At 73.8% G+C, this 56945-nt stretch carries 56 protein-coding genes, 2 tRNA genes and 1 pseudogene (1 of these 59 running past the window's edge); 34 read left to right on the top strand and 25 right to left on the bottom strand.

The features are described 5' to 3' along the window. The 6 genes from ACFPBZ_RS22965 to ACFPBZ_RS22940 form a co-directional block, all read left to right on the top strand. Positions 1-523, top strand: partial view of a hypothetical protein gene (locus tag ACFPBZ_RS22965; protein ID WP_378038430.1) — the 3' portion only. 11 nt of this gene lie to the left of the window's left edge; 523 of the gene's 534 nt are visible here — the last part of the coding sequence; the start codon falls outside the window, past its left edge; its stop codon occupies positions 521-523. 59 nt (positions 524-582) lie between these two features. After that, positions 583-2307 carry a GMC oxidoreductase gene (locus ACFPBZ_RS22960; RefSeq protein ID WP_378038429.1) on the top strand — a complete coding sequence of 575 codons (1725 nt, stop codon included), beginning with the start codon at positions 583-585 and terminating at the stop codon, positions 2305-2307. Positions 2308-2753: 446 nt separating this feature from the next. After that, positions 2754-3443 (top strand): dipeptidase PepE, encoded by a 690-nt coding sequence (gene pepE, locus ACFPBZ_RS22955; protein WP_378038428.1) that lies wholly within the window; start codon positions 2754-2756, stop codon positions 3441-3443. Then, entirely contained in the window at positions 3425-4687 is a 1263-nt protein-coding gene (locus tag ACFPBZ_RS22950) for an amidohydrolase family protein (RefSeq protein ID WP_378038427.1), read from the top strand. The genes pepE and ACFPBZ_RS22950 overlap by 19 nt, the downstream gene beginning before the upstream one ends. Then, positions 4684-7641, top strand: coding sequence for an FAD-binding and (Fe-S)-binding domain-containing protein (locus ACFPBZ_RS22945; RefSeq protein WP_378038426.1), 2958 nt, complete (start codon positions 4684-4686; stop codon positions 7639-7641). Before ACFPBZ_RS22950 ends, ACFPBZ_RS22945 begins: the two co-directional genes overlap by 4 nt. After that, positions 7634-7954, top strand: a complete 321-nt coding sequence (locus tag ACFPBZ_RS22940; protein WP_378038425.1) for a DUF5313 family protein — start codon at positions 7634-7636, stop codon at positions 7952-7954. Before ACFPBZ_RS22945 ends, ACFPBZ_RS22940 begins: the two co-directional genes overlap by 8 nt. Positions 7955-7987: 33 nt before the next feature. Here ACFPBZ_RS22940 and ACFPBZ_RS22935 read toward each other — a convergent pair whose 3' ends face one another. Next, entirely contained in the window at positions 7988-9505 is a 1518-nt protein-coding gene (locus tag ACFPBZ_RS22935) for an ArnT family glycosyltransferase (RefSeq protein ID WP_378038424.1), read from the bottom strand. 68 nt (positions 9506-9573) lie between these two features. Here ACFPBZ_RS22935 and ACFPBZ_RS22930 point away from each other — a divergent pair, with 68 nt between their 5' ends. From ACFPBZ_RS22930 to ACFPBZ_RS22920, 3 genes are all read left to right on the top strand, one after another. After that, a complete protein-coding gene (locus ACFPBZ_RS22930; protein WP_378038423.1) occupies positions 9574-10347 on the top strand; it encodes a BglII/BstYI family type II restriction endonuclease in 774 nt (257 codons plus the stop codon). Positions 10348-10415: 68 nt separating this feature from the next. Beyond that, a complete protein-coding gene (locus ACFPBZ_RS22925; protein WP_378038422.1) occupies positions 10416-11153 on the top strand; it encodes an MT-A70 family methyltransferase in 738 nt (245 codons plus the stop codon). Between the two features lie 123 nt (positions 11154-11276). Beyond that, on the top strand, positions 11277-11504 hold the full coding sequence (locus tag ACFPBZ_RS22920; protein WP_378038421.1) for a helix-turn-helix domain-containing protein: 228 nt from the start codon (positions 11277-11279) through the stop codon (positions 11502-11504). A 43-nt stretch (positions 11505-11547) separates the two neighbouring features. Here the strand turns inward: ACFPBZ_RS22920 and ACFPBZ_RS22915 are convergent, their stop codons facing one another. The 3 genes from ACFPBZ_RS22915 to map all read right to left on the bottom strand — a co-directional run bounded on the left by ACFPBZ_RS22915 (position 11548) and on the right by map (position 13761). After that, a complete protein-coding gene (locus ACFPBZ_RS22915) occupies positions 11548-11997 on the bottom strand; it encodes an ester cyclase (protein WP_378038420.1) in 450 nt (149 codons plus the stop codon). A 118-nt stretch (positions 11998-12115) separates the two neighbouring features. Then, positions 12116-12982, bottom strand: coding sequence for an MBL fold metallo-hydrolase (locus ACFPBZ_RS22910; RefSeq protein ID WP_378038419.1), 867 nt, complete (start codon positions 12980-12982; stop codon positions 12116-12118). Continuing rightward, positions 12979-13761 (bottom strand): type I methionyl aminopeptidase, encoded by a 783-nt coding sequence (gene map, locus ACFPBZ_RS22905; RefSeq protein WP_378038418.1) that lies wholly within the window; start codon positions 13759-13761, stop codon positions 12979-12981. Before map ends, ACFPBZ_RS22910 begins: the two co-directional genes overlap by 4 nt. 224 nt (positions 13762-13985) lie before the next feature. Between map and budC the strand changes: the two genes are divergently transcribed. Next, a complete protein-coding gene (gene budC / locus ACFPBZ_RS22900) occupies positions 13986-14756 on the top strand; it encodes a meso-2,3-butanediol dehydrogenase (protein WP_378038417.1) in 771 nt (256 codons plus the stop codon). 45 nt (positions 14757-14801) lie between these two features. On the opposite strand, the gene ACFPBZ_RS22895 is transcribed toward budC, so the two are convergent. Then, positions 14802-16253: a flavin-containing monooxygenase gene (locus ACFPBZ_RS22895; RefSeq protein WP_378038416.1), complete on the bottom strand. Its 1452-nt coding sequence runs from the start codon at positions 16251-16253 to the stop codon at positions 14802-14804. Positions 16254-16276: 23 nt separating this feature from the next. Here ACFPBZ_RS22895 and ACFPBZ_RS22890 point away from each other — a divergent pair, with 23 nt between their 5' ends. Next, positions 16277-16657: a thiol-disulfide oxidoreductase DCC family protein gene (locus tag ACFPBZ_RS22890; RefSeq protein ID WP_378038415.1), complete on the top strand. Its 381-nt coding sequence runs from the start codon at positions 16277-16279 to the stop codon at positions 16655-16657. 44 nt (positions 16658-16701) lie between these two features. Here ACFPBZ_RS22890 and ACFPBZ_RS22885 read toward each other — a convergent pair whose 3' ends face one another. Beyond that, positions 16702-17985: an amidase family protein gene (locus tag ACFPBZ_RS22885; RefSeq protein WP_378038414.1), complete on the bottom strand. Its 1284-nt coding sequence runs from the start codon at positions 17983-17985 to the stop codon at positions 16702-16704. A gap of 19 nt (positions 17986-18004) precedes the next feature. Here ACFPBZ_RS22885 and ACFPBZ_RS22880 point away from each other — a divergent pair, with 19 nt between their 5' ends. The 10 genes from ACFPBZ_RS22880 (at position 18005) to ACFPBZ_RS22835 (ending at position 25204) form a co-directional block, all read left to right on the top strand. Further along, positions 18005-18865 (top strand): helix-turn-helix domain-containing protein, encoded by an 861-nt coding sequence (locus ACFPBZ_RS22880; protein ID WP_378038413.1) that lies wholly within the window; start codon positions 18005-18007, stop codon positions 18863-18865. Continuing rightward, entirely contained in the window at positions 18862-19218 is a 357-nt protein-coding gene (locus ACFPBZ_RS22875) for a VOC family protein (protein WP_378038412.1), read from the top strand. Before ACFPBZ_RS22880 ends, ACFPBZ_RS22875 begins: the two co-directional genes overlap by 4 nt. A gap of 48 nt (positions 19219-19266) precedes the next feature. Next, a complete protein-coding gene (locus ACFPBZ_RS22870) occupies positions 19267-19722 on the top strand; it encodes a hypothetical protein (protein ID WP_378038411.1) in 456 nt (151 codons plus the stop codon). 85 nt (positions 19723-19807) lie between these two features. After that, a complete protein-coding gene (locus ACFPBZ_RS22865) occupies positions 19808-20218 on the top strand; it encodes a VOC family protein (protein WP_378038410.1) in 411 nt (136 codons plus the stop codon). A gap of 22 nt (positions 20219-20240) precedes the next feature. Beyond that, the gene (locus tag ACFPBZ_RS22860; protein WP_378038409.1) at positions 20241-21419 is read left to right on the top strand and encodes an MFS transporter; all 1179 of its coding nucleotides are present in this window, start codon (positions 20241-20243) and stop codon (positions 21417-21419) included. After that, on the top strand, positions 21419-22168 hold the full coding sequence (locus ACFPBZ_RS22855; protein ID WP_378038408.1) for an IclR family transcriptional regulator: 750 nt from the start codon (positions 21419-21421) through the stop codon (positions 22166-22168). The genes ACFPBZ_RS22860 and ACFPBZ_RS22855 overlap by 1 nt, the downstream gene beginning before the upstream one ends. Positions 22169-22217: 49 nt before the next feature. Then, entirely contained in the window at positions 22218-23141 is a 924-nt protein-coding gene (locus ACFPBZ_RS22850) for a PDR/VanB family oxidoreductase (protein ID WP_378038407.1), read from the top strand. 8 nt (positions 23142-23149) lie between these two features. After that, positions 23150-24355: a cytochrome P450 gene (locus ACFPBZ_RS22845; protein ID WP_378038406.1), complete on the top strand. Its 1206-nt coding sequence runs from the start codon at positions 23150-23152 to the stop codon at positions 24353-24355. A gap of 26 nt (positions 24356-24381) precedes the next feature. Continuing rightward, positions 24382-24708 (top strand): DMT family transporter, encoded by a 327-nt coding sequence (locus ACFPBZ_RS22840; protein WP_378038405.1) that lies wholly within the window; start codon positions 24382-24384, stop codon positions 24706-24708. Next, entirely contained in the window at positions 24701-25204 is a 504-nt protein-coding gene (locus ACFPBZ_RS22835) for a TetR/AcrR family transcriptional regulator (RefSeq protein WP_378038404.1), read from the top strand. The genes ACFPBZ_RS22840 and ACFPBZ_RS22835 overlap by 8 nt, the downstream gene beginning before the upstream one ends. Before the next feature lie 28 nt (positions 25205-25232). On the opposite strand, the gene ACFPBZ_RS22830 is transcribed toward ACFPBZ_RS22835, so the two are convergent. Together ACFPBZ_RS22830 and ACFPBZ_RS22825 are read right to left on the bottom strand one after the other, a co-directional pair. Beyond that, positions 25233-25305 (bottom strand) — tRNA-Ala (locus tag ACFPBZ_RS22830). 11 nt (positions 25306-25316) lie between these two features. Then, positions 25317-25433 (bottom strand): DLW-39 family protein, encoded by a 117-nt coding sequence (locus ACFPBZ_RS22825; RefSeq protein ID WP_378038403.1) that lies wholly within the window; start codon positions 25431-25433, stop codon positions 25317-25319. Between the two features lie 98 nt (positions 25434-25531). Here ACFPBZ_RS22825 and ACFPBZ_RS22820 point away from each other — a divergent pair, with 98 nt between their 5' ends. From ACFPBZ_RS22820 to ACFPBZ_RS22805, 4 genes are all read left to right on the top strand, one after another. Further along, a complete protein-coding gene (locus tag ACFPBZ_RS22820; RefSeq protein WP_378038402.1) occupies positions 25532-26713 on the top strand; it encodes a Tm-1-like ATP-binding domain-containing protein in 1182 nt (393 codons plus the stop codon). Next, positions 26710-27552, top strand: a complete 843-nt coding sequence (locus ACFPBZ_RS22815; RefSeq protein WP_378038401.1) for a phosphoenolpyruvate hydrolase family protein — start codon at positions 26710-26712, stop codon at positions 27550-27552. The genes ACFPBZ_RS22820 and ACFPBZ_RS22815 overlap by 4 nt, the downstream gene beginning before the upstream one ends. A 2-nt stretch (positions 27553-27554) precedes the next feature. Further along, a complete protein-coding gene (locus ACFPBZ_RS22810) occupies positions 27555-27998 on the top strand; it encodes an SRPBCC family protein (protein WP_378038400.1) in 444 nt (147 codons plus the stop codon). Positions 27999-28101: 103 nt separating this feature from the next. Further along, positions 28102-28518: a histone-like nucleoid-structuring protein Lsr2 gene (locus ACFPBZ_RS22805; protein WP_378038399.1), complete on the top strand. Its 417-nt coding sequence runs from the start codon at positions 28102-28104 to the stop codon at positions 28516-28518. A 75-nt stretch (positions 28519-28593) separates the two neighbouring features. Here the strand turns inward: ACFPBZ_RS22805 and ACFPBZ_RS22800 are convergent. The 11 genes from ACFPBZ_RS22800 to dnaA all read right to left on the bottom strand — a co-directional run bounded on the left by ACFPBZ_RS22800 (position 28594) and on the right by dnaA (position 43768). Then, positions 28594-28667: transfer RNA gene (locus tag ACFPBZ_RS22800), tRNA-Ile, on the bottom strand. A gap of 55 nt (positions 28668-28722) precedes the next feature. Then, on the bottom strand, positions 28723-29631 hold the full coding sequence (locus tag ACFPBZ_RS22795) for a DUF3566 domain-containing protein (RefSeq protein ID WP_417281524.1): 909 nt from the start codon (positions 29629-29631) through the stop codon (positions 28723-28725). A gap of 132 nt (positions 29632-29763) precedes the next feature. Further along, on the bottom strand, positions 29764-32277 hold the full coding sequence (gyrA, locus tag ACFPBZ_RS22790; RefSeq protein ID WP_378038398.1) for a DNA gyrase subunit A: 2514 nt from the start codon (positions 32275-32277) through the stop codon (positions 29764-29766). A 272-nt stretch (positions 32278-32549) separates the two neighbouring features. After that, positions 32550-33875 (bottom strand): MFS transporter, encoded by a 1326-nt coding sequence (locus tag ACFPBZ_RS22785; protein WP_378038397.1) that lies wholly within the window; start codon positions 33873-33875, stop codon positions 32550-32552. A 59-nt stretch (positions 33876-33934) separates the two neighbouring features. Then, a complete protein-coding gene (locus ACFPBZ_RS22780; RefSeq protein ID WP_378038396.1) occupies positions 33935-34672 on the bottom strand; it encodes an FkbM family methyltransferase in 738 nt (245 codons plus the stop codon). An 88-nt stretch (positions 34673-34760) separates the two neighbouring features. Continuing rightward, on the bottom strand, positions 34761-36764 hold the full coding sequence (gyrB, locus tag ACFPBZ_RS22775) for a DNA topoisomerase (ATP-hydrolyzing) subunit B (RefSeq protein WP_378038395.1): 2004 nt from the start codon (positions 36762-36764) through the stop codon (positions 34761-34763). A 321-nt stretch (positions 36765-37085) separates the two neighbouring features. Continuing rightward, positions 37086-37583, bottom strand: a complete 498-nt coding sequence (locus ACFPBZ_RS22770) for a DciA family protein (protein WP_378038445.1) — start codon at positions 37581-37583, stop codon at positions 37086-37088. A 334-nt stretch (positions 37584-37917) separates the two neighbouring features. Then, complete coding sequence (recF, locus tag ACFPBZ_RS22765; RefSeq protein ID WP_378038394.1) at positions 37918-39096, bottom strand: DNA replication/repair protein RecF; 1179 nt, start codon at positions 39094-39096, stop codon at positions 37918-37920. 10 nt (positions 39097-39106) lie between these two features. Next, entirely contained in the window at positions 39107-40018 is a 912-nt protein-coding gene (gene gnd / locus ACFPBZ_RS22760; protein WP_378038393.1) for a phosphogluconate dehydrogenase (NAD(+)-dependent, decarboxylating), read from the bottom strand. An 86-nt stretch (positions 40019-40104) separates the two neighbouring features. Beyond that, positions 40105-41337, bottom strand: coding sequence for a DNA polymerase III subunit beta (dnaN, locus tag ACFPBZ_RS22755; protein WP_378038392.1), 1233 nt, complete (start codon positions 41335-41337; stop codon positions 40105-40107). A 721-nt stretch (positions 41338-42058) separates the two neighbouring features. Beyond that, positions 42059-43768, bottom strand: a complete 1710-nt coding sequence (dnaA, locus tag ACFPBZ_RS22750; protein ID WP_378038391.1) for a chromosomal replication initiator protein DnaA — start codon at positions 43766-43768, stop codon at positions 42059-42061. 472 nt (positions 43769-44240) lie between these two features. Between dnaA and rpmH the strand changes: the two genes are divergently transcribed. The 8 genes from rpmH to ACFPBZ_RS22710 all read left to right on the top strand — a co-directional run bounded on the left by rpmH (position 44241) and on the right by ACFPBZ_RS22710 (position 50062). Then, positions 44241-44384 (top strand): 50S ribosomal protein L34, encoded by a 144-nt coding sequence (gene rpmH, locus ACFPBZ_RS22745; RefSeq protein WP_378038444.1) that lies wholly within the window; start codon positions 44241-44243, stop codon positions 44382-44384. A 37-nt stretch (positions 44385-44421) separates the two neighbouring features. Continuing rightward, entirely contained in the window at positions 44422-44763 is a 342-nt protein-coding gene (gene rnpA, locus ACFPBZ_RS22740; protein WP_378038390.1) for a ribonuclease P protein component, read from the top strand. Positions 44764-44930: 167 nt separating this feature from the next. Then, positions 44931-45320 (top strand): membrane protein insertion efficiency factor YidD, encoded by a 390-nt coding sequence (yidD, locus tag ACFPBZ_RS22735; protein WP_378038389.1) that lies wholly within the window; start codon positions 44931-44933, stop codon positions 45318-45320. Then, positions 45314-46435, top strand: coding sequence for a membrane protein insertase YidC (gene yidC, locus ACFPBZ_RS22730; RefSeq protein ID WP_378038388.1), 1122 nt, complete (start codon positions 45314-45316; stop codon positions 46433-46435). Before yidD ends, yidC begins: the two co-directional genes overlap by 7 nt. Positions 46436-46564: 129 nt before the next feature. After that, a complete protein-coding gene (locus tag ACFPBZ_RS22725) occupies positions 46565-47128 on the top strand; it encodes a Jag family protein (protein WP_378038387.1) in 564 nt (187 codons plus the stop codon). Between the two features lie 92 nt (positions 47129-47220). After that, positions 47221-47949 carry a 16S rRNA (guanine(527)-N(7))-methyltransferase RsmG gene (rsmG, locus tag ACFPBZ_RS22720; RefSeq protein WP_378038386.1) on the top strand — a complete coding sequence of 243 codons (729 nt, stop codon included), beginning with the start codon at positions 47221-47223 and terminating at the stop codon, positions 47947-47949. Between the two features lie 107 nt (positions 47950-48056). Beyond that, on the top strand, positions 48057-49022 hold the full coding sequence (locus ACFPBZ_RS22715) for a ParA family protein (protein ID WP_378038443.1): 966 nt from the start codon (positions 48057-48059) through the stop codon (positions 49020-49022). Then, the gene (locus tag ACFPBZ_RS22710) at positions 49019-50062 is read left to right on the top strand and encodes a ParB/RepB/Spo0J family partition protein (protein ID WP_378038385.1); all 1044 of its coding nucleotides are present in this window, start codon (positions 49019-49021) and stop codon (positions 50060-50062) included. Before ACFPBZ_RS22715 ends, ACFPBZ_RS22710 begins: the two co-directional genes overlap by 4 nt. Before the next feature lie 53 nt (positions 50063-50115). On the opposite strand, the gene ACFPBZ_RS22705 is transcribed toward ACFPBZ_RS22710, so the two are convergent. Both ACFPBZ_RS22705 and ACFPBZ_RS22700 read right to left on the bottom strand, forming a co-directional pair. Beyond that, on the bottom strand, positions 50116-51093 hold the full coding sequence (locus ACFPBZ_RS22705) for a D-alanine--D-alanine ligase family protein (protein ID WP_378038384.1): 978 nt from the start codon (positions 51091-51093) through the stop codon (positions 50116-50118). Positions 51094-51198: 105 nt separating this feature from the next. After that, positions 51199-52578 (bottom strand): aminotransferase-like domain-containing protein, encoded by a 1380-nt coding sequence (locus ACFPBZ_RS22700; RefSeq protein WP_378038383.1) that lies wholly within the window; start codon positions 52576-52578, stop codon positions 51199-51201. A gap of 213 nt (positions 52579-52791) precedes the next feature. Between ACFPBZ_RS22700 and ACFPBZ_RS22695 the strand changes: the two genes are divergently transcribed. Beyond that, positions 52792-53460 carry a GNAT family N-acetyltransferase gene (locus ACFPBZ_RS22695; RefSeq protein WP_378038382.1) on the top strand — a complete coding sequence of 223 codons (669 nt, stop codon included), beginning with the start codon at positions 52792-52794 and terminating at the stop codon, positions 53458-53460. 153 nt (positions 53461-53613) lie between these two features. Here the strand turns inward: ACFPBZ_RS22695 and ACFPBZ_RS22690 are convergent, their stop codons facing one another. The 4 genes and pseudogenes from ACFPBZ_RS22690 to ACFPBZ_RS22675 form a co-directional block, all read right to left on the bottom strand. Next, complete coding sequence (locus ACFPBZ_RS22690) at positions 53614-54774, bottom strand: N-acetylmuramoyl-L-alanine amidase (RefSeq protein ID WP_378038381.1); 1161 nt, start codon at positions 54772-54774, stop codon at positions 53614-53616. Positions 54775-55046: 272 nt separating this feature from the next. After that, positions 55047-55373, bottom strand: a complete 327-nt coding sequence (gene trxA / locus ACFPBZ_RS22685; protein WP_378038380.1) for a thioredoxin — start codon at positions 55371-55373, stop codon at positions 55047-55049. Positions 55374-55405: 32 nt separating this feature from the next. Further along, complete coding sequence (gene trxB, locus ACFPBZ_RS22680; protein ID WP_378038379.1) at positions 55406-56419, bottom strand: thioredoxin-disulfide reductase; 1014 nt, start codon at positions 56417-56419, stop codon at positions 55406-55408. Positions 56420-56477: 58 nt separating this feature from the next. Further along, positions 56478-56945, bottom strand: a pseudogene (locus tag ACFPBZ_RS22675) (hypothetical protein); the annotation flags it as partial.

Here is a 56945-nt window from a genome sequence, read left to right as displayed (position 1 = left end):
TTCCGATCGCTTCGAGGTGCTGCCCGACGTCATGCTCGCCTGGAACCCGACGCCCGAGCCCGAGGACGACGCGGCGTGGGTCCGCTCGTCCGGCGAGCGCTGGGACCTGGACGGGGAGCGCACCGGGTCGCGCATCGCGTGGAAGCTCGCCGTCTCGCACTCGCGTGAGAAGCGCGTGGGCCCGGGCACCGTCGGGTGGGTCCAGGAGTGGACCGGCCGCGGCCGGATCGCCGCCGTGGTCGCCTTCGACAGCAACCCGTACTCGCGCACCGGACCCACCAACGAGGTCGAGTGGTACGCCGAGGGCGTCATCGCGGTGATCCCCGAGGAGGACCGGGTGACCGCCGAGACGATCATGGCGCACCCCGACTGGAAGCCGAGCGCGCCCTACGTCGGTGCCCGCGGCCGCCAGTTCAAGGACGGGGCCCCGGTGGCGCCGGGCAACGCGGCGGTGCTGCGCGAGCTCCTCGACGAGGAGACCCGGCGCTGGCTCCCCCAGGGCGCTCGCGCCGGAGCCCGGTAGCAGGGACACCCTGTACGTGTGACCTGGCGTCACAGCTACCCGGGCGTTAACGTGTCCGGGTGCAGCACTACGACGTCCTGGTCATCGGGTCCGGCTTCGGCGGGAGCGTCTCGGCGCTGCGTCTGACCGAGAAGGGCTACCGGGTCGGGGTGCTCGAGGCGGGGCGCCGGTTCACGCCCGAGACCCTGCCCTCGACGTCGTGGGACGTGCGGAACTTCCTGTGGGCCCCCGCGCTCGGGTGCTACGGCATCCAGCGGATCCACCTGCTGCGCGACGTCGTGGTGCTCGCGGGTGCCGGGGTCGGCGGCGGGTCGCTGAACTACGCGAACACGCTCTACCAGCCCTCGTCGGACTCCTTCTACCGCGACCCGCAGTGGGCCGACATCACCGACTGGCGCAGCGAGCTCGACCCGTTCTACGAGCAGGCGCAACGGATGCTCGGCGTGGTCACGCAGCCGTCGGTGACGCCGTCGGACGAGGTCATGCGCCAGGTCGCGCGCGAGTGGGGCCGCGAGGACACCGTGACCCCGACGCAGGTCGGCGTCTACTTCGGCGAGGGTCCCGGCGTCACGGTGCCCGACCCGTTCTTCGGCGGCGCCGGCCCCGACCGCACCGGCTGTCTCGAGTGCGGCGAGTGCATGACGGGCTGCCGCCACGACGCCAAGAACACCCTCGACCGCAACTACCTCGGTCTCGCCGAGCGCGCGGGCGCGACGGTGCACCCGGAGACGACGGTGCTCTCCGTCCGCCCCCGGCCGTCCGGGGGCTACGAGGTGGTCACCCGCCCGACGCGGCGGCACCGGCGGCGGCGCGAGGTGTTCACCGCCGACGAGGTGATCTTCTCCGCCGGCACCTGGGGCACGCAGTCGCTGCTGCATCGCCTGCGCGACACCGGGGTGCTCCCCCGGATCTCCTCGCGGCTCGGGCACCTGACCCGGACGAACTCCGAGGCGCTGGTGGGCGCGATGTCGCGGAAGGCCTCGGAGCGGGGCGGGCCGCGCGACTTCACGCAGGGCGTCGCCATCACCTCGTCCTGGCACCCCGACGCCGACACCCACATCGAGCCCTGCCGCTACGGCTACGGCTCCAACGCGATGGGCCTGCTGACCACGCTGATGACCGACGGCGGCGGCCGCGTCCCCCGGGCCCTCAAGATCGCCGGGCAGGCGGTACGGCACCCGGGCCGGTTCGTGCGCTCGTTCGACAAGCGCCGCTGGTCGGAGCGGACCGTCATCGCGCTCGTCATGCAGTCGCTCGACAACTCGATCACCGTGCGCCGCCGCTTCGGCCGGCTCGTGTCCCGCCAGGGCCACGGCACTCCGAACCCGACGTGGATCCCCGCCGCCAACGCCACCACCCGACGCATGGCCGAGCTCATCGACGGCGACCCGGGCGGCACCTGGGGCGAGGCCGTGAACATGCCGATGACCGCCCACTTCATCGGCGGGTGCCCGATCGGGTCCACCCCCGAGTCGGGCGTGATCGACGCCTACCAGCGCCTCCACGGCCACCCCGGCCTCCACGTGGTCGACGGGTCGGCGCTCTCGGCGAACCTCGGGGTCAACCCCTCCCTGACGATCACCGCGCAGGCCGAGCGCGCGATGGCGTTCTGGCCGAACAAGGGCGAGACCGACCCGCGCCCGCCGGTGGGCGCGCCCTACGAGCGCCTGTCCCCGGTCGCGCCGGTGGCACCCGTGGTCCCGGCCGACGCCCCCGGGGCGCTGCGGACCGTGTCGCTGCCGATGCCGTCGGTCCCGCCGCGCGTGCCGGTCGCGGGGAGCTGAGCCGGGCGCCTCCCGTGGTGTCAGCGATGGCACGTCGCTGACACCGGACGTCAGTCAGGCGCCATCCTCGATCGCGCCACGCGCGCCGGCACCGACCCGATCGACGTCGTACCCGATACGGCCGGCCGACGACGAACCGCGCCGCCTTGCGTCCCGCACACGGCCGGGAGGCAGAGAACCCCGTCCCGGTCGCATTGCGCCACGCAACGCGACGACAGCCCCAAACGAGCCCGGCTGACCGTGTGCGCCGCACAACGCGACGAACGCCTGGACGAAGCCCGCGCCGGCCGTGTGCGTCGCGCACACGGTCAGCGCACCCGGAGCGTCGACGTGTCCACGCCGCAGCAGCCATGAGGGTCCACTCGGCCACACTCCGACGGGCGGCCGGGCCGGGCGACCCCGCTCCGGCACCTCGCCCACCGGGTGCCCCTGCGAGGCTGCACCCCGTGCCCGGCGACGTCCTGCTCCTGTCGAACTCCCGCCCGCCCGGCGGGGCGGTCCCCTTCGCACACGCCCGCGAGGTCCTCGCCGGGCACCTCGGCGACCGGACCGTGTGGTTCGTGCCCTACGCGCTCGCCGACCACGACGCGTACTTCGCCTGGGTGGCCGAGGCCCTCGGGGTCGACCTGCGCCCGCTGCACCGCGAGCCCGACCCGGCGGCCACCGCCGCGACCGCGGAGGCCGTGTTCGTCGGCGGCGGCAACACCTTCCGGCTGCTCCACGACGTCCGCCGGCTCGGGATCCTCGACGCCCTGCGGTCGAACGACGCCTCCCGCTACACGGGCAGCTCGGCCGGGACGAACCTCGCCCAACCGGCGATCCACACCACCAACGACATGCCGATCGTCGACCCGGGCGGCCTCGACGCCCTCGCCCGCGTCCCGTTCCACGTGAATCCGCACTACCTCGACCCCGACCCCGCGAGCACCCACCAGGGCGAGACCCGGGAGGAGCGCATCCACGAGTTCCACGAGATGAACCCCGGGCCGGTCGTCGGGCTCCGCGAGGGCGCCTGGCTGCACCGGACCGGGGACACGCTCGCCCTCGGCGGGAACACGGCGCGGCTGTTCCGGCGCGGGGAGGAGCCGGTCGAGCTCGCGGCGGGTACCGACCTGTCGTGGCTGATCTCCTCCTGACGAACGTCCTCCCGCGCGGGTTCGACGGACCGGTCGACGTCCGGGTCGCCGACGGCCGCATCGCGGAGATCGGACCGGAGATCGTCGTCGGAGGGGACGTCCCGACGATCGACGGCGGCCGCCGCCCGGTCCTCCCCGGCCTCGTCGAACCGCACCTGCACCTCGACAAGGCGATGCTCCTGGGCCCGGAAAGAAGCGAGCTCGCCGATAGGGGGACGCTGGAGGGCGCCGTCTCGGCCACGGCCGCGGCGAAGGAGAACTTCACCCACGACGACGTGGTGGCCCGCGCCGAGGACGTCCTGCGCCGCGCGGTCCGCCACGGCACCACGCTGGTGCGCACGCCCGTCGACGTCGACCCCACGGTCGGGCTGACGAGCATCGACGCCCTGCTCGAGGTGAAGGAGCGCTGGGCCGGGGTCGTCGAGCTGCAGGTCGTCGCGTTCCCGCAGGAGGGCATCGCCGCCCGGCCCGGGACGTACGACCTGCTCGTCGAGGCGATGCGCCGCGGTGCCGACGTGATCGGCGGCTGCAGCTACGCCGAGGACGACGTCGAGGGCTGCCGCGAGCACGTCCGCACCGTGTTCGACCTGGCCGAGCGCTTCGACGTCGACGTCGACGTGCACGCCGACTTCGCCCCCGGCCCGGGCGACCCGCGCCAGGACCTCGCGGAGCACGTCGCGGCCGTGACCGCGGAGCGCGGCTGGGGCGGGCGCACCACGATCGGGCACGTCACGACGATGGCCGGCCTTCCCGACGAGCGCCGGCGCCGGCTCGCCGGGACGCTCGCCGAGGCCGGGGTGGGCCTCGTCGTGCTGCCCCCGACCGACCTCTACCTGCAGGGGCGGGCCGCGCCGGTGGCCGAGCTGCTCGACGCCGGGGTGGCGACGGCACTCTCGAGCAACAACGTCCGCAACGCCTTCACCCCGTTCGGCACGGTCGACCTGCTCGACGTCACGATGCTCGCCGCGCACACCCAGCCCTTCGGCACCCCCGAGGGGCTCGACCGGCTGCTCGACCTGGCCACGAGCGGGGCCGCGGGGCTCCTCCGCGTGCCGGGCCACGACCTCGCGCCCGGCAGCCGCGCGGACCTCGTCGTGCTCGACGCCCCCGGCGCGGACCACCACACCGCCCTGCTCGACCGCGTGCCGCGGCGGTTCGTGATCAGCGCCGGGACCCTCGTCGCGGAGACCGTGACGACGGCGACCCTGCACGGGATCCGGACCGCAACCATGATGGAGGCATGACCACGGCACCGTCGCGCCCCGGAACCGCCGATGCAGCGTCCTCCCTGCTCGCCCAGGAGCTCGCCGGCGCCGTCCGCGGGGCGGTCCGGTTCGACACCGCCACCCGCGCGATGTGGTCGGCCGACTCCTCGAACTACCGTCACGTCCCGCTCGGGGTGGTCCAGCCCGTCGACGCCGACGACGTGGAGCGGGCCGTCGAGGTCACGCGCCGCCACGGGGTGCCGCTGCTGCCCCTGGGCGCCCGGACGAGCATCTGCGGCCAGTCGATCAACGAGGCCGTCGTCGTCGACTTCCACCGGCACATGAACCGGGTGCTCGACCTCGACCCGTCGTCGGGGACGGCGCGGGTGCAGCCCGGCACCGTGCTCGACGACCTCCGCGACGCCGGCCGCCCGCACGGGTTGACCTTCGGGCCCGACCCGTCGACCCACAACCGCTGCACGCTCGGCGGGATGATCGGCAACAACGCCTGCGGGTCGCACTCGGTGGCGTGGGGCAAGACCGTCGACAACGTCCGCGAGCTCGACGTCCTGCTCGCCGACGGCACCCGGATGCACGTCGGCGGCCCGATGGACGACGCCGCGCTCGACGCCGCGACGCGCCTGCCGGGCAGCGAGGGGCGCGTCTACCGCGACCTCGTGGCCCTGCGCGACCGCACCGCGGCCATGGTCCGCAAGGACACGCCCGACCTCACCCGTCGCGTGTCCGGCTACAACCTCGACCAGCTGCTGCCCGAGCACGGCTTCGACCTGGCGAAGGCGCTGGTCGGCACCGAGGGCACCTGCGTGACGATCCTGTCGGCGACCGTCGACATGGTCGAGAGCCCGCCGGTGCGGGCGCTCGCCGTCCTGGGCTTCGCCGACGCCTACGAGGCCGCCGACCACGTCGTCCCGATCCGCGACCACGCGCCGCTGACCATCGAGGGGATGGACGTCGGCGTGATCGGCGCGCTGCGCAGCGCCCGGCCCGACGACCGCACCCACGAGGCACTGCCCCGGGGCAAGGGCTGGCTCTACGTCGAGACCGGCGGCGCCACCCGCGACGAGGCCCACGCCAAGGCCGAGGCGATCGCGAAGGAGATGGCGTTCGCGACGGTCGAGTCGAAGGTCGTCAGCGACCCGAAGGCCATGCGGTCGCTGTGGAAGATCCGCGAGGACGGGTCGGGCATCGTCACGCGCGGCCCGGGCGGGGTCGAGGCCTGGCCGGGCTGGGAGGACGCGGCGGTGCAGCCCGCCAAGTTCGGCAGCTACCTGCGGGAGTTCGACTCGCTGCTCTCCAAGCACGGTCGCACCGGGGCCTACTACGGCCACTTCGGCGACGGCTGCCTGCACGTGCGCATCGACTTCGACCTGCTCTCCTCCGCGGGCCTGAAGAACTTCCGCGGCTTCCTCGAGGACGCGGCCGACCTCGCGGTCGAACACGGCGGCTCGCTGTCCGGCGAGCACGGTGACGGCCAGGCGCGCGCCGAGCTGCTGTCGCGGATGTACTCCCCCGGCATGCTGCAGGCGTTCGGCGACTTCAAGGCCGCCTGGGACCCCGACGGCCGGATGAACCCGAACCGCGTGGTCGACCCGCCGAAGATCGATTCCGACATCCGGGTGTTCCTCGGCCAGCCCACCCTGCGCGGGAACACCCAGCTCGACTTCGTCGACGACGGCGTGCCCGACGGCACCGGCCGCGGCGGCTTCCCCTCGGCCACCCGCCGTTGCATCGGGGTGGCGAAGTGCATCACCGCCTCCGGCGGCGTGATGTGCCCGAGCTACCGGGTCACCGGCGAGGAGAAGCACTCCACGCGCGGCCGCGCCCGGATGCTGTTCGAGATGGCCTCCGGTCAGCTCATGCCCGACGGCTGGCGCTCCACCGAGATGCTCGACGCGCTCGACCTGTGCCTGAGCTGCAAGGGCTGCGCCCGCGACTGCCCGGTGGGCGTCGACATGGCCACCTACAAGACCGAGTTCCTCGCCCAGCACTACGCGGGCCGCGCGAAGGACCGGCCGCGGTCGCACTGGTCGATGGGCTGGCTCCCGGCCTGGCTGGCGATCACCTCGAAGATCCCGGGTGCCCCGCGCATCGCCAACGCGCTCGCGAAGCGCCCCGCGCTGGCCTCGATCGCGAAGAAGGCGGGCGGCATCGCCCCGCAGCGCGACATCCCGTCGTTCGCGCCGAAGCCGCTGCGCCGGCTCATGGACGTCAAGCAGCGCGACGCCCGGCCCGACGTCGGCAACCGCATCCTGCTCTGGACCGACTCCTTCACCCCGGCCTTCGACCCCGAGCTGGCCCTCGACGCCATCGCCGTGCTCGAGGCCCTCGGCTACCGGGTGGAGCTCCCGCAGAAGATGGTCTGCTGCGGGCTCACCTGGGTCACCACGGGTCAGGTGTCGGTGGCGCAGAAGGTCATCGCCCGCTCGCTCGAGCGCATCCGGCCGTGGCTCGAGGACGGCGTGCCGATCGTGGGGCTGGAGCCCTCGTGCACCGCGGCGCTGCGCGGCGACTCGCTGAAGGTCCTGGGCCGCGACCACGACCTGGCCGGCATCGCGTCGCGCTCGATCCGCACGTTCGCCGAGGTGCTGGCCGACCACACCGACCAGCTCGCGGAGATGAGCGACGGCACCGAGCGCAAGGCCCTCGTCCAGATCCACTGCCACCAGTACGCCGAGCTCGGCACCGACGCCGACCGCGCGGTGATGTCCGCCCTCGGGATCACCGCCGACGTGCTCGACTCCGGGTGCTGCGGCCTGGCCGGCAACTTCGGGTTCGAGGACGGGCACTACGAGGTGTCGACGGCGTGCGCGGAGAGCGGGCTCATGCCCGCGGTGCGCGAGGCGTCGGCCGACACCACGGTGCTCGCCGACGGCTACTCGTGCCGCACCCAGATCCGCCAGCTCGAGAACGGCGGCCACGAGCCGACGCACCTCGCCCGCCTCGCGGCGCAGACGCTCGGACTCCGTGGCTAGACCGGGGCCGTTCCGGTGGGTCGCCTACGCCTACGGGGCGCGCCTGCCGGTGAGGTACTCCGACTGGGTCCTGCACGACCTGACGGCACGCACCTGGTTCCTGCGCCAGCTCGCACGGACCATGGTGCAGTGCCTGCCGGCGCTGCTGCTCCTGCTGCTGCCCGGACCCCTCGGGCTGCGCATCGCGCTCCCGCTGTTCGTCCTGGTGAGCGCGATGTTCATGGCCGCGATCTTCTCGCCGATGCTGCGGGAGAAGCGGCTCTACCAGCACGGGTTCATGCCGGAGATCGTCCTGGCGCGCGACGAGGACTGAGGACGCCCTCGTCGCCGGGGCCCTCCGACCCGGTCAGGCGAGGTTGCGCAGCGACGGCCACGCCTGGGCCCACGGGGCCGAGGGGGTGCAGAGCGCCATCCGCACGCGGTCGTTCACCGGCGCGACCTCCGGGCCCACGTAGGGCGGCAGCGGGACCAGCCGGGAGCAGAAGCGGGGCGCCCAGGGCACGTCCCCGACGAGCAGCGCGTCGGCCGACCCGGGCGGCACGTCGAAGTACCCGAACCCGCGGTGGGTGGAGTAGACCGGCTGCGGCAGGCCGTGGGCGGGGCCCTCGTGCTCGAGCGCGCTCGCGTACCAGTAGGAGTACGCCACGACCACCGTGCCGGGCGGCAGGGCGCGCCACTGGCGGGTCACCCCGGCGGTGAAGGGGTCCCAGCCGATCTGGCCCATCGTCTCGAACTCGGTCGGCGCCCGCCACGACGCCGGGCCCACCGGGAGCACCCAGAGCACCGTCAGCACGGCGGAGACCCCGATGACGGTGGGGCGCAGGGCCCAGCGCCACCAGCCTCGTCGTCGGGACCCGACGAGCTGGCCGGCCGCCACCGCGCCGGCGGCGAAGAGGAGCGCGTAGAGCCCGGAGAGGTAGTAGGGCCGCCCGCCCGCGGCCAGCAGCACCGCCGTGACCAGCACCGACGCCCAGCCGAGGCTGCGCCACGGGCGCAGGGCCTCGAGCCGCAGCAGGGCCCACACCCCGAGCACCGCCAGGACCGCGCCCGGCGCGAGCCCCGCGTAGTACAGCGCGCGCGGCAGGAACTGCCAGCGGTCACCGAACAGGGCCGACTCCCCCGCCACCACCGAGCCCATCCGCAGCTGGGGCCAGCCGTGGGTCGCCTGCCAGAACAGCGTCGGGACGGTGGACAGCACCGCGATCCCGAGTCCCACCCAGAGCAGCGGCCGGGTCAGCAGGCGGCGGGGCCCCGCGACGACGACGCCCACCGCGACGGCCGCGAGCAGCACCGGGATCAGGACCTTGTCGAACAACGCCACCGCGACCACGACCCCGAGCCACACCAGCAGCCGGTCGTCGGCGTCGCCCCGGGACTCCCGGCGCATCCACCGCACGAGCAGCAGCAGCGCGAGCGCCCAGCAGAACGGGTCGACGGTCGAGGTCGCGAGCAGGTGGCCCGTGGCGAGCAGGTAGGGGCTGATCGCGGTGGCCGCCGCGGCGGTGAGCTGGGCGCGCCGGCCGCCGCCGAACTCGGCCGCGATCAGCGCGGCGAGGACCACCCCCGCGGCGGTGAGCAGGGTGGCGGGCAGCCGGAGGACGACGAGGTTCCCGGGCGCGAGCCGGTGCAGGGCGTCCGCCAGCAGCGGGAGCATCGGCGGCTGGTCGGCGTACCCGAGGGCGGGCCGGGCGCCGGCGGAGAGGAAGTAGTACTCGTCGCCGAAGTACCCGTACCGGGCCGAGAGGGCGCCGAGCAGCACCGCGACACCCGCCGCCATCGCGAGGAGGGGGCGCCAGGCGACGGCCGGGGGGTCCGCGACCGGGGCCGCGCCGCCGGGGAGGCGGGGGCTCGACGTCGTGGTCAATCCGGCCTCCTCGGGGGTCGCACTGAGCAGGCAACGTAGCGGGTGGGGCGATTTGGGAGACTCGCGGCGTGGAGCTCACGCACAGCTGGTCGCACGCGGTGCCCGGAGCGCCACTCGCCGTGCTCGCGGGGCTCGCCGACCGCTTCGAGCTGCGCGAGACCCGCAACGCCGCCGCCATCCTCGCCGCCACCGCGCCCGAGGAGTTCGGCGAGATGTGCTCGGTGCTCTGCGCCTTCGTGCTGCGCACGGCCGACCTCACCGAGGCGGGGGGCAACGAGTCGAAGCTCGCGGCGCGCCTCAACACCGAGCTGCGCTCCCGCGGCTGGCGCGAGGGCCGGGTCGACACCGTGGTGCGCTCGATGCTCCAGGTGCAGCCGTGGGCCCCGGCCGGGGAGCACGAGGTGATCGTCCGCACCGACGAGGTGCGCAACGAGGGCTACAAGGTCGACAACGTGAAGGGCCGGGTCGCGCTCGACGTGGAGTGGAACGCGAAGGACGGCAACCTCGACCGCGACATCGGCGCCTACCGCAGCCTCTACGACGCGGGCCTCATCGACGGCGCCGTCCTGCTCACGCGCACGCACGACGACCTCCGCGAGCTCGCCCGCGAGCTCTCCCGGGCCGCCGGCCAGTCCGACGAGCAGGTCCGCAGCCGGTTCTCCACCTCCACCACCACGCACCTCGGCAAGCTGGAGTCGCGGATGACGCGCGGGGACGCCGGGGGGTGCCCGCTGCTCGCGGTCGCGATCAGCGCCCGGTGCTGGGTTCCCGACGAGGGCGGGGTGCCGCTCCCGGTGCCCGCGTACGGCGACCAGCCGGTGCTCGAGGGGTGGGCGGGATGAGCGACCGGATCGATCACCTCCCGGCGGGCTCGGGCCCGTTGTCGGACCCCGCGGCTACCGTCCCCGCCGTGACCGCACCCCCCGTCGATCCCGAGACGGCCGCCGACCCCCGGACGGCCCCGCCCGTCGCCCGCCCCCGCCGCGCCGCCCCGCTGCGGGTGGACGTGGCGCCGCTGGACGCGGTGCCGCTGCCGCGGATCGCGGGCGGGTTCTCGTGCGTGTACGCCGACCCGCCGTGGCGGTTCGCCAACCGCACCGGCAAGGTCGCGCCGGAGCACCGTCGGCTCGACCGGTACGACACGATGACCACCGCCGACATCGCGGCCCTGCCCGTCGCCGACGTGGTCGCCGACAACGCCCACCTCTACCTGTGGGTGCCCAACGCCCTGCTGCCCGAGGGACTCGCGGTGATGCAGGGCTGGGGGTTCCGCTACGTCTCCAACCTCGTGTGGGCCAAGCGCCGCAAGGACGGCGGGCCCGACGGGCGGGGCGTCGGGTTCTACTTCCGCAACGTCACCGAGCTGATCCTCTTCGGCGTCCGGGGGTCGATGCGCACGCTGCCGCCCGCCCGCCGCCAGGTGAACATGATCGAGACGGTCAAGCGGGAGCACTCCCGCAAGCCCGACGAGGCCTACCGGGTCATCGAGGAGTGCTCGCCCGGGCCCTACCTCGAGATGTTCGCCCGCTACCCCCACGAGGGCTGGACGGTGTGGGGCGCCGAGGCGGCGGAGGAGACCGTCCCGCGCGGTCGTCAGTACCCGGCCTACCGGGCGGCCGCCCCGCAACCGGACGCGCCCATGACCTAGCGTCACTCGTCTGCGCGCCGTGTGAGCACTCTGCGTCGTTCACAGTCCGATTTCGACCGTTGAACCAACGCGTAACCGACAGGTTCTGGCGCAACGTAGCCACTCTTGGTGAGAATGCCGCCCATGACGAAGACCCCCGACCTGGCGCGCAACCAGCGGGTGACCGGCTCCGACCGCGAGAAGCTGTCGGGCGAGTTGCTCAAGCGCTACCAAGAGGGCGCGAGCATCCGAGAGATCTGCGCCGAGACCGGATACAGCATCGGCCGTGTCCGCCGCCTCCTCGTCGACGCCGGCGTGGAGTTCCGCGGTCGCGGCGGCACGCACGGGCGAGCCCGCAAGAAGGCCGAGTAGGCCCGGTACGCGGGGCCCGTGCCCGGGCTCCGGTGGGCGGGGCTCAGCCCCGCAGGCGCTGCAGCAGGTTGAAGCCGCGCTTCATCCCGACGTCGATCCGCGACCCGTCGGCGGGGAGCAGACCGAGCTGGCGCGCGAACTGCATCTGGTCGTAGATCACGAAGTTCGACACGATCCTGCCCTCGCGGACCGTGAAGTGGTCGACACCGTCGATGTCGACCCGGGCCCCGGTCGGCTCGATGCCCTCGAGGGCCGCCCCGGTGTGGGTGCCGGTGAGGGTCCAGCGCACGAAGACGTCGTCGCCCTGCTCGGCCATGCCCTGCAGCGTGAACGTCACGTCGGGGACGGCGGCGAACAGCGCGTCGAAGTAGGCCTCGATCTCGTCGGCCCCGCGGAAGGTCGCGGTGGGCATCCGCTCGCGGGTCTCGTCGGTCCACACCGCCCGCAGCGGCGCCGCGTGGTGGGTGTTGAGGACGTCGAACGTCCAGCGCACGACCGTCCCGGGAGACGCATCGGGACCGGGCGGGGTGGGTGCGGGCGGACCTGCCGGGCTCGACGACATGGGAGCGGACCCTAGGGCACGACCCCGGCGGCGGCCGAGTGGCAGGGACTCACCGCGCGGGCAGCAGCACCGTGAAGCGGTCGAACACGGCCTCGCGGACCTCGTCGTCGTCGCAGTCGCGCCCGCCGCGGAGCTCGATCGTCGGGTCGCCGGCGGCCAGGCGCTCGAAGCCCTCGGCGACGTCGCGGAGGTAGCGCGGCTCGGCGAGGGCCCGCCCGAAGTGGCCCAGGCACACCAGCGAGGCGTCGAGCCCGGCGAGCCGGGCGGTCGAGCGCGCGAAGTCCGCCAGGTCGCATTCGGGGGCCTGGGCGTAGATGGGGCCGGTGTTGACGGTGTCCCCGGCGAACAGGACGCCGTCGCGGTCGTCGAACAGGCAGATCGAGTCGGGGCTGTGGCCCGGGGTGTGGAGCACGGTCAGCGTGCGGCCGCCGAGGTCGATCACGTCGCCGTCGTCGAGGGGGGCCGGCGCGGGACCCGGGTCGGGGCCGGGACGCACCCACCGCTCGACGTCGACGGGCAGCTCGCGGGGGTCGGAGTCGGCGTCGAGGAGGTGGAAGAAGCGCCGGTCGAGGTCGCGGTAGGCGGGGGCGGCGGCGAGCAGGGCCCGCATGTAGCCCAGGTAGGACGACCGCTCGGCGGTGGCCACGGCGCTCGTCGGGAAGGTGCGGTGGGCCGAGACCGAGGAGAACTCGGCGTTCCCGCCGATGTGGTCGAGGTGGTGGTGGGTGAGGACCGCGTGGTCCACCGGCAGGCCGCAGGCGGCCTCGGCGACCTCCCGGACGGGGCGGATGCCGAGGCCGGTGTCGATCAGGACGGCCCGGTCGCGGCCGGCGACGAGCCAGGAGCTGACGTGGCCCGGCTCGGCGACGATCCACACCCCGGCCGCGACGGGCCGGACCGCGAACCAGGGGCTCACGGCTCGGTGAGGATCCGCGGCCCGTCGGCGGTGATGGCGATCGTGTGCTCGACGTGCGCGGCGCGGCTGCCGTCGGCGGTGCGCAGGGTCCAGCCGTCGGGGTCGTGGCGGTAGTCGTCGGCGCCGCCGCGGTGCAGCATCGGCTCGATCGCGAGGACGAGCCCGGGCTGCAGCTTCATGCCCTTGCCGCGCCGGCCCTCGTTGGGGACGTGCGGCGCCTCGTGCATCGCGCGCCCGATCCCGTGCCCGCCGTGGTCGGCGAGCATCCCGTAGCCCTTCGGGCGGGCCACCCCCGCGACGGCGGCGCCGATGTCGCCGAGGGTGTTGCCGCGCTTCGCGGCCGCGATCCCGGCGTGCAGGGCCCGCGTGGTGGTGTCGATGAGCGCGAGGTCGGCGGGGTCGGCGTCGCCGACCACGTAGCTGACGGCCGCGTCGCCGCACCAGCCGTCGACGAAGGCGCCGATGTCGATGCTGACGAGGTCGCCGTCGACGAGGCGGTAGGAACCGGGGATCGCGTGGACCACCGCGTCGTTGACGCTCGCGCAGATCACGCCCGGGTAGGGCGAGGGCGCGAACGGCGGGTGGTAGTCGAGGAACGCGGGCTTGGCGCCGTGGTCGTTCATCACGTCGTGCGCGACGGTGTCGAGCTCCTTGAGCGTCACCCCGGGGGCACTGGCCTGCTGCACGGCCGCCAGGCAGCGGGCGACCACCCGGCCGGCCTCGCGCATCAGCTCGATCTCGGCGGCGGTCTTCAGCTCGATGGTCACGCGTCGTCTCACCGACGCGACAGTAGCCAATGCCCACGACGAGGGCCCGAATCACAGCGCTGTGGTTCGTCCACAGTGTGGATGGAGCCTGTGGACGAATCACACCCGTGTCATTCGGTCCCCAGTGTGGACAACTCCTGGGGACAACCGACGGCGCTGTGCCCCGGCCCTCGTTCACCTCCGTCGGGAGCGGGCACCCCGGCCGGGTCCGTGGTCATTGAGCGAAGGAGTCCCCCGTGTCCGAAGGCCGCTTCAGCGGGAAGGTCGTCATCGTGACCGGGGGCGGGTCCGGGATCGGCGCCGCCGCGGCCCACCGGTTCGCCGCCGACGGCGCCACCGTGGTGATCGCCGGGCGCTCGCAGGACAAGCTCGACGCGATCGTCGCCGACGCCCCGGCCGGCTCGACGGTCGTCGCCAAGCCCTGCGACACCTCCGACGAGGCCGCGATCACCGCGCTCGTCGACGAGGTCGCGAAGGAGCACGGCCGGCTCGACACGCTGGTGAACAACGCGGCGATCGCGCGCCCCGGCACGGTCTCCGACCTCGACAGCGACACCTGGCGCGAGGTCATGGCCACCGACGTCGACGGCGTCTTCTACGCCTCGAAGGCCGCGGTCCCGCACCTGAAGGAGACCCGCGGCAGCATCGTCAACGTCGGCTCGGTCTCCGGCACCGGCGGCGACTGGGGCATGGCCGCCTACAACGCCGCCAAGGGCGCCGTGGTCAACCTGACCAACGCCATGGCGCTCGACCTCGGCGCCGACGGCGTCCGCGTCAACGCCGTGCACCCCTCGCTGACCGCCACCGAGATGAGCGAGGGGATCCGGGAGGACGACGAGGTCATGGACAAGTTCCGCGACCGCATCCCGATGGGCCGCCCCGCCGACCCGGCCGAGGTCGGCGACGTCATCGCCTTCCTGGCCGGCCACGACGCCCGGTTCGTCTCCGGGGCCCACATCCCCGTCGACGGCGGCCTGGGGGCCTCGAACGGTCAGCCACGCATGTGACTACGTCTTGTGAGCACTTTCCGGGGCCATGACCCCGGAAAGTGCTCACGGGTGGCGGAGCCACACATACTCGGACGGGTCGATCGCCTCGGTCGCCTTCTCGTACTCGTGCATGTAGCCGGGCCAGTTGGTGATGATCCGGCCGGTCGCGTCGCGGTACCAGGAGTCGCAGGCCAGCCACGCGGTGCCCGAGAACTTCGACTGGACCTCGGCGTCGGACGCCGCCTCGACCTCGGGCCGGACCTCGGCGGCCGCGGCGCCCCGCCGGTCGGCCTCCTGCAGCGCGGTGCGCACGTACCGGGCCTGGGACTCCAGGTAGACGATGATCGACCCGCCCGAGGTGTTCGTGTTCGGGCCGTACATGACGAACAGGTTGGGGAACCCGGGCACGGTCATCCCCAGGTGGGCGTGCGGGCCGTCGGCCCAGACGTCGCGCAGCGAGGCGCCGTCGCGGCCGTGGACCTCCATGGGGAACATGAAGCTCGTCGCCTTGAAGCCCGTGCCCCAGATGATCGTGTCGACGCGGTGCAGCGTCCCGTCGACGGTGCGGACGCCGTCGGGCTCGATCCGCTCGATCGAGTCGGTGACGACCTCGACGTTGTCGCGCTGCAGCGCCGGGAGCCAGTAGGAGCTGAACAGCACGCGCTTGCAGCCGAAGGTGTAGTCGGGCCAGACCTTGCGGCGGACCTCCGGGTCGCGCAGCTGGTGCCGCATGAAGATCTGCGACTTCAGCCGCAGCACCGGTCCCACCGTGCGCGGGTGACGGATCGAGGCCGTCAGCGACTCCAGGTAGAGCCGCTTGAGGCCCCACCGACGCAGCCGCTGGACGCCCGGGACCTTCAGCAGCGCCTGCGCCGGCTTCGGGTAACGCATGTTCTTGCGCGGGAGGAACCAGTTGCCCGTCCGCTGGAACACCGAGAGCTTCCCGACGACGGGCGCGATCTCCGGGACGAACTGCACCGCGCTGGCTCCGGTGCCGATCACGGCCACCCGGCGCCCGGTGAGGTCGTGGGCGTGGTCCCAGCCCGCGGAGTGGAAGGCGTGCCCGGCGAAGTCGTCGATGCCGGGGATCGACGGGATCGAGGGCTGCGCGAGCTGCCCGGTCGCCATCACCACCGCGTCGGCGGTGTAGGTGCCGGCGTCGGTCTCGACGTGCCAGACGTGGGCCTCGTCGTCCCAGCGCACCGCGCTGACCCGCGTGTCCGGCCGCACCAGGTGGTCGACCGAGTGCTCGCGGGCGACCTGACGGAGGTAGTCGAGGATCTCCGGCTGCGGGGAGCACAGGCGCGACCAGGAGCGCCGCTGCGCGTAGGAGTACGAGTACAGGTGGCTCGGGACGTCGCAGGCGGCACCGGGGTAGGTGTTCGCCAGCCACGTCCCGCCGATGCCCGAGGCCGCGTCGAGGATCGTCACGTCGGTATAGCCGTGGGCCCGGAGTTCGATGGCCGCCCCGATGCCGCCGAACCCGGCGCCGATGATCACCACACGCCGACTCATGCGGGGAACCTAACCTAGGAGTCATGGGTGACGGTTTGTTGGTGTTCGACGGCAGGTGCGGGTTCTGCACGCGCAGCGTGGGCTGGGCGCGCGCGCTCGACCGGCGGGGGCGCGTCGAGATGCGGCCCTACCAGGAGCCCGGGGTGCCGGAGTCGATCGGCACGGACGCCGCGACCTGCTCGGAGGCCGTCCAGTGGCAGGGCCGCGACGGGGTGCGCCTCGAGGGGGCCGCGGCGGTCAACGCGCTGCTCGACACCGTCTCGGGCACCCGGATTCCCTCGACCGTGTACCGGGTGACCGGGGGTCTGCAGGAGCGCGTCTACCGGTGGGTGGCCGACCACCGGAGCCGCTTCCCCGGGATGACGCCCTACTGCGAGTCGCACCCCGCGGAGTGCGCGAGCTGACCACGGCCCCGGTGTCAGCGATGGCACATCGCTGACGTCCAGCGTCAGCGATGTGCCATCGCTGCCATCACCTGGCCGGCCACCGACATCAACTGCGCGTCCCGGTCGCGGGCCGCGACGAGCTGGACGGCCCGCGGGAACCGGTCATCCGTGTCCACCGGCAGCGACACGGCGGGCTGTCCCGTGTGGTTGAACAGCGGCGTGTGGGCGTAGAAGCGGCCCATCGACGTCAGGGTCACCACGCCGTTGTCCGACGGTCCGCCCCAGCGGTCGACCCGCGGGGCCGGCCCGCGCATCGTCGGGGTGAGGAGCAGGTCGACCCCGAGCCCGTCGAGCAGCCGGCTCCCGAGCCGCTCCCCGTGGGCGACCGCGGCCCGGACCACGGCCGGCGGGATCAGCCCGCCGGCCCGGGCGAGGTCGCGGATCCGGGGTTCGAGCAGGTCGGGGTGGTCGGCCCCGGCGGCCATCTCCGAGACGCCGCGCAGGATGCGGGTGGTGACCGACAGGGCCGCGGTCTGGGCGCGGTCGGCGCGCAGCCGGACGGGCCGCACGTGGTGGCCGAGGTCGGCGAGCCGGTCGGCGGCGAGCCGGACGGCGCCCGCCACGTGCGGGTCGAGGGCCAGGGGCGGGGCCAGCGGCAGCGGGTCGGTCGACACCCCGATCCGCAGCCGGCCCGGCGCGGTGTCGAGCGCGGCGCGCAGCGACTCGGGGAAGGTCCCCACCGCGTCAAGGAACGACGCCGCGAGGTCGAGCTCGCGGGTGAGGCAGCCGGTGGTCGACAGGCCGCACCAGCCGCCGCTCGAGGGCATCGTGCCGCTCGAGGGCTTGAACCCGGGCAGCCCGCAGCAGGCCGCCGGGATGCGGATCGAGCCGGCGCCGTCGCTGGCGGTGGCGATGTCGACCACGCCGGCCGCGACCGCCGCCGCCGACCCGCCCGACGAGCCGCCCGGGGTGAACCCGAGGCCGAGCGGGTTGCGGGTGACGCCGTGCGCGAGCGAGTCGGTGACCCCGAACGCCGCGAGCTCGGGCAGCGTCGTGCGCCCGACCGGCACGAGCCCGGCCCGCCGGATCGCCGCGACGAGGTCGCCGTCTTCCGTCGCGGCCGTCGTGAACGCCCGGCTGCCGAGCCCGGTGACCTGGCCCGCGACCTGGACGTCGTCCTTCAGCGCGATCGGTAGCCCGTGCAGCGGCGAGTCCCCGCCCACCCGGTCGGCCTCCCGCGCCGCCGCCTCGGCCCCCGGCCCGTCGATCGAGACGAAGGCGTTGAGCGTCGACTGCGACTCGTGCGCGCGACGGACGGCCTCGCGGGCCGACTGCAGGGCGGTCATGCGCGGCATCATGGCGTGCGTGTTCCTGCTCGGCCGCGTGCCGCCCGCGCTGCGGGGCGTGGTGCGCCGCCTCGCGGCCTACGACGAGCGCTCCGACCTGCCCGTCCGCCGCCGGCAGGCCCCCGCCGCGACGTGCACCCTCGTCGTCGGGATCGCCGACCCGCTGCGGGTCGACGGGCGCCGTGTCGGATCGTTCGCCGCCGGGCTCACCGACACCGCGGCCGTCACCGAGTTCGCCGGCCACCAGGCCGGCGTGCAGGCCGACCTGACCCCGCTCGGCGCGTGGCGCCTGCTCGGGACGCCCCTGCCCGGGCTCGTGTCGCTGCCCGAGCTCGGCGGCGCATTTGCCGGGCTCGACGAGCGCCTCGCCGACCGGCCCACCTGGCCCGGCCGCCTCGCCCTCGTCGCCGACGTGCTCACGGACCTCCTCGCGGCCGCCCCCGCCCCGCTCGACCCGGAGGTGGCCCGCGCCTGGTCGCTCCTGGACGCCTCGGCGGGCCGGGTCGCGGTGGGGGCGCTCGCCGCGGAGGTCGGCTGGAGCCGACGGCACCTGTCCCGACGGTTCACGGCGCAGGTCGGGCTCCCGCCCACCGTCGCCGGTCGCGTCCTGCGCTTCCGGCGCGCGGCCGACCTGCTGGTCCCGCCGCCCGGGGCCCGCCTGCACCGGCAGCGGATCGCCGACGTGGCCGCGGGCTGCGGGTTCGCCGACCACGCGCACCTCGACCGGGAGTTCGCCGCCCTGGCCGGGTGCTCCCCGCGGGAGTACGTCGCGCAGTGGGCCGCCGTGGCGGTCGACCCGGCCGACGTGACCGTCGCGCCCGGACCGGGGTCCCCGACGTCCAAGACGGACCGTCCCCGGAGCGCCACGATCACCGCATGATCTGCACGACGCTGCGCAGCACCGACGTCCCCGCCCTCGCCGCCCACCTCCGCGACGTCCTCGGCCTCACCGCGGGACACGTGTCCGAGGGCCACGCCGAACTGTTCTGGGACGGCGGCGCCGTCCTGCTCGGGCCCCGCCGGCCCGACGACCGCTTCGACACCGGGCGGGCCGTCACCTACCTCGTCCTCGCCGATCCCGACGCCCACCACGACCGTGTCGTCGCCGCCGGGGGTGAGATCGTCCTGGGCCTGGTCGACCAGGACTACGGCTCGCGCGAGTTCGCCGCCGTCGACCCCGAGGGCAACGTCTGGTCCTTCGGCACCTACCGCCCGGTCCCGCCGTCACCCTGACGGGTCGCCACATCCCGGCGAACGGGAGTATCCGGCAGAATCCGGACCGTGCGGACGAGCGCGGTCCTGGTGGCGATGGTGGTCGTCCTGGGCCTCGCCACGGTCGGGGTCGGCGTCGCCCTCGTGCAGCAGGCCAGCTCCGGCCCGGCGCCGGTGAGCCTCACCCCCTTCACGACGACCGCGCTGCCGCCGGGTTCGCCGGTGCTCGTCGACACCACGGGCCGGGCGCTCCCCGACCCCGTGGCGCTCGCCGTCCGCCGCCTCGACGGCGCCCTCGTGAGCGGCGACCTCGGCGGGCTGCGCGAGCTCTGCTCGTCGGCGCCGGGCGCCACCCCGTGGGCGGTCGTCGTCTCCCGCGTCGCCGACAGCGGCGACCGGGTCCTGCTCCTGCGCGCCCTGCGCCATCCCCCGCGCCCCGGCCCGCCCCTCGCGTGGCTCTACACCGAGGGCGACCACGGGCTCGGCATCGACGAGGCCGGGCTCCTCGCGTTCGTCGGCCCGTAGAGGGCCCTGCTGTGACGCCGCTAACATCGCCGCCGCCCGGGCCGATGGTCCCGAGCACGACGTCCCCGAGCACCGGAGGGCCCCGATGGGCAGCCACCTCAACCCGTACCTGCACTTCGACGACACCGCCCGCACCGCCATGGAGTTCTACCGGGACGTCTTCGGCGGCGAGCTGAACGTGATGACCTTCGGCGACATGGGCACCGAAGGCCCCGAGGCGTCGAAGGTGATGCACGCCCAGCTCGAGACCCCGAGCGGCTTCGTCCTCATGGCCTCCGACACCCCTGCGGGGGTGGAGCGGTCGACGGGCTCGTCGATGACGATCAGCCTGTCGGGCGACCGGGCCGACGAGCTGCACGGCTACTGGGACGGGCTCTCCGCCGGCGGCACGGTCGACGTCCCGCTGGAGAAGCAGATGTGGGGCGACGAGTTCGGCCAGTGCACCGACCGGTTCGGGTTCTCCTGGCTGGTCAACATCTCCGCGCCGGGGGAGTGAGGGCGACTGGTGTGATGGGCGTGTGAACGCCGACGCCGAGACCGCGGAGACCGGGCGCGCCGGGCCCGCGGTCCTCCCGCTCTACGCCGCCGGGTTCGTCACGGCGTTCGGCTCCCACGGCATCGCCGCCAACCTCGGGTTCACCGGCGACCTCGGCAGCCAGCTGATCACGCTCGGCATCCTGCTCGCGCTCTACGACGGCGCCGAGATCCTGCTCAAGCCGGTGTTCGGCGCGCTCGCCGACCGCATCGGGCTCCGTCCGGTGCTGCTCGGGGGCCTCTTCGGCTTCGCCCTGGCCTCCGCCGCGTTCGTGCTCGTCGGGAACCCCGCGCTGCTCGGTGTCGCCCGCTTCGCCCAGGGCGCGGCGGCCGCGGCCTTCTCCCCGTCGGCGGGCGCCCTCATCGGGCGGATCGCCCCGCAGCGCCGGCAGGGGCGGGCGTTCGGCAGCTACGGCGCGTGGAAGGGCCTCGGCTACACCGCGGGCCCGCTGCTCGGCGGCGCCCTCGTGGCCGCGGGCGGCTACCCGCTGCTGTTCACCACGCTCACGGTCCTCGCGATCGCGGTGTTCGTCTGGACCGTGCTCGTCGTGCCGGATCCCCCGCCGCTGCCCCGGCACCGGGAGGGCCTCGGCGCCCTCCTGCGCCGGCTCGGCAACCGCGGCTTCCTGCCCCCGACCCTCGCGCTGGCCTCCAGCGCCGCCGCACTCTCGGTGGGCGTCGGCTTCCTACCGCTGGTGGGCGCCGGCGACGGCCTCGGCCCGATCGCCACCGGGGCGGCCGTGTCGGTGCTCGCCGTCGTCGGCTCGCTCACCCAGCCGGTGATCGGCCGGGTCCGCGACGCGGGCCGGATCGGCGACCGCACCGCCCTCGTCGTCGGGACCCTGCTCACCGCCGTCGGGCTGGGCTTCCCGGCGGTCGTGGGGCACCTGGCGGGGCTGCTGGTCGCGGCGGTCCTCATCGGCCTCGGCACCGCGATGATCACGCCGGTCGCGTTCGCGGTGCTGGCGGCGTCGAGCCCGCGCGAGCGGCTCGGGCAGACGATGGGCTCGGCTGAGATCGGCCGCGAGATCGGCGAGGCGGGCGGCCCGTTCCTCACCGGGGTGCTCGCCGCGACCCTGGGCCTGGGCGGCGGGTTCCTGGGGATCGCCGTGCTCGTGGCGCTCACCGCGATCGGGGGCGCGCGGGTGCTCCGCAGCGCGTGATGGCGCGCTCGGACTCCGGGGAGTCGGTGCTCGAGCGGATCGTGCGCATCCTCGAGGCCTTCACCCCCGAGGCGCCTGCGCTCACCGTGTCGGCGGTGGCCGAGCGCGCCGGCCTGCCGCTCGCCACCGCGTCGCGGCTGGTCGCCGACCTGGTGGCCCACGGTCTCCTCGTGCGGGACGACGAGCGCCGGGTGCGGGTGGGGACGCGGCTGTGGGAGCTGGCCTCGCGGGCGTCGCCGACGCTGTCGCTGCGCGAGAGCGCGATGCCGGTGCTGGAGGACCTGCACCGCGGCGTCGGCCACCACGCCCAGCTCGGCGTGCTCGACGGCGAGGAGGTGCTCTTCGTCGAGCGGCTCTCCGCCGACGGCGCGGTCGTGAACTTCACGCGGATCGCGGCCCGGCTGCCGCTGCACGCCTCGTCGTCGGGACTGGTCCTGCTCGCCTTCGGCTCGACCGTGCTGCAGGAGCGGGTGCTCGCCCGGCCCCTGCGACGTTTCACGTCGAACACCGTCACCTCGCCGACCGAGCTGCGGGCGCTGCTCGCCGGGATCCGCGAGCGGGGCGTCGTGATCTGCCCGGGGCACCTGCACCCCGAGGCCACCGGGATCGCCGTCCCGGTGCGCGACGCGTCGGGGCGGGTGCTCGCCGCGGTCTCGGTGATCGTGCCGAACGACGGCGACGCGCCCCGCGCGGTCCCCGCCCTCACCGAGGCCGCCCGGCGGATCGGGGCCCGGCTGCGTTCTCATTGAACGGGAAGGACGTATCGCGTGTGACCGGCGTCGCCCCACCCTGAGGGCCATGAGCGCACGACTCGTGGTGACCGCGAAGGACCCCGTCGCCGACGGCGTCGTCGCGCTGACCCTCGCCCGGCGCGACGGCGCCCGCCTGCCCGACTGGACGCCGGGCGCGCACGTCGACCTGACCCTGGGCGACGGCACCACCCGGCAGTACTCGCTGTGCGGCGACCGCTGGGACCCGTCGTCGTACCGGGTCGCGGTGCTGCGCGAACCCGCCGGGCGCGGCGGCTCGGCGTACGTCCACGACCGGCTCGCCGTCGGCGACGAGGTCGGGTTCGGCGGACCGCGCAACCACTTCCCGCTCGTCCCCGCCGCGCGCTACCGCTTCGTCGCGGGCGGCATCGGCATCACCCCGCTGCTGCCGATGATCCGCACCGCCGAGATCGTCGGGGCCGACTGGGCCCTGCTCTACGGCGGCCGGTCGCGGCGCTCGATGGCGTTCACCGACGAGCTCACCGACCCTCGGGTGCAGGTGGTGCCCCAGGACGAGGCCGGCCTGCTGCCGCTGCGCGGGTGGCTCGGGCCCCCGCGCGACGACACCGTCGTCTACTGCTGCGGGCCGTCGCCGCTGCTCGCGGCGGTCGAGGAGGCGACGGCGGGCCACCGCCTGCACACCGAGCGGTTCGCCGTCACCGAGGTCGCTCCGCCCGTGCGCGACGAGCCGTTCACCGTCGAGCTGGCCCGCACCGGCACCCGCGTGGTGGTCGACGCCGCCACCACCGTGCTCGAGGCGGCCCGGCGCGCCGGGGCGACCACGCTCTCGTCGTGCGAGCGCGGCACCTGCGGGACGTGCGAGACGACCGTCCTCGCCGGCGTCCCCGACCACCGCGACCAGATCCTCGCCGACCACGAGCGCGCCGCGGGCGACTGCATGCTGCCGTGCGTCTCGCGCGCGGCCTCCGACCACCTCGTCCTGGACCTGTGAGGCCCCCGATGACCACCTCCCCCGCCACCGTCCCGGTCACCCACGACGACCCGTTCTCCGTCGAGGTCCTCACCGACCCGCTGCCGTTCCAGGCCGCGCTGCGCGACGCCGGCCCCGTGGTGCACCTCGCCGCCCACGACGTCTACGCGATGGGCCGCTACGCCGAGGTCCGCGCCGCCCTCGTCGACTGGCAGCGCTTCTGCTCCTCGGCCGGGGTGGGCCTCGCGAACTTCCGCACCGAGGAGCCGTGGCGCCCGCCGTCGCTGCTGCTCGAGGCCGACCCGCCCCGCCACGACGCCCCGCGCCGCGTCCTCTCCGCCGTCCTCGGCCCGCGGGCCCTGCGCCGGCTCCGCGAGCGCTGGTTCGCCGCCGCCCGCGAGCACGTCGACGCCCTGCTCGACGACCGGGTGGTCGAGCTCGACGGCATGGCCGCGCTCGCCGCGGCCTTCCCGCTGCGGGTGTTCCCCGACGCCGTCGGCATCCCCCGGGAGGGCCGCGAGCACCTGCTGCCCTACGGCGAGTTCCTGTTCAACGCGTTCGGCCCGCCCAACGCGCTCGTCACCCACGCCGCGGCGGCCGCGACGGAGCACGCCGCGTGGGTGGCCGCCCAGTGCACCCGCGAGGTCCTCGCCGACGAGGGGTTCGGCGCCGACATCTGGGCCGCCGCCGACCGCGGCGACATCACCGCCGAGCAGGCGCCGCTCGTCGTCCGGTCCCTGCTCTCGGCCGGCATCGACACCACCGTCCACGGCCTCGGCTGGCTCCTGCACGCGCTCGCCACCCACCCCGACCAGTGGGAGCTCCTGCGCACCGACGAGTCCCGACGACGCGTCGCGTTCGACGAGGCGGTCCGCTGGGGGTCCCCGGTGCAGACCTTCTTCCGCGTCGCCGAGACCGACGTGCCGATCGGCGACGTCGTCGTGCCCGCCGGGGCGAAGATCCTGATGTACCTCGGATCGGCCAACCACGATCCGCGCGCCTGGGACGCCCCCGAGCGCTACGACCTGCGTCGCGACCCCTCGGGGCACGTCGGGTTCGGCTTCGGGCTGCACCAGTGCGTCGGCCAGCACGTGGCGCGCCTGGAGTCCGAGGCGCTCCTGACGGCGCTGCTCGAGCGCGTCGAGCGGATCGAGCCCGCGGGCGAGCCCGTGCGGCGGGCGAACAACACGATGCGCGAGTGGGCCTCGGTGCCGTTGCGACTCACAACTTCCTGAGCGTTCGCTCCAGTATCGTCGGGGGCATGTACCTGTGGTTGGCCCTCGCGATCGCCGCCGAGGTGACGGGGACGCTGTCCCTGCGCGCGGCCGAGGGCTTCAGCCGGCTCGGCCCGTCGCTGCTCGTGGTGCTCGGCTACGGCGTCGCGTTCTTCGCGCTCTCGAAGGCGCTCTCCGGTGGCGTGCCGGTCGGGATCGCCTACGGGATCTGGGCGGCGGCCGGCGTCGCGGCGATCGCGATCATCGGGGCGGTGTTCCTCTCCGAGCCCCTGAGCTGGGTGCAGGTCGGCGGGATCGGCCTGGTGATCGCCGGCGTGCTGGCCCTGGAGCTCGGGGGCACCCACGGTGCCTGACGGGCGGCTCGTCAAGGGCGCCGCGCGTCGTCGGGACATCCTCGACGCCGCGCTGCGCCTGATCGGGCGGGAGGGGCTCGGCGCGATCACGCAGCGGCGGGTGGCCGACGAGGCCGGGGTGCCGGCCAGCGCGGTGCTCTACTACTTCGCCTCCGTCGACGCCCTGCTGGTCACCGCGCTGCGCGAGGTCAACGACCGCTACGTCGCCGACCTCGCGACCGTGGCCACCCTCGCCGACCTCGCGCGCCTGCTCGCCGACGGCGACCGGGCCGGGCTCGCCGCGGAGTACGACCTCTTCCTGCTCGCCGCCCGCCGCGACGACCTGCGCTCCGAGCTCGAGCGGTGGGACGCGGAGCTGGGGGCGCTGTGCGCGCGGCTCGCGCCCGGGCGGCCGGCGGTGCTGGTCGCCGTCGTCAACGGGCTCTACCTGCAGGCCACGCTCACCGGGCTCGACGAGGCCGGGGCGCTCGCCGTGCTGGAGGCCGCCGCGCGGTGAGGCGCGGGGCCGTGCTCGTCGGGATGGGTGGAGACAAGGGGAATCGAACCCCTAACCCCCGCCTTGCAAAGGCGGTGCTCTGCCAATTGAGCTATGTCCCCTCGCGGAGGAGCTAGGACGCGCGGGTCGCCTGTCGCCAGACCTCCGCCGTCGGCCGCTCCTGGCGTCGGCGCTGCACGAGGCGGAACACCCCGAACGCCGCCGCGGAGAGAACGACCAGCTTCTTCACCGGTCCCACGCTAGCAGTCCCGGGGGCGCGCACCGGGGCCGTCCATGCGATAGGACTCGTGCGCAGACGACACCGACGTCGCAGCCGGGAGGACCCGCATGGCACACGCCTACGTGGTGGGCACGTTCGACACGAAGGGCGACGAGCTCCGGCACGTCGCCGAGCTGATCCGGGGCGCCGGGCACGAGGTGACGACGGTCGACGTGGGCACCGCGGACCCGGGCGCCCGCCTGGCCGACGTCACCGCGGCCGACGTCGCCGGCCCGGACGTGTTCACGGGCGACCGGGGCACGTCGGTCGCCGGGATGGCGGAGGCCCTCGAGCGGTGGCTGCCCGGGCGCACCGACCTCGACGGCGTCATCGGTCTGGGCGGCTCCGGCGGCACGGCGCTCGTCACGCCCGCGCTGCAGCGGCTCCCGGTCGGCGTACCGAAGATCGTCGTCTCGACCGTGGCGAGCGGCGACGTCGCGGCGTACGTCGGCTCGTCGGACGTCACGCTCATGTACTCGGTGACCGACGTGGCCGGCCTCAACCGGATCAGCCGCGTCGTCCTCTCCAACGCCGCCCACATGCTGGCGGGCGCCCTGTCCGCCCCACCCGCCGTCGCCGACGACAAGCCGGCCCTGGGCCTGACGATGTTCGGGGTCACCACCCCGTGCGTCACCGCGGTGACCGAGGCACTGCACGACGAGTACGACTGCCTCGTCTTCCACGCCACCGGCACGGGTGGGCGCGCGATGGAGAAGCTCGTCGACGACGGCCTGGTCTCCGCGGTCGTCGACGTCTCCACCACCGAGATCGCCGACCTCGTCGCGGGCGGGATCATGACGGCCACCGAGGACCGGCTCGGCGCGATCGCCCGACGACGGGTGCCGTGGGTCGGCAGCGTCGGCGCGCTCGACATGGTCAACTTCGGGGCCCCCGACACCGTCCCCGAGCGCTACCGGGGCCGGCAGTTCTACGAGCACAACGCCCAGGTGACCCTGATGCGCACCACCCCCGACGAGTGCCGGGCCGCCGCCCGCTTCCTCGCCCACGGCCTGAACGCCTGCGAGGGCCCGGTCCGGCTGCTCGTCCCGACGAGGGGCGTCTCGGCCCTTGACGTCGAGGGCGGTCCGTTCCACGACCCGGAGGCCACCGAGGCGCTGGTGTCGACGCTGCGCGCGGAACTGCGGCAGACCGACGACCGGCGTCTGATCGAGACCGACCTGCACGTCAACGATCCCGAGTTCGCCCGGGCGATCGTCGAGAACCTGCACGAGATCCGAGGAGGAGCATGAGCCGGCAGGACATCCTGGAACGGTTGCGCGCGAAGGTCGAGCGGGGTGAGCCGATCGTCGGCGGCGGCGCCGGAACCGGATTGTCGGCCCGCTGCGAGGAAGCGGGCGGCATCGATCTCATCGTGATCTACAACTCCGGGCGCTATCGCATGGCGGGCCGCGGATCTCTCGCCGGCCTGCTCGCGTACGGCAACGCGAACGACATCGTCGTCGAGATGGCGCACGAGGTCCTGCCCGTGGTGGAGCACACGCCCGTCCTCGCGGGCGTCAACGGGACCGATCCCTTCCTGTTGCGGGACCGATTCCTGCGCGAGCTCGTCGACCTCGGTTTCGCCGGTATCCAGAACTTCCCCACCGTCGGGCTCATCGACGGGGTCTTCCGCGCGAATCTCGAGGAGACCGGCATGGGCTTCTCCCACGAGGTCGACCTGATCGCGGCCGCCCGCCAGCACGATCTGCTCACGACGCCCTACGTGTTCTCCGCCGACGAGGCGCGTGCGATGACCGAGGCCGGCGCCGACGTCGTCGTGTGTCACATGGGCCTGACGACCGGCGGCTCGATCGGCGCCGGCACCGCGAAGTCGCTGGACGACTGCGTGGCCCTGACCGACGAGTGGGCCGGCGCCGCCCGGGAGGTCCGCGACGACGTCCTGGTGCTGGTCCACGGCGGTCCGGTCTCGGCCCCCGCCGACGCCGCCTACGTGCTGGAACGCGCCCACACCTGCCACGGCTTCTACGGGGCCAGCAGCATGGAGCGCCTCCCCACCGAGGAGGCCCTCACCGCCCGCACCAAGGAATTCACCGAGCTCCGCCCCACCCGACGCCCGAAGGAGAACTGACGATGCCCGAGGCCCTCGCCACCGCGATCGTCCCCGCCGACGCCGCCGCCGTCTGGGCGGTGGTCCGCGACTTCGACGGGCTGCCCCGCTGGCACCCCGCGATCGAGCACAGCGAGCTCGAGACCCCCGGCGACTCCGTCGGCGCGATCCGCCGCCTCACCCTCGCCGGCGGGGGCGGCGAGGTGCGGGAACTGCTGACCGCGCTCGACGACCACGCCCGCTCGCTCACCTACGAGATCCTCGAGTCGCCGTTCGCGGTCGACCTCTATCGCTCGACGATCCGCGTGGTCCCGGTGACCACCACCGGGGAATCGTTCGTCGAGTGGTCCCTCGTGTTCGACTGTGACCGGGCCGACTCCGAGTCCCTCACCGAGTTCTTCACCCGGGAGGTGTTCGCGGCGGGACTCGCCGACCTCGGAGCCCATTTCTCCGCCACTGTCGAGTGATATCCCACCCCTCGCTGGCCTCCTCGCGATTCCTTGCTACTGTTTAATGACACCGGAGCTAATTCGGTAGCAATTCCCCCGCGCAACCGAGGAGTACCGCCAGATGGCCCAGAAGACAGTCGTCACGTTGGTGGACGACCTCACGGGTGAGGAGTCCGAGGACATCACCACCGTCGAGTTCGCTCTCGACGGCGTGACCTACGAGATCGACCTCGACGACAAGAACAGTGCCGAACTGCGCGACACGCTCGCGCAGTACGTGGCCGCGGCCCGACGTACGGGGGGACGTCGTTCGGGTGGCAGCAACGGGAGCCGGCGCAAGTCCGGGGGGGCCGGCACGGGAACGCCGCGGGCCACGTCGCCGGGCGGGTACGACCGCGAGACCTCCAAGCAGATCCGCGACTGGGCCCGCGCCGAGGGCTTCGAGGTGTCCGACCGCGGTCGGGTGCCGAACAACGTCGTCGAGGCCTGGGAGTCGCGCGGCAAGAACGGCAGCGCCGCTGCCGCCTTCTCCGGCTGATCCCGGGGTCCACGGGCACAGCGACGAACGGCCCCGGAGCGTGGAGCTCCGGGGCCGTTCTGCTGTCCTGGGGTGTGGGCCCAGATGGATTTGAACCATCGACCTCGTCGTTATCAGCGACGCGCTCTAACCAACTGAGCTATGGGCCCCGACGGAGGCAAGGTTACCGGAGGGTGTCCGGCACTCCTGCCACCGGGGGTGCTCCTAGTCGCGCTCGGAGAGCGTGACCTCGATGCCTCCCGCGACGTCGGCGGAGATGTTGTAGATGAACGCCGAGACGCTCGCGAGCGCGGTGAACAGGATCGTGTTGACCACCCCGATGATGGCCGCCACCCCGAACACGCCGCCCGCGGTGATGAGCTGGCCGCCGCCGCCCCCGCCGTCCGAGGTGAGGTCCTGGTAGGTGCCGTTCAGCTGCGCCCACACGCCCATGCCGTCGAGCACGGCGTAGAGCACGCCCACAGCGAACATCCACACGAAGAACAGCGCGACCCCGAGCACGAGCGCGAGCTTCAGCACCGACCACGGGTCGAAGCGCTTGACCTGCAGGCTCGCCCGCCGCGGCACCTTGCCCCGCGAGGGCCGGGAGCTCGGGGCGCCCGCGTCGTCGTCGAGGTCGTCGAAGTCGGGCTCGGACTCCGACCGGCCCCGGTTGCGCATACCCAGCTGCTCCGGCGAGAGCTGGTTGGTGGGCGCGTCGATCATGGCGGTGGACGAGCGTCGCTCGCCGCCCGCCATGGGCAGCGGCCCGCTCGGCGGGCCGGACGTCCGCCCGCCCCGGGCGCCCTGGCCGCCCTGGTTCGCCTGACTGCCCTGGTTCGCCCGGCCGCCCTGGTTCGCCTGGCCGCCGTCGGGGTGGCCGGGCGTGCCGGCCGCCGGCGTCCGGGCCCCCTGGGCCGGCAGCGGACCCGTCGGCGGCCGTCCGCCACCGGGCTCGTGGGAACCGGGCTCGGCGGCGCCCTGTCCGTCGGGCTCGGAGCCGGGGCGCGCCCCCGCCTCCCGCGTGTTGGCCCGCTGCCACGGCGGCGGCGGGCCGCCGGTGGACCGGGACGCGCCGTCGCCCGGGGAGGCCTGGCCGCGGGGAGGCCCGTCACCCGTCGCGCGGGTGACGATCGTGTCCTCCACGTTCCCGGTCGCGGCGCCCGCCCCGGAGGCCTTGTCGCCCCCGGGTCCCGTGCCGTTCTTCTCGTCCGGTGTCGGTGTGCTCACGATGCTCGTCTCACGCTCTCGGAGTCCGTCGAGGGGTCACAGCAGGGTGTCGGGCGCCTGGTCGGGGCCGCCCGCGTCGGGGTCGACCGCGCTCTCCGCGTTCCGGGCCACGGCCAGCAGCGTGCCGTTCTCGCCCAGGTTCATCAGACGCACCCCCTTCGTCTGACGGCCGGCCTTGCGGACCTCCTTCGCCGTCGTCCGGATGACGCCGCCGCTCGCCGTGATGGCGTACAGCTCGTCCTCCAGCTCGACGATGAGGGCGCCGACCAGGGTGCCGCGCCGACGGTCGTACTGCAGCGTCAGCACGCCCTTGCCGCCGCGGCCCTGGACCGGGTAGTCCTCGATCGGCGTCCGCTTCGCGTAACCGCCACCGGTGGCCACCAGCAGGAACGTGCCGCTGCGCACGACGCCGAGCGACAGCAGTTCGTCGCCGGAGTTGAAGCGCATCCCCATGACGCCCGAGGTGGCGCGTCCCATCGGGCGGAGCACCTCGTCGGTGGCCGAGAACCGGATCGACTGGCCCTCCGCGGAGACGAGGAGCAGGTCGTCGTCGCCGGAGCAGAGCACCGCGCCGACCAGCTCGTCGTTGTCGCGCAGGTTGATGCCGATCAGGCCGCCGGTGCGGTTCGAGTCGAAGTCGGTGAGCTTGGACTTCTTCACCAGGCCCGCCTTGGTGGCGAGCACCAGGTACGGGGCGGCGTTGTAGTCCTTGATCTGCATGACCTGGGCGATCTGCTCCTCGGGCTGGAACGCGAGGAGGTTCGCCACGTGCTGGCCGCGCGCGCTGCGGTTGGCCTCGGGCAGCTCGTAGGCCTTCGCCCGGTAGACGCGGCCCTTGTTGGTGAAGAACAGCAGCCAGTCGTGCGTGGAGCAGACGAAGAAGTGCGCGACGAGGTCGTCCTGCTTGAGCGCCGCGCCCTGCACCCCGCGTCCGCCGCGCTTCTGCGCGCGGTACAGGTCGGTCTTGGTGCGCTTCGCGTAGCCGGTGCGGGTGATCGTCACGACGACGTCCTCGACCGCGATCAGGTCGGCGTCGGCGACCTCGCCGTCGTACCCGACGATCCGGGTGAGCCGCTCGTCGCCGTGCTTGTCGACGATCTCGGCGAGCTCGTCGCGGATGATCTGCCGCTGCCGCTCGGGCCGGTCGAGGATGTCCTGGTAGTCCCGGATCTCGTTCTCGATCTCGGCCAGCTCGTCGATGATCTTCTGGCGCTCGAGGGCGGCCAGACGACGCAGCTGCATGTCGAGGATGGCCTGCGCCTGGATCTCGTCGATCTCGAGGAGCTCGATCAGGCCGGTGCGGGCGACGTCGACGGTCTGCGAGGCCCGGATCAGGGCGATGACCTCGTCGAGCGCGTCGAGGGCCTTCACCAGACCGCGCAGGATGTGGGCGCGCTCCTCGGCCTTGCGCAGCCGGTAGCGCGTCCGCCGGACGATGACCTCGATCTGGTGGCGGACCCAGTGGCGGATGAACTGGTCGAGCCGCAGCGTGCGCGGCACGCCGTCGACGATCGTCAGCATGTTCACGCCGAAGCTGAACTGCAGCTGCGTGTGCTTGTAGAGGTTGTTCAGGACGACCTTCGCGACGGCGTCGCGGCGCAGCGTGATGACGACGCGCCGCCCGACGCGGTCGGACGACTCGTCGTTGATCTCCGCGATGCCGGTGATGCGGCCCTCGCGGACCATCGTCGCGATCGACTCGATGAGGTTGTCGGGGTTGACCTGGTAGGGCAGCTCGGTGACGACGAGGGTGGTGCGGCCCTTCGTGTCCTCCTCCACCTCCACCACGGCGCGCATCCGGACCGACCCGCGGCCGGTGCGGTACGCCGACTCGATCCCGTCCTGGCCGACGATGAGGCCCGCCGTGGGGAAGTCGGGGCCCTTGATGAAGCCCATGAGGGCCTCGAGGGTCTCCTCCTCGGAGGCCTCCGGGTTGTCCAGCGCCCAGGTGGCGCCGGCGGCGACCTCGCGCAGGTTGTGCGGCGGGATGTTCGTCGCCATGCCGACCGCGATGCCGGCGCTGCCGTTGATCAGCAGGTTCGGGACGCGGCCGGGGAGGACGGCCGGCTCCTGCGTGCGGCCGTCGTAGTTGTCGACGAAGTCGACGGTCTCCTCGTCGATGTCGGCGAGCATCGACATCGCGAGGGGGGTGAGGCGGCACTCGGTGTACCTCATGGCCGCCGCCGGGTCGTTGCCCGGCGAGCCGAAGTTGCCCTGCCCGTCGATCAGCGGGTAGCGCATCGACCAGGGCTGCGCGAGCCGCACGAGGGCGTCGTAGATCGCCGAGTCGCCGTGCGGGTGGTAGTTGCCCATCACGTCGCCGACGACGCGCGCGCACTTGACGTAGCTGCGGTCGGGGCGGAACCCGGAGTCGTACATCGAGTACAGGACGCGGCGGTGGACCGGCTTGAGACCGTCCTCCACCAGCGGCAGGGCGCGCCCCACGATCACGCTCATCGCGTAGTCGATGTAGGAGCGCTGCATCTCCTGCTGGATGTCGACCGGCTCGATACGGTCGCCGGACCCCGGAGGCAGCGTCGTCTCGGTCACCTGGTGTCCACTCCACTCCTGGGCGCCCCCGGGGCGCGGCTGGTCACCGCGTCGAACACATCAGGGGCGTGCCCGTCCGCCGGGGATCCGCGCGAACGGGCCCGACACACCGATTCTACCGACGGCACCGACGGTCACGGTGACGCCCCGCAGGTGTTCCCGCCGGTCAGGTGCGGTGTGGGGCCCGCCGCGCGGCCCGGTCGGCGCGAGCGTGGCGCCGGACTGACGTCCGGTGTCGGCGACGTGCCATCGCTGACACCCGGGAGGGGCGGTCAGGCGCCCTGCCGCGCGTCCACGCGCCCCGGGTCGTCGGGGACGTCCACGAGGTCGCGGCGCAGGGTCTCGCTCATCGCCCAGGAGCAGGCGAGCGACACCAGCGCCATCGCGACGACGTAGGCGGCCACCGAGAGCAGGCTCCCCGTCCACAGCACCAGCAGCCCGCAGATCGCCGGCGCGACCCCACCGAGGATGGAGGCGAGCTGGTAGGCGAGCGAGGCGCCGCTGTAGCGCAGGTGGGTGGGGAACTGCTCGGCGAAGTAGGCCGACTGCGGGCCGTACACCGCGCTGCGGCACGCCTGCACCACCAGGCCGCCGAGGATGAACAGCCAGACGTTCCCGGTGCTCACCAGCAGGAAGTAGGGCACGGACGCGACCGCCAGCACCGCCATCCCGACGAGGAACAGCGGCCGGCGCCCGACCCGGTCGGAGAGCAGCCCGAGCAGCAGGATCATCGGGATGTCCGCGGCCGAGAGGAACGTGTTGGCGCCGAGGATCGTCGAGCGCTCGTAGCCCAGCTCGGTGGTGGCGTAGGAGACCAGCCAGACCGAGCTCACGTAGAAGGTGGCGTTCGTGGCGAGGAACGAGCCCGCCGCGAGCAGGATGACCTTCGGGTAGCGGCGCAGGACGTCGAGAACCGGCATCCGGCTCACCGCCCGCCGTTCCTGGTCGGCCCGGAACACCGGGCTCTCCGCCACGGTCAGGCGGATCCACATCCCGACCCCGATCAGCACGGCGCTCGCGAGGAACGGGATCCGCCAGCCCCAGGCCTGGAAGTCGGCCTCGGCGACGGTGAGGTCGAGGACGAGGAAGGACCCGGTGCCCAGCACGAGGCCCAGCGGCACCCCGACCTGCGGCCAGGCCCCGTAGAACCCGCGCCGGTGGTCCGGGGCGTTCTCCACCGCCATGAGCGCGGCTCCGCCCCACTCGCCGCCGACCCCGAACCCCTGGCAGAAGCGCAGCACGACGAGCAGCACGGGCGCGGCGACGCCGAGGGTCGCGTAGCCCGGGAGCAGGCCGATGCCGACGGTGGCCGCGCCCATGAGCAGCAGGGAGTACACGAGCATCGGCTTGCGGCCGACCCGGTCGCCGAAGTGGGCGAAGAACGCCCCGCCGAGCGGCCGCGCGACGAAGCCGGCGGCGAAGGTCCCGAGCGCCGCGACGGTACCGAGCGCCGGGTCGACCGACGGGAAGAACACCTTGTTGAACACCAGGGCGGCCGCGGTGCCGTAGATGAAGAAGTCGAACCATTCGATCGTGGTCCCGACGAGGCTGGCCGCGGCCACCTTGCGCGGGACACGGAGAGCGGGACCGGTGACCATGGCGGAACCTCCGGGCGTCGGTGCCAGGTCGCCAGTGGTACGGGTCACTCAACCGGAGGTCAAGGCCCGTTCCGCTCAGCGGGGACGAACAGGACGTTCCGGCGGTCGTCGTGGGGCCGGCGCGGAACCCAGCCGTCGTGCCACGTGCGGGCCGCGTAGCCGTCGAGCTCGAGGTCGGCGACCACCTCGGCGACCGTCGCGCCGAAGCGCGCGAGGTGCCGGTCCTCGAGCTCGAGCATCAGCACGGGGCGGAAACGCGCGAGGGTCGCCCGCGCCCCGGTGAGGAGGTCCGCCTCGGCGCCCTCGATGTCGACCTTCACGAGGTCGAGCCGGACCGGGTCGAGGCGGGCGACGAGATCGTCGACGGTGCTGACCTCGACGGGCACGTCCTCGTGGTGCCCGAACTCGGCGTTCGAGCCCAGGCCGGACGCCCCGGTCGTCAGGAACGCGCGCCCGTGCACCGGGAGGAGGTGACGTCGCGGGCGCGACAGGACGCCGGCCCCCGGAGCGGCGCCGAGGGCCGTCCGGTGCAGGGTCACGTTCTCGGCGCCGGTGAGCCGCCGGAGGGTCCCGACGAGGGCCGCGGGTCCCGGCTGGGGTTCCACGGCGTGTACGTGGCCGGCCTGCCCGACGAGGCCCGCGAGGGTCCACGTGTAGAGCCCGTACTCCGCGCCGACGTCGAGGCAGACCCCGCCGGGGCCGACGAACTCGCCGAGCCCCGCCACCTCGTCCTCGAGGAACCACGCGTACGGGGCAACGGTCCGGAGCAACCGGCTCAGGCCGCGGGTCCGATCCACCGGCGCGGAGCCTCCTTCCGGCGCACCCGAGCGGGCGCGCCGGAGGAGGTTAGCCGGTGCGGGACCGGCGACGTTTCCCGTGGAACCGCTACACGTCGAGGAAGCGGACGTCGCGGGCGTTCCGGGTGATGAACGACCGCCGCGACTCCACGTCCTCGCCCATGAGCACGCTGAACAGCTCGTCGGCCGAGGCGGCGTCGTCGAGCGTGACCTGCTGCATCATGCGGGTCTCCGGGTCCATCGTGGTCTCCCAGAGCTCCTTGGCGTTCATCTCGCCGAGGCCCTTGTAGCGCTGGACGCCGTCCTCCTTGTTGATCTTCTTGCCGGCGGCGCGGCCGGCCTCGATCAACCCGTCGCGCTCGCGGTCGGAGTACGCGAACTCCGGCTCGGCGTTGCGGCCGCCCCACTTGATCTTGTACAGCGGCGGCATCGCCAGGAACACGTGACCGGCCTCGACCAGCGGACGCATGAACCGGAACAGCAGCGTCAGCAGCAGCGTGCGGATGTGCTGGCCGTCGACGTCGGCGTCGGCCATGAGCACGATCTTGTGGTACCGCAGCTTCGTCAGGTCGAACTCGTCGTGGATGCCGGTCCCCAGCGCCGTGATGATCGACTGGACCTCGTTGTTCTTGAGGACGCGGTCGATCCGGGCCTTCTCGACGTTGATGATCTTGCCGCGGATCGGCAGGATCGCCTGGAACATCGAGTCGCGCCCCGACTTGGCCGAGCCGCCCGCCGAGTCGCCCTCGACGATGTAGACCTCGCTGCGCGACGGGTCGTTCGACCGGCAGTCGGCGAGCTTGCCGGGCAGGCCGCCGAGGTCGCCCGCGGTCTTGCGGCGGACGAGCTCACGCGCCTTGCGGGCGGCGGCCCGCGCCTGGGCCGAGCCGACGGCCTTGTTGATGATGGTCTTGGCGTCGGCCGGGTTGCGGTCGAACCAGTCGGCCAGCCACTCGTTGCAGACGCGCTGGACGAACGACTTCACCTCGGTGTTGCCGAGCTTGGTCTTCGTCTGGCCCTCGAACTGCGGCTCGGCGACCTTCACCGACACGATCGCGGCGAGACCCTCGCGGATGTCGTCGCCGGTCAGCGCCGGGTCCTTCTCCTTGATGAACTTCTTGTCGCGCGCGTAGCGGTTGACCGTGGTGGTCAGCGCGGAGCGGAAGCCCTCCTCGTGGGTGCCGCCCTCGGTCGTGTTGATCGTGTTGCAGAAGGTGTAGACGGACTCCGAGTAGCCGGAGTTCCACTGCATCGCGACCTCGACCTGGTGGCCGGTGCCCTCGGCCTGGAACGAGACCGGCTTCTTGTGGATCGCGTCCTTCGCGTGGTTGATGTGCGCGACGAAGTCCTCGAGGCCACCGGGGTAGCAGAAGGTCCGCTCCTTGACCTTCGCGACGTAGCCCTCGGCGTCGGGCGCGTCGTCGAGCTCCGCGGACTCCTCGCTGGTGCCCTCGGGCTTGCGCTCGTCGCGCAGGTGGATCGTCAGGCCCTTGTTGAGGAAGGCCATCTCCTGCAGGCGCCGCGAGATCGTCTCGAAGTTGTAGGTCGTCGACTCGAAGATCGTCGGGTCGGCCCAGAAGGTGATCGACGTGCCGGTCTTCTTCGTCTTCCCGGCCTGGTTGAGCGGGCCGGGGACCGAGTGGTCGTAGTGCTGGGTCCAGATCTGGCCGTCGCGGTGGATCTCGACGTCGAGCGCCGTGGACAGCGCGTTGACCACGCTGATGCCGACGCCGTGCAGACCGCCCGAGACGGCGTAGGACTTGTCGTCGAACTTGCCGCCGGCGTGGAGCATGGTCATGACCATCTCGACGGCGGGCTTCTTCTCGATCGGGTGCTCGTCGACCGGGATGCCGCGACCGTCGTCGACGACGGCGATGCCGCCGTCGGCCTGCATCGTCACGGTGACGGCCGTGGCGTACCCGGCCATCGCCTCGTCGACCGAGTTGTCGACGGCCTCCCAGATGAGGTGGTGCAGACCGCGCTCACCGGTGGACCCGATGTACATCCCGGGGCGCTTGCGGACCGCCTCGAGGCCCTCGAGCACGGTGATGGACGACGCGCTGTAGTCGCTGTTCTTCTTCGCGGCAGCCACGAGCCTCGGTGTCTCCCTACCCCTCGACCGGCACGGCGCGGGCAGTGATCGCCCGGACGTCTGCCTCCAGTCTACTGCCCGGCTCGCGCGGGAAGGGGCCGGATCGCTCGCCCAGCGCGTCGCAGACGGCCTGGCGCCGAGTTGGGAGGGTCCCGACCGCCGACGGCACGCTGATCGGCGGTGGCGGCGCGGTCAGCGGGCGCTGAGAGGGCGAGCGGAGCGACGGGGGGTGATTCAGAGGGCGAGCGGAGCGACGGGGGGTGATTCGGAGGGCGAGCGGGGCGGCGGGGGGTCGACGGGGCCCGCCGGAGGTCGGCCGGCTCAGCCGTAGGTGTCGCGCGGACCGCGCCCCGACACGTGCCGCGGCCCGCGCCGCCAGCTCGGCGCCGACGGCCCGTGGATCCGCATGCCCTTGACGACGCCGTCGCCGAGACCCGCCGCGATCCGGCCCAGCAGCTGGCGCTGGAGCAGCCGCAGCTGGGTGGCCCAGGCGGTGGAGTCGGCCTGGACGGTGAGCTCGCCGTCGCGCAGGGCGGTGGGGGTGGCGTGCTCCGCGACCTCGGCCCCCACCAGCTCGGCCCACCGTCCGAACACCGAGCCGTTCGCCAGGTTGGGCGCCCAGCCGCGCTGGGCCGAGAGCCGGGAGGCGACCCGGCCGAGGGGCTGCGGGTCGCGGTCGTCCGCCCCGGGGCCCGACCACCCGCGACGTCGCCGGCGCGCGGGGTCGGTGCCGGTCCCGCGGCGGACGGCGCGGCGCGGGCCGGTCCGCCCGCGCTCGGCCTGCTGGGCCCGGGCGGCCTCCAGCGCCGCCCGGGCGATGTCGCTGCCGCGGGGGCCGGTCCCGGCCGGGTCGAACTCGACCGGCGCCGACTCGACCGGCGCTACGGGCTCACCGTCCGTGGCCGGCCCGGCGCGACGCGTGGGCCGTCGGGGACCCAGCCGGGCCGCGGGCAGGCGGACCGCGTCGCCGTCCGTGCCCGGGGTGTGGACGGAACCGTCGCCCCGACCCCGCAGGTCAGGCCCCGGATCCGGACGCCCCGGGGCGTCGTCGGGGGGCAGGGAGAACAAGTTGTCCACAGCATCCACAGGTCTGTCCCCAGATCGCCGGCCTTCTTCACCGATTCGGCTCACCAGCCCGCCCCCCGTTCCTCCGTCACGACGCCATCTCGTCACGGACCGTGCCGTCGGCGATCACGTAGCGCGCCCCCGACAGGATCGCCGGCACGTCGTCGTCGACGGCGGCCGTGACGAGCACCTGTTCGGCCCGTGCCGCCGTCCGGGCGAGGGCGTCGCGCCGCCGGGCGTCGAGCTCGGCGAACACGTCGTCGAGGACGAGGACGGGCTCGGCGCCCTCGCCGCGCAGGAGCTCGAAGCCGCCGAGGCGCAGTGCCAGCGCGAGGGCCCAGGACTCCCCGTGGCTCGCGTACCCCTTCGCCGGTCCGTCGCCCAGGGTCAGCTCGAGCTCGTCGCGGTGCGGCCCCACCAGGCACACGCCGCGGTCGATCTCCTGGTCGCGGCGTCGGCCGATCTCGTCGAGCAGCGCCGCCTCGATCTGCGCCGCGAGGTCGGCGTAGCCGGGTCCGCCGGTCACGTCGTCGACGCCGGGGTCGACGGTGCCGGCCAGCTCGTCGACCACGGCCACCTTCGACCGGTAGCGCGCCCCGACCGGCATCGACTCGGGGGCGACGTCGGCGTAGGCGGCCGTGACGTGCGGCGCGAGCGCCCGGCCGAGCAGGACGCGACCGGCGGTGAGGGCGGCCCCGGCGCGAGCGAGGTGGGAGTCCCAGACGTCGAGGGTCCCCGCCTCCCGCGCGCTCCGGCTCCCGCGGGCCGACTTGAGCAGCGCCGAGCGCTGGCGGAGCACCTTGTCGTACTCGCTGCGCACCCCAGCCCACCGCGGGGCCCGGGCGACGAGGAGGTCGTCGAGGAAGCCGCGTCGCTCACCCGGGTCGCCGCGGACCAGCGCGAGGTCCTCCGGCGCGAAGACGACGGTGCGGACGATCCCCAGGATCTCGCGGGGCCGCGGCACCGGGGAGCGGTTGACGCGCGCCCGGTTGGCCTTCCCCGGCTGGATCTCCACCTGCACGGTGAGCTCCCGACCGGCGTTGACGACGGTCGCGCGGACCAGCGCGGCCGCCGCCCCGCGCCGGACGAGCGGGGTGTCGGACGAGACCCGGTGCGAGCCGAGGGTCGCGAGGTAGCCGACCGCCTCGACGAGGTTGGTCTTCCCCTGCCCGTTGGCCCCGACCAGCACCGACACCCCGGGCCCGAACGTCAGGTCGGCCTGCGCCCAGGACCGGAAGTCGGTGACCGACAGCTCCCGCACGTACACGAGTGGCGGCCTAGCCCCCGGTGGGCGGCTCGTTGGCGGCCTCGCCCGCCTTGTGCACCGCGTGGCCGCCGAACTGCGCGCGGAGGGCGGCGACCGCCTTCATCGCCGGCGAGTCGGTCTGGCGGGAGGAGAAGCGGGCGAACAGCGCCGCCGAGATCACCGGCAGGGGCACCGCGTGCAGGATGGCCTCGTCGACCGTCCAGCGGCCCTCGCCGGAGTCCTCGGCGTAGCCGGTGATCTGGTCGAGGTTCGGGTCGGCCTCGAGGGCGAGCACCATGAGGTCGAGCAGCCAGCTGCGCACGACGGTGCCGCGGCTCCAGGCCTTCATCACGGCCCCGACGTCGGTGACCGGCCCGCCGGCGTTGAGCAGCTCGTAGCCCTCGGCGTAGGCCTGCATGAGGCCGTACTCGACGCCGTTGTGGACCATCTTCGCGTAGTGCCCCGCGCCGACCGGGCCGGCGTGCGCGAAGCCCTCCTCGCGGGGGCCCTCCGGGCGCAGCGCGTCGAACACGGGCATGAGGCGCTCGATGTCGGCGCCGGCGCCGCCGGCCATGAGGCCGTAGCCCTCGGTGCGGCCCCAGACCCCGCCGGAGACCCCGCAGTCGGCGTAGTGGATGCCCTTGGTGTCGAGGAGCTCGGCGTGCACGGTGTCGTCGGTGAACCGGCTGTTGCCGCCGTCGACCACCAGGTCGCCCGCCTCGAGCAGCTCGGACAGGCTCTGCACCGTCGAGTGCGTGGCCTCGCCCGAGGGCACCATCAGCCACACGGTGCGCGGCGCGGTGAGCGTGCGGGCCAGCTCCTCCAGCGACTGCACGTCGCCCGAGCCGTCGTTCGCGTAGCCGACGACCTCGTGACCGGCAGCACGGAGCCGCTCGGCCATGTTGCCGCCCATCCGGCCGAGTCCGACCATTCCCAGCTGCACGCTTCTCGCCCCTTCTCGTCCCCGTCCGGTCCCTACCACCGCAGTCCTACCCGCTGGACGACGGCGACGATCACGAGCCGCCGGCGTCAGCCCGGCAGCCGCACCGGCATCAGCAGGTACAGGTAGCCCGGGCGGGGCTCGGGGAGGTCGTTGTCGGCGCCCGGGCCGGGCTCCGGGGCCGTCGCCGTCGCGTCGCCCGCGTCCATACCGTCGGACGCCTCGTCGTTCTCCCCCGGCGCCGAGGCCGGGCGCAGCAGCGCGGGGCGGCTCGGCGTGGTGAACGACAGGTGCGCGTGGTCGGAGCCGAGGGCGCCCAGGCCGTCGAGCAGGTAGCCGGGGTTGAACGCGATGGTCAGCGGCTCGCCGGCGAACGAGCACGGCAGCTGCTCCTCGGCGCTGCCCTCGTCGTCCCCGCCCGCGGTCAGCCGCAGCGAGCCCTCGTCGAACTCCATGCGCACCTGCGTGCCGCGCTCGGCCACCAGCGACACGCGCTTGATCGCGTCGACCAGCGGGGCGATCTCGAGGACGGCCGCGGAGGTGTGCTCCTTCGGGAGCAGCTGGCGGTAGCGGGGGAACTCGGCGTCGAGCAGCCGGGTGGTGGACCGGCGCCCGCCGCCCGCGAGCCCGAGCAGCCCGTCGCCGCGGCCGAGCGCCAGCTCGATCCGGCCGCCACCGCCCGTCAGCGTCTTGGCCGCCTCGGAGAGCGTCTTCGCGGGCGCGAGGATCGCGGTGGGCTCGCCGGTGGCGGAGGCGGCGCCGGTCTCGCCCGGCTCCCAGGTGAACTCGCGGACGGCCAGCCGGAAGCGGTCGGTCGCCGCCATCGTCAGTGAGGCCCCGTCGATCTCGACGCGGATGCCGGTGAGCATCGGCAGCGTGTCGTCCCGGCCGGCGGCGACCGCGACCTGGGAGACGGCGCGGGCGAAGACGTCGGGCGCCAGCTCGCCGACCACCGGCGGCATCTCCGGCAGCTGCGGGTAGTCCTCCGCCGACATCGTCGGGAGGCTGAACCGGGCGTTGCCGCAGGTGAGCGAGGCACGCGGGCCGTCGACGGTGAGATCGACCGGGTGCGGCGGCAGCGAGCGGGTGATGTCGGCGAGGAGCCGGCCGGAGACCAGGGCCCGGCCGCCGTCGCCGATCATCGCCGGGACCTCGACCCGCGCCGAGACCTCGTAGTCGAACCCCGAGACCGTCAGCGTGCCGTCGTCCGACGCGTCGAGCAGGACGCCGCCGAGCACCGGGACGGGCGCCCGGCTGGGCAGGCTGCGCGCGACGAAGGCCACCGCGTCGGCGAACGCGTCACGCTCCACGCGGAACTTCATCGGTGCTCTCCTGACGTGGCGTGGGCCGGATCCGGGCAGGTCGTCACGGTAGAGCCTGACAGAGGGGTCCGACACTCCGGCCCTGTGCAGAGCCGGGCGGATCGTTCCTCCCCAACCCCTGGTTCTTGGTAGTTCTCCAATAGGGGAAGAACAGTAGTGACAGTAGGTCCTGTGCACGCTGTGGAGGACCGCCGTCGACGCAGGTCGGGCGACCGGACCCCGTGTGGACCACCGGCCGGGGCGTCGCCCGGATCCGGGGACGGTCCGGCGTGTCCGGTGGACAGGGTGCGGGCACCCGCTCCCGCGCACCGCTCCGTCCACCCGTGCGGGGCAGTTACCCACAGAGTTGTCCCCAGCTGTGGGTCGATCGGGAGTCGAACGATCGCGCAGCGCGACGGGAGCACGGCGGGCGGCCGTCCCGGTGCGGGCACCGGACGGGCGGTGGGGCCGATCGGGGTCCGGTTGCGCCCGCACGGTGGTGTGTCGTCCGGTTCGTCGTCACGCACCGTCGGGATTCCACCCCGGAGGGCACGACGAGCCCCGACCGGGCACGACGCACCGCGACCGGCGACGACGCCGGCCCGCTCGGCGCCGGGTGGGTGCCGGGGGTCGACGGGAGAGCCCCGGGTGCCCGTTCCACCACGCGGCGTGCCCCGGACGGGCGTGCGCGACCGCGGGGACCGCCCTCGAGGTCCACCCGGTCGGGTGCGGGGCGGACGCCTCAGCCGCGGGCGCGCTGCTTGATGCGCGCGGTGAGCTCCTGGACCTGCTCGTAGGTCCGGCGGCGCTCGGCCATCTCCTTGCGGATCTTCTTGTCCGCGTGCATGACCGTGGTGTGGTCGCGGTTGCCGAACATCTGCCCGATCCGCGGCAGCGAGAGGTCGGTCAGCTCCCGGCAGAGGTACATCGCGATCTGGCGGGACAGCGCGAGGGCCTTCGTCTTCCCGGGACCGGTGAGGTCGTCGATGGAGACGCTGTAGAACTCGGCCGTCACGGCCATGATCGTCGGCGCCGTGATCTCCGACTGCCGGGAGTCGGGGATGAGGTCGCGCAGGACGATCTCGGCGAGCTGGAGGTCGATCGGCTGGCGGTTCAGCGACGCGAACGCGGTGACGCGGATCAGCGCGCCCTCGAGCTCGCGGATGTTGCGCTCGATCCGGTCGGCGATGAACTCGAGGACCTCCGGCGGGGCGGCCATCCGCTCGCCCGTGGCCTTCTTGCGCAGGATCGCGATGCGGGTCTCGAGCTCCGGGGGCTGGATGTCGGTGATGAGGCCCCACTCGAAGCGGGTCCGCAGCCGGTCCTCGAGGGTCTCCAGGCGCTTGGGCGGCCGGTCGGAGGACACGACGATCTGCTTGTTCGCGTTGTGGAGGGTGTTGAAGGTGTGGAAGAACTCCTCCTGGGTCCCCTCCTTGCCCTCGAGGAACTGGATGTCGTCCACGAGCAGCACGTCGACGTCCCGGTAGCGCCGCTGGAAGGCGATCTTGCGGTCGTCGCGCAGGCTGTTGATGAAGTCGTTGGTGAACTCCTCGGTGGACACGTAGCGCACGCGCATCCCGGAGAAGAGCCGCTGGGCGTAGTGCCCGACCGCGTGGAGCAGGTGCGTCTTGCCGAGCCCGGAGTCGCCCCAGACGAACAACGGGTTGTAGGCCCGCGCCGGCGCCTCGGCCACCGCGACCGCCGCGGCGTGGGCGAACCGGTTCGAGGCGCCGATGACGAAGGTGTCGAACAGGTACTTCTCGTTGAGGCGGGTCTGGGAGCGCGGGGCCCCCCGCGCGCCGTCCCGCGGCACCTCGGGCTCGGGCCGGCCCCCGTCCTGGGGCGACCGCCCGGGCGGGCTCCAGATCTCGTGGACGGCGGCGAGGCCGTCGCGGACCTCGTCGACCTCCTCCTCCGGGTGCGCGCGGTCAGGGTTGTGCGTGACCTTCCCGACGCCGGCCGCGGCCGCGATCGCGTCGGCGCGGTGCGAGCGCTCGGTGCCGAGGAGGTAGCCGGTGTCGGGGCCCCCGTCGTCGAAGCGGCGGCCGTCGACGTACCCGGACCCGGCGTACCCCTCGTAGGGCTCGTCCACGTAGGCCGAGGAGCCCTCGTAGGACGACGAGCCGAGGCGGGGCAGGGGCGAGGTCTCCGGGCCGGAGTCGGTGGGGGTGCGGGCGCTGTGGTCGACCCGGACCGCCAGCTGCACGGGCCGGCCGATGTGGCGGGAGAGCGCGTCGACGATCGGGTCGCGCAGGGCGCGCTCGATCGCCTCCTTGGCGAACTCGCTCGGCGCGGCCAGCAGGGCGGTGTCGTCGAGCAGACCGAGCGGACGGGTGACCCGGACCCACGCGCGCTGCTGGGCGGACAGGCTCGGCCCGTTCTCGGAGGGTCGCGTGAGCTCGGCGACGACGCGGGCCCAGGTGGCGTCGAGATCGGAGAGCTGGTCCGACATCGCAGAGCCTCCCCTCGTCCCGGTCCGGGCGCGCCGCGGGCGCGCGTGTCCACAGAGTTGTCCACAACTGTGCACGACGCGCGTCGCTCCGATGCGCGGGCCCCCGTGTCCGAGGTCCGCACCGAGTGTGCCGCTGCCGCGGCCCGCTCCCGCACCCTGCCCGCGGCGTCACCGACCGCGGGGTCCGCCCCCTCCGCCGCAGCGGGTGCAGGACGCTAACAAGGTCCCGCACCGGCCCACAACCTCCCCCGGTCGGCGGCTGCGCCCGGGCGGCGGGAGGCACTCGGGGGGCGATCCGCGGTCGTGGGTGCCACCGGGCCCCGGCGTCGGGGGACGGCCCGTCCCTGGGCTATTCTCGTGAACGACCGGATCCGGGTCCGCCGTGCCAGGGATGTCCTGGCTCTTCGGCGTGCACCCGGCACACCCGCGCTCCCCCACGATGCGGGGTGAGCCGACGCAGGAGTTCTCAGCCGTGGCCAAGGGCAAGCGCACGTTCCAGCCGAACAACCGTCGTCGCTCGAAGACCCACGGCTTCCGGCTCCGCATGCGCACGCGCGCCGGCCGTGCGGTGCTGGCGAACCGTCGTCGCAAGGGCCGCTCCGAGCTGAGCGCCTGACCCGAGCGTCCGGGCCTCGCGGTCCGCACCTCTCCTCGTGCTGCCCCGCGCCCACCGCGTCCGCCGACCCGACGACTTCCGTCGGGTGATACGGCGTGGGCGACGGGCGGGACGCCGTCGTCTGTCGGTGCACGCCCTGGCCGACGACGGCACCACCCGCGCCGGCTTCGTCGTCGGTCGCGCGGTCGGCGGATCGGTCGAACGCCACCGGTTGACCCGGTGCCTGCGTCATCTCGTCGCCGACCGGTTACCAATTTTGCCGCCGGGCACCGCGCTCGTCGTCCGGGCCCATCCGCCCGCGGCCGGCGCGACGTCGGCCGAACTGGCCGAGGACCTCGACGGCGCGTTGCGCCGGGTCGGCCTGGGCGGCGATCCGTGACCATCGCGACCTCCCCGAGGGGGTCCGTGGCCGGGATCTGGTCGCTCCGGGAGCACGGGACGGGCACCATGGGTCCGGACGGCGACCGCGAGCGGGCGCCGTCGGCCGTGGGGCGACCGTCCCGCGCCGGGACGAGGTTTCACGGGAAACCGACGGAGGGCAGCGTCGTGACCGCTGGTACGCGTCCGGATGCCGGGCCGCGTCCCGGCCCGGCCGCCCGCCTGCTCATCGCCCTGCTCGGCGTGTACCGCCGGTGGATCTCCCCCATGTTCCTGCCGCACTGCCGCTTCCACCCCAGTTGCAGCGCCTACGCGGTCGAGGCGCTGCAGGTGCACGGCGTGCTCCGCGGGACCGGCCTCGCCACCGTGCGCCTGCTCAAGTGCGCGCCCTGGCACCCTGGTGGCCTGGACCCCGTTCCCCCACGACGGCATGACCCGTCGTGCGCCTCCCCCGACGGCACCGCCTCCGACGGTCGCGCCGGCGGGGGCGTGGACCCTGACCGCCCTGCCCCCCGGGGAGCCGGAGCCCCCATCAGCGAGGAGCAAGCGTCGTGCTGAACGTCATCTACTACCCGGTGTCGGCCATCCTGTGGTTCTGGCACAAGGTGTTCGGCTACGTGCTGGGCGCCGACAACGGGTTCGCCTGGGCGCTCTCGGTCATCTTCCTGGTCTTCACCCTGCGCGCGCTGCTGTTCAAGCCGTTCGTCAGCCAGGTCCGCTCGATGCGGAAGATGCAGGAGTTCCAGCCGCAGATCAAGAAGCTGCAGGAGAAGTACAAGAACGACCGCACGAAGCTCGCGGAGGAGATGCAGAAGCTCCAGAAGGAGCACGGCGTCAACCCGCTGGGCGGCTGTCTGCCGGTCCTCGTGCAGCTCCCGGTCTTCATCGGCCTGTTCCACGTCCTGCGCGGGTTCCGCACCGACTACGCCTACAACTACGTCTTCAGCTACAACGACATCCTGTCGTTCGACAACGCCACGCTCTTCGGCGCCAAGCTCTCGGACGCGATCAGCGGCAACCTGCAGGCCGTCGGGTCCTTCTCGCTGAACTTCGGCGACTTCAACCCGCACGTCATCCCGGTCGCCCTGCCGCTGATGATCATCGCCAGCGTCGCGACCCACTTCACGGCGCGTGTCTCCGCGGCCCACCAGTCGCCGGCCTCCGCGGCCAACCCGCAGGCCGCGATCATGCAGAAGCTGACGATGTGGCTGTTCCCGCTCGGCGTGCTCGTCTTCGGCGCCTTCTTCCCCATCGCGATCCTGCTCTACTGGCTGTCCAACAACTCCTGGACGCTGACCCAGCAGTACCTCGTCTACGGGAAGATCGCGAAGGAGGAGGAGGAGCAGCGCACCCAGGCCGCGGCCCAGCGCGACCTCCTCGCCCCGAAGCCCGGACAGAAGCCGAAGCGCGCGTCGAACGGCGTCACGGCGGAGCCCCGGGACGCGGTCACCGAGCTCGACGAGCCCGAGGACGCCGTGTCCGCCCCGGTGGTGGCGGCCACGCCCACGAAGCCCCGCCCCGGCGCGCGACCGACCTCCGGGAAGGGCAGCGGCCGCGCCGCGCCCGGCAAGGTCGGGTCGGCCGCGAACGGCCAGGGCGGCAAGAACGGCTCGCGCTCCGGCCAGCTGGCGTCGTCCAGCCGTCCCGGCAAGAAGTCGAAGAAGCGCCGCTGACCCGGCCGGCGGGTCCCGGCCGCGGACCCGCCCCCACAACTCCCGGCCGCCGTCCCTCGCCCGATGAGGATCGGTACCGCCGGACCGGAGGAGGGCCGCCGAGTGCGGCCCGTCGAGAGGAGACATGTCGTGTCCGAGACCCTGCAGTCGGACGACCGCACCAGTGACGACCCGTCCGGCGCCGCCGGTGCGGACGAGGCGACCGAGGCCTCCGGAGGGCCGACCTCCCAGGAGATCCTCGTCCGCGAGGGCGACATCGCCGGGGACTACCTCGAGCGGCTGCTCGACATCCTCGACTTCGACGGGGACATCGACCTCGACGTCGAGGCCGGGCGCGCCATCGTGAGCATCGACGGCGGCAAGGACCTCGAGAAGCTGGTGGGCCAGCGCGGCGACGTCCTCGAGTCTCTCCAGGAGCTGACCCGGCTCGCCGTCCAGCAGAGCACCGGCACCCGGAACCGCCTGATGCTCGACATCGCCGGGTGGCGCTCCCACCGTCGCAGCGAGCTGACCGAGCTCGGCCGACGCGCGGCCGAGGAGGTCAAGGAGTCGGGCGAGAGCCAGAAGCTGCGCCCGATGACGCCGTTCGAGCGCAAGATCGTGCACGACGCGGTGGCGTCGGTGGACGGCGTGCACAGCGAGAGCGAGGGCGAGGAGCCCCGCCGTCGCGTGGTCGTCCTGCCCGGCCGCTGACCCGTGGCCCCGATGTCGTCGGACGCCCCCGCCCCGGTGCTCCCGGGTGCGGGGGCTGTTTCACGTGGAACGGCTCCCGTAGGGGGCCGCGCATGACGCTCGAGGACCCGGGTCGGGTCGAGGAGGGTCCCTCGGTCCCGACCCCCGAGGCCGTCGAGCTCTTCGGGGACGCGCTGCCGCGGGCGCAGCGGTTCGCCGACCTGCTCGCGGGGCCCGGCCGGGAGCAGGGCGTCATCGGGCCGAGGGAGCTCCCCCGGCTCTGGAACCGGCACCTGGTGAACTCGGCGCTCGTCGGGACGGCCGTGCCGCACGGGGCGACCGTGGTCGACGTGGGGTCGGGCGCCGGCCTCCCCGGGATTCCGCTCGCCCTCGCCCGGCCCGACCTCCGCATCACCCTGCTCGAGCCGATGGCCCGGCGGGTGGCGTGGCTCGAGGAGGTCGTGGCCGATCTCGGGCTCGACGTCGTGGTGCACCGCGGACGGGCCGAGGAGCGCGAGACGCGCCGGGCGTGCGGCGAGTCCGACGTCGCCACCGCCCGCGCCGTGGCGCCCCTGGGACGCCTGGCGGAGTGGACGCTCCCCCTCGTGAGACCGGGTGGGAGACTGGCCGCGCTCAAGGGCGCGAGCGCGCACGACGAGGTGCGTCGCGACGCGGTCGACCTCCGATCCGCGGGTGGTGGCGAGGTCGAGGTCGTCACGTGCGGCGCGGGAGACACCACGACGCACATCGTGGTGGTACATCGGACGGAACGGCGAACCGCTGCGGGCTCAGGCCCGGGGAGCGGACGACGCGCCCGTGGCAGGAAGGACCGATCCTCGTGACCGAAGGACGCGCGAACGTTCCACGTGAAACGCGCCGTGGAACGACGGACCGACCCCGGGTGGACAAGCCCAGCGCGGAGAAGGTCCGCGAGGCCGTGAGCGACGCGGTGTCGACCGTGAACGCCGGCGTGCTCGGGGCCGGCGAGGTCATCTACGGCGACGGCGGGGGCCTCACCCCGATCGCCGAGGAGGCCGCCCGGGCCGCCCGGGTGCTCCACCCCGAGGACCACCGGATGCCCCGGCCGGCCCGCCGCCGGGTCATCACGGTGGCCAACCAGAAGGGCGGGGTCGGCAAGACGACGAGCACGGTGAACCTCGCCGCGGCGCTCGCGCTGCACGGTGCGCGCGTGCTCGTCATCGACCTCGACCCCCAGGGGAACGCCAGCACCGCGCTCGGGGTCGACCACCGCAGCGGCACCCCGTCCATCTACGAGGTGCTCATCGGCGAGCTGACGCTCGACCAGGCCGCGCAGGTCTGCGACCGCTCCTCCGACCTCCTGTGCGTGCCCGCCACCATCGACCTGGCCGGCGCCGAGATCGAGCTCGTGTCGATGATGAACCGGGAGTCGCGCCTCAAGCAGGCGCTCTCCGCCGAGGCGCTCGACCGGCTCGACGTCGACTACGTCCTCGTCGACTGCCCGCCCTCGCTCGGCCTGCTCACGCTGAACGCGATGGTCGGGGCGCCGGAGGTGCTCATCCCGATCCAGTGCGAGTACTACGCGCTGGAGGGCCTGAGCCAGCTGCTGAACAACATCGGGCTGGTGCAGTCGCACCTCAACCCGTCGCTGCACGTCTCGACGATCCTGCTGACGATGTACGACGGGCGGACCAAGCTGGCCGACCAGGTCACGCACGAGGTCCGGCACCACTTCGGCGACCTCGTCCTGCGCACCGTGATCCCCCGCAGCGTCAAGGTCAGCGAGGCCCCCGGCTTCGGGCAGACCGTCCTGACCTACGACCCGGGCTCCCGCGGCGCGATGAGCTACCTCGACGCGGCGCGCGAGTTCGCCATGCGGGCCGCGGTCGCCGAGCAGCGGGCCGAGGCCACGGTCAACGCCGGGGAGTCGCGATGACCGAGCGCCGTGGCGGTCTCGGCCGCGGGCTGGCCGCCCTCATCCCCACCGGTCCGCCCGAGCCCGGCGACAACCGACCGGGCGTGGGCACCCGGGCGGCCGACGTCGTCATCGGGCAGCGCACGCCGTCGCCCGGCCCCGTGCTGCGGACGGCCGACGAGCCCGTCGACGGCGGTGCGGTGGCCGGTGCCGTGTACCGCGAGGTGCGCGTCGACGGGATCCGGGCCAACCCGCGCCAGCCGCGGACGGTCTTCGACGAGGAGGCGCTCGCGGAGCTCGAGCACTCCGTGCGCGAGTTCGGGCTCCTGCAGCCGATCGTCGTGCGGGAGCTCGACACCCCGCTGCCCGGCGAGGCCGGCGCCGAGATCACCCACGAGCTCGTCATGGGCGAGCGGCGCTGGCGGGCCGCCCAGCGCGCCGGGCTCGCGCACATCCCCGCGATCGTGCGCAGCACCTCCGACGACGACCTGCTGCGCGACGCCCTGCTCGAGAACATCCACCGGGTGCAGCTCAACCCGCTCGAGGAGGCGGCCGCCTACCAGCAGCTCCTGACCGAGTTCGCCGTGACGCACGAGCAGCTCGCCGAGCGCATCGGGCGCAGTCGGCCCGCGATCACCAACACGATCCGGCTGCTCCGCCTCCCCGTCGCCGTGCAGCGCCGGGTGGCGGCCGGGATCCTGTCGGCCGGCCACGCCCGCGCGCTCCTGGGTCTCGACGACACCGGCGCCCAGGAGGAGCTCGCGGCGCGGATCGTGGCCGAGGGCATGTCGGTGCGGGCGGCCGAGGAGGCCGTGACCCTCGCCCGCGGCGAGACAGGGCCGGCGGCGGCGAAGAAGCGCTCCCCCGCGCGCAAGCTCCACGCGCCCGGGCTGCAGGACCTCGCCGAGCGTCTGTCGGACGCCTACGACACCCGGGTCAAGGTCGAGCTCGGTCAGCGCAAGGGCCGGATCGTCGTCGAGTTCGGTTCGGTCGACGATCTGGAGCGCATCGCCTCGCTGATGAACTCGAAGCCCCTCCCGGGCTCCTCACCCGAGGGGTGATCGTCCGGGCCGGCAGCGGCGATCTCAGGGCGCCCTGAGATCGCCTGTACGGCTCAGCCCCGCCGGACGGCGCGATCGACGAGGAGGCCGAAGACCTCTCCGAGATCCCGTCCGGCCGCGGCGATCGCGAGCGGCAGGAGCGAGTTCTCGGTGAGTCCGGGCGAGACGTTGACCTCGAGCACCTGCACCCGTCCGTCGGCGTCGACGATCGCGTCGGTGCGGGAGAGGTCGCGCAGATCGAGGGCGCGGTGCGCGGCGACCGCCGCGGCGGCGATCCGCTCCGCCGTCCCCGGGTCGACGCGCGCCGGGCAGTGGAAGCGGGTCAGGCCGGCGGTATAGCGGGCCGTGTAGTCGTAGACGCCGCCCTCGGGCTCGACCTCGACGGCCGGGAGCGCCTCGGGCCCGTCCCCGGTGTCGATCACCGAGATGGCGACCTCCACCCCGGAGACGAACCGCTCGACGAGCACCGTCTCCGAGTAGGCCAGGGCGCCCACCATCGCCGAGGGCAGGTCGGCGGCGTCGCGAACCACCTGGGCGCCGAGCGCCGAGCCGCCCTGGTCCGGCTTGAGCATCAGGGGCAGCCCGAGCGTCCCGACGAGCGCGTCGAGGACCGCCCCGGCCCCGAGCTCCCGGAAGGTCGTGTGGGGCAGGGCCACCCACTCCGGGGTGTCGAGCCCCGCGCGGGCGAGCTCGGCCTTCGCGCTGGGCTTGTCGTGCGCGCGCCGGCAGGCCCGGCCGCCGGTGCCCACGAACGGGACCCCGAGCAGCTCCAGCACGCTCTGCACGGCCCCGTTCTCCCCCTCGCCGCCGTGGAGGGCGACGACGACCGCGTCGGGGCGGGTGTCGCGCAGGCGGCCGACGAGTGCGGCGTCGGTGTCCCACTCGTCGACCGCGATCCCGGTGTCGCGCAGGACCGCCGCGATCCGGCGCCCGGAGCGCAGCGACACGTCCCGCTCGTGGGAGAGCCCGCCGGCGAGGACGGCGACGGACCGCTCGGCCGGGCGTCCTCCCGGGGCGGCGGGCGCGGTCACGGGGCGGTGGGTGCGACGGGGTCGATCACGGCGGCGACCCTAGCCGGGCGACGGGACCGGCCGGGCACGGGCGTCCGTGCCCGGCAGGTCCCGTCGGGCCCGGGGTCAGGCGGTGTCGACCGCCGGCGCCTGCGGCCCGGTGGCGGACGAGCGCGGGCCGGTCACACCGAAGGTGCGCAGCAGCTCCAGCTCGCCGTCGAGCACCCCGGCCAGCCGGCGCACGCCCTCGGTGATGCGCTCGGGCGGCGGGTAGCAGAACGAGAGCCGCATGTGGCGGCTGCCCGAGCCGTCGGCGTGGAAACCGGTGCCCGAGGCGTACGCGACGCGCGCCGTGATCGCCCGCGGGAGCATCGCGCGGGTGTCGACGCCCTCGGGCACCGTCGCCCACACGAAGAAGCCGCCCTGCGGCCGCGTCCAGTGGCACCCGGCGGGCAGGTGGGTCTCGAGGGCCGCGAGCATCGCCTCGCAGCGCTCCCGGTACATCTCCCGGAACGACTTCACCTGGCTCCGCCAGTCGTGCGTCGCGAGGTAGCGCGAGACCACGAGCTGCGTGAACGCCGGCGGGCACAGGGTGGCCGACTCGGCGGCCAGGACGAGCTTGTCCTTGATGCCGTGCGGCGCCAGCGCCCAGCCGACCCGCAGCCCGGAGGCGAAGATCTTGGAGAAGGAGCCGAGGTAGACGACGTTCTCCGGGTCGAGCGAGCGCAGCGACGGGTAGGTCTGCCCGTCGAAGCCGAGCAGCCCGTAGGGGTTGTCCTCGACGATCAGCACGCCGTACCGGCGGCACAGCTCGACGACCTCGGGCCGGCGGTCGGTGGCGAGCGAGACGCCGACCGGGTTGTGGAAGTTCGGCACGGTGTAGAGGAACTTCGCGCGGCGGCCCTCCCGGACCAGCCGGTCGAGGGCCTCCTCCAGGGCCGCCGGGACGAGGCCGTCGTCGTCCATCGCGACGTGCCGGACCTCGGCCTGGTAGGCGGCGAACGAGCCCAGCGCCCCGACGTAGGACGGCGACTCGGCGAGCACGACGTCGCCCGGGTCGACGAACAGGCGGGTGAGCATGTCGAGCGCCGACTGCGAGCCCACGGTGACCACGACGTCGTCGGGCGCGAACCCGCCGGTCGCCGCCGTCGAGCCCGCCTCGAACGCCATCACCTCGCCGATCTGCTCCCGCAGCACCGGCACGCCCTGGGCGGAGCCGTACTGCAGGGCGCTCTGTCCCTCGGCCGCGATCAGCTGGCCCACCTCGACCCCCAGCGAGTCGAGCGGGAGCGCGGCCAGGTTCGGCATGCCCCCGGCGAGGGAGACGACCTCCGGGCGGCTGGCGACCGCGAACAGGGCCCGGATCTCCGACGCCGTCATCCCGGCCGTGCGGGCGGCGTACCGGTCGAGGTGCGGGTCGCCGCTGGACGCCGCCGCCGCCGTCGCGCCCGCCGCCGCGGCCCCGTGGGGGGCGAGGGACCGGGGGACGGGGGGCGTCGGCGTCATCAGCGACTCTCCGTGATCTGTTCACGAGTGGATCGCCTCGCGACTCTACGCGGCGCGGTGCCGGGGTCGAGGAGGTGTGGCGAAAGCCGGAGGACGAGTCGGTGCCCACGGGGGTCACCCGACCCGGGGCGCCCGTATTGTCGTCGGCGTCGGGGGAGAGTACGCATGCCTCGTCGCGATCGGGACGCGCGGCGGGGAAGGACGGGAGTGTCGGTGTCGCGAGAGTGCGTCGGGATCACCCTCGACAACATCGAGGAGCTGCCCAAGGGCTGCCGTCGGTGCGTGTACTGGGAGCTCCCGCCGCACCTGGGCTCCCAGGCCGAGGAGTTCGGCACCCTCGAGCTCGAGAAGGAGTCCTGGGTCTCCGGGGTCCTGCTCGAGTGGGGCTCGTGCGGGCGCATCGCCCACGTCGACGGCGTCCCCGCCGGCTACGCCTTCTACGCCCCGCCGGCCGCGGTCCCCCGCGCCGCCGCCTTCCCAACCTCGCCCGTCGGCGCCGACGCGGTGCTGCTCTGCGGCCTGCACGTGGTCCCCGACTTCTCCGGCTCCGGCATCGGCCGGCTGCTGGTCCAGGACGTCGTCCGCGACCTGTCGCGCCGCGGTGTGAAGGCGCTCGAGGCGTTCGGCGACACCGCCGAGCGCCCGCGCGGCGAGGCCCACGGCCGCACGGGCGAGGACACCCCCTCCTGCGTGCTCCCCGCCGCGTTCCTGCGTGCGGTCGGGTTCAAGACGGTCGCGCCGCACCACCGCTGGCCGCGCCTGCGTCTCGAGATGCGCACCGGGTTCTCCTGGAAGGAGGACGTCGAGGCGGCGATCGCCCAGCTCCTGGGATCGGTCACCGTCACGACGGCCCCCGCCGCGCCGGTGGGCGCACCCCGCTAGGTGCACTTCGTGCGTGTGAGCACTTTCCCGGGCTATGGCGCCCGAAAGTGCTCACACACGCATGTCCGACGCGCGTTCGATCGGCGCCGCCGTGGCTTGTGAGCACTTTCGCGTGCCATAGCCCCGGAAAGTGCTCACATGGCCGTAGGCCACCTAGGCGCCGATCGGGCTGCCCTCTTCGCGCTGCAGGATGTCGGAGAAGGTGAAGGTGCCGGTCGGCTTGTCGTTCTGGCCGAGCAGGTAGAGGCGCTTGACGGCCACGAGGATCCCCTCGGCGACCACGTCGCGGAAGGCCGGGTCGAGCAGCGCCGCGCGGTCCGAGTCGTTCGTCAGGTAGCCGATCTCCACCCGCACCGCCGGCATCCGCGTGAGCCGCAGGAGCTCCCACGGCCGCGGGTGCACCCCGCAGTCGAGCATGCGGGTGCGGGCGAGCAGCTCGCGGTGGATGTAGCCCGCGAGGGCCTCGCCGACCGTGGACGTCGCGCCGGTGCCCGTGCCGAAGTGGAACGCTGACAGGCCGTTCGCGGCGGTGCTGGCGTTCGCGTCGACGTGCAGCGAGAGCACCACGTCGGCGCCGGCCGTGTTCGCGAACCCGGCCCGCTCGGCGTCGGAGGGGCAGTCCTGCGGGCCGTGGGAGAGCAGGGCCTCCATGCCGGCGGCCGCCATCCGGCCCTCGAGCCGGCGGGCGATGTCGGAGACCAGGTCGGCCTCGGTGACGTCCCCGACGCGGACGCCGGGGGTGTCCCCGCCGTGGCCTGGATCGATCACGATGCGCTTCCCCGTCAGCCGGGGGCCGGCGCGGTGCAGCCGCTCCTGCTCCCGGAGCAGCCCCGGACGCCCACCGGTGACCTTGCGCCCGAGGTACCCGAGGTGACGCAGCGTGCGCGGCCCGCACATGCCGTCCGGGGCCATGCCGTAGTCGCGCTGGAAGCTGCGCAGCGCCTGCTCGGTCTGGCGGCCGAACGCCCCGTCGGCGCGCCCGGAGTCGTACCCCAGCTCGAGGAGCCGCTCCTGCAGCGCGAACACGTCGTCGCCGGTCATCATGTTCGTGGTCTGGAGGCACAGCATCCGGTCGCCCAGCGACCACCGGGCGTCCCGCAGGGCCCGGTAGGTGGCCGACCCGACGATGCCGTCGGTGATCAGGCCCCGGTTCTGCTGGAAGGCCCGCACGGCGTCCTCGAGCGCACTGTCGAAGAGGGCCGGATCGAACACGGAGAGCGCCGCGTCCGCGGGCTCGAGCAGCTTGAGCTCCTCGAGCGCTGCGCGCACCTCGGCGACCGCCGGACCGGTGTCGCCGCGGCTCAGCAGCTGCATTCGGTCGCTCCCGTCCTGTCGGGTCCCGTGCCGGTGGCCCGTCCGGGCCCGGTTTCGGATACCACCACCACCGCCGTCGCCGGACTGGTCGACTCGGGCGTCACCACGGTTCACTGCGGCCTCATTGTGCCCTGCCCGCCCCGGTGCACCCGGCATCGGGCCCGCGCCGGTGGGTCACGGTTCGGGTTCGCCGTCCGCGGCACCCTCGGGCGGACACACGAACGCCGGGCCCGGACGAGGTCCGGACCCGGCGTTCAGCGGCGACGTACGGCTCAGCCGAGCACGTCGGAGAGGTCGTTCAGCAGCGCGGCCTTCGGCTTCGCGCCGACGATCTGCTTCACGGGCTTGCCGCCCTGGAAGACGATCATCGTGGGGATCGACATGACCTGGTAGTCACGCGCGGTCGCCTGGTTCTGGTCGATGTCGAGCTTGGCGACGGTGATCTTGTCGCCGTGCTCCGCCGCGATCTCCTCGAGCACCGGGGCGACCATCTTGCACGGGCCGCACCAGGTCGCCCAGAAGTCGACCAGCACGGGCTTGTCGCTGTTCAACACCTCGTCGGAGAACGTGGAGTCGGTGACGTTGACGGGGCTGCCCATCAGGGATCCTCCTCGGATCAGGGGTCGAACGGTCAGGACGCCGGGACGGCGTCGAGCTCGGGGTGGAACTCGGAGTCGACGGTCGGCTTCGGCGACGTCTCCGGGGTGCGGACGGCGGGGTTCTCCGCCAGCCACCGCTCGGCGTCGATCGACGCCGTGCAGCCGCTGCCGGCCGCCGTGATGGCCTGCTGGTAGGTCTTGTCGATCAGGTCGCCGCAGGCGAACACACCCGGGAGATTGGTGTAGGTGCTCGGCGTGTCGACGCGCACGTAGCCCTCGTCGTCGGTGTCGATCTGGCCGGCGACCAGGCCGGAGCGCGGGTCGTGCCCGATGGCGACGAACATCCCGCTGGCCTCCAGGACGTCCTCCTCGCCGGTCACGGTGTCGCGCACCTTCACGCCGGTCACGGACTGGTCGCCGAGGACCTCGGTGACCACGGCGTTCGTCCGGAAGGTGATCTTCTCGTTGGCCCGCGCGCGCTCCAGCATGATCCCGGAGGCCCGGAACTCCTCCCGGCGGTGCACGATCGTGACCGATCGGGCGAACCGGGTGAGGAAGGTGGCCTCCTCCATGGCGGAGTCGCCGCCGCCGACCACGACGATGTCGTGGTCGCGGAAGAAGAACCCGTCGCAGGTGGCACAGGCGCTGACGCCGTGGCCGAGGAGCCGCTCCTCACCGGGGACGCCGACGTAGCGCGGCGCGGCCCCCATCGCGAGGATGACGGTGCGCGCCCGGTGCTGCTCGGAGCCGACGGTGACGGTCTTGACGTCACCGTCGAGGTCGAGCGCGTCGACGTCGGTGGGACGCAGGTCGGCGCCGAAGCGCTCGGCCTGGCGACGCATCTGGTCCATGAGCTCGGGGCCCATGATCCCGTCGGAGAAGCCGGGGTAGTTCTCCACCTCGGTCGTCGTCATCAGGGCACCGCCGAACTGGCTGCCCTCGAAGACCACGACGTCGAGCTGTGCGCGCGACGCGTACGTCGCCGCGGTGTACCCCGCCGGTCCGGATCCCACGACGATCACGTCGTGGATGGTCTGCTCACTCACGTCCGATGCAACGTCTCCCACCCGCCCAGGATTCCCCACCGGCGTCCCGCCGCCGCACTCAGCCGCCCACCGTGGCCTCCGCCACCGTGTCGGGCCGGCCCTCGGCGCACCCCGGGCCCACCACGAGCAGCCGGAACCGCCCCGCCTGGCCGGTGGTCAGGACCAGCAGCGTGCCCGGGCGCCCGTCGACGACCACGGCCCGCGTCCCGAGCGGGACCGTGCCCGCCGGGAGGCCGTGCGCGACGAGGCAGCCCGCGCGCGTGACCGGGTCGGACAGCGGGGACGGGTCGCGGGCCCCGAGGCCGCTGCGGAAGGCGGCCGGCAGGTCGGTGGCCGACACGACGACGGGACCGGGCCCCGGGACGGCCGTGGGCGCCGGTGCCCCACCGCTGCCGCCCGTGCCGACCCCGATCCCGACGAGCACCGCGATGGCGGCCGCGGCGGTGAGGCCCCCGACGAGGAGCCGCCGGGCCCGGGCGGGCCGGCGCGGGTCGCGACGACCGGCGGGGCCGGACCCCGACGGCGC

Origin of the sequence: Actinomycetospora atypica, from assembly GCF_042653685.1 — a bacterium.
Classification (GTDB): domain Bacteria; phylum Actinomycetota; class Actinomycetes; order Mycobacteriales; family Pseudonocardiaceae; genus Actinomycetospora; species Actinomycetospora atypica.
This window is presented reverse-complemented; position numbering and strand designations above follow the sequence as displayed.

Excerpts from the sequence above, each read along its gene's own strand:
- ACFPBZ_RS22945 (WP_378038426.1), top strand. The coding sequence starts at position 4,684 with ATGACCACGGCACCGTCGCGCCCCGGAACCGCCGATGCAGCGTCCTCC.
- ACFPBZ_RS22920 (WP_378038421.1), top strand. The coding sequence starts at position 11,277 with ATGACGAAGACCCCCGACCTGGCGCGCAACCAGCGGGTGACCGGCTCC.
- ACFPBZ_RS22895 (WP_378038416.1), bottom strand. The coding sequence starts at position 16,253 with ATGAGTCGGCGTGTGGTGATCATCGGCGCCGGGTTCGGCGGCATCGGG.
- ACFPBZ_RS22890 (WP_378038415.1), top strand. The coding sequence starts at position 16,277 with ATGGGTGACGGTTTGTTGGTGTTCGACGGCAGGTGCGGGTTCTGCACG.
- ACFPBZ_RS22885 (WP_378038414.1), bottom strand. The coding sequence starts at position 17,985 with ATGACCGCCCTGCAGTCGGCCCGCGAGGCCGTCCGTCGCGCGCACGAG.
- ACFPBZ_RS22875 (WP_378038412.1), top strand. The coding sequence starts at position 18,862 with ATGATCTGCACGACGCTGCGCAGCACCGACGTCCCCGCCCTCGCCGCC.
- ACFPBZ_RS22865 (WP_378038410.1), top strand. The coding sequence starts at position 19,808 with ATGGGCAGCCACCTCAACCCGTACCTGCACTTCGACGACACCGCCCGC.
- ACFPBZ_RS22855 (WP_378038408.1), top strand. The coding sequence starts at position 21,419 with ATGGCGCGCTCGGACTCCGGGGAGTCGGTGCTCGAGCGGATCGTGCGC.
- ACFPBZ_RS22850 (WP_378038407.1), top strand. The coding sequence starts at position 22,218 with ATGAGCGCACGACTCGTGGTGACCGCGAAGGACCCCGTCGCCGACGGC.
- ACFPBZ_RS22845 (WP_378038406.1), top strand. The coding sequence starts at position 23,150 with ATGACCACCTCCCCCGCCACCGTCCCGGTCACCCACGACGACCCGTTC.
- ACFPBZ_RS22840 (WP_378038405.1), top strand. The coding sequence starts at position 24,382 with ATGTACCTGTGGTTGGCCCTCGCGATCGCCGCCGAGGTGACGGGGACG.
- ACFPBZ_RS22820 (WP_378038402.1), top strand. The coding sequence starts at position 25,532 with ATGGCACACGCCTACGTGGTGGGCACGTTCGACACGAAGGGCGACGAG.
- ACFPBZ_RS22815 (WP_378038401.1), top strand. The coding sequence starts at position 26,710 with ATGAGCCGGCAGGACATCCTGGAACGGTTGCGCGCGAAGGTCGAGCGG.
- ACFPBZ_RS22810 (WP_378038400.1), top strand. The coding sequence starts at position 27,555 with ATGCCCGAGGCCCTCGCCACCGCGATCGTCCCCGCCGACGCCGCCGCC.
- ACFPBZ_RS22805 (WP_378038399.1), top strand. The coding sequence starts at position 28,102 with ATGGCCCAGAAGACAGTCGTCACGTTGGTGGACGACCTCACGGGTGAG.
- ACFPBZ_RS22785 (WP_378038397.1), bottom strand. The coding sequence starts at position 33,875 with ATGGTCACCGGTCCCGCTCTCCGTGTCCCGCGCAAGGTGGCCGCGGCC.
- dnaN (WP_378038392.1), bottom strand. The coding sequence starts at position 41,337 with ATGAAGTTCCGCGTGGAGCGTGACGCGTTCGCCGACGCGGTGGCCTTC.
- dnaA (WP_378038391.1), bottom strand. The coding sequence starts at position 43,768 with ATGTCGGACCAGCTCTCCGATCTCGACGCCACCTGGGCCCGCGTCGTC.
- rsmG (WP_378038386.1), top strand. The coding sequence starts at position 47,221 with ATGACGCTCGAGGACCCGGGTCGGGTCGAGGAGGGTCCCTCGGTCCCG.
- ACFPBZ_RS22710 (WP_378038385.1), top strand. The coding sequence starts at position 49,019 with ATGACCGAGCGCCGTGGCGGTCTCGGCCGCGGGCTGGCCGCCCTCATC.
- ACFPBZ_RS22700 (WP_378038383.1), bottom strand. The coding sequence starts at position 52,578 with ATGACGCCGACGCCCCCCGTCCCCCGGTCCCTCGCCCCCCACGGGGCC.
- ACFPBZ_RS22690 (WP_378038381.1), bottom strand. The coding sequence starts at position 54,774 with ATGCAGCTGCTGAGCCGCGGCGACACCGGTCCGGCGGTCGCCGAGGTG.
- trxA (WP_378038380.1), bottom strand. The coding sequence starts at position 55,373 with ATGGGCAGCCCCGTCAACGTCACCGACTCCACGTTCTCCGACGAGGTG.